45 protein-coding genes and 1 pseudogene (2 of these 46 cut by a window edge) are annotated in these 57,671 nt (G+C 60.9%); 27 read left to right on the top strand and 19 right to left on the bottom strand.

The genetic code is table 11. From position 1 onward, the window contains the following. From BT199_RS11680 to BT199_RS11670, 3 genes are all read left to right on the top strand, one after another. Window positions 1-873 carry the 3' portion of a glycosyltransferase gene (locus tag BT199_RS11680; RefSeq protein ID WP_072434522.1) on the top strand. 399 nt of this gene lie to the left of the window's left edge, so 873 of the gene's 1,272 nt are visible here — the last part of the coding sequence; the start codon falls outside the window, past its left edge; it ends in the stop codon at window positions 871-873. 117 nt (window positions 874-990) lie between these two features. Further along, complete coding sequence (locus BT199_RS11675; RefSeq protein ID WP_032902143.1) at window positions 991-1,716, top strand: autoinducer binding domain-containing protein; 726 nt, start codon at window positions 991-993, stop codon at window positions 1,714-1,716. A gap of 28 nt (window positions 1,717-1,744) precedes the next feature. Beyond that, the gene (locus tag BT199_RS11670) at window positions 1,745-2,323 is read left to right on the top strand and encodes an acyl-homoserine-lactone synthase (RefSeq protein ID WP_072434521.1); all 579 of its coding nucleotides are present in this window, start codon (window positions 1,745-1,747) and stop codon (window positions 2,321-2,323) included. Window positions 2,324-2,375: 52 nt separating this feature from the next. Here the strand turns inward: BT199_RS11670 and BT199_RS11665 are convergent, their stop codons facing one another. Continuing rightward, window positions 2,376-3,653 carry a serine/threonine transporter gene (locus BT199_RS11665; RefSeq protein WP_014718329.1) on the bottom strand — a complete coding sequence of 426 codons (1,278 nt, stop codon included), beginning with the start codon at window positions 3,651-3,653 and terminating at the stop codon, window positions 2,376-2,378. A gap of 415 nt (window positions 3,654-4,068) precedes the next feature. Here BT199_RS11665 and BT199_RS11660 point away from each other — a divergent pair, with 415 nt between their 5' ends. From BT199_RS11660 to BT199_RS11640, 5 genes are all read left to right on the top strand, one after another. Beyond that, window positions 4,069-4,563 carry a DUF4822 domain-containing protein gene (locus BT199_RS11660; RefSeq protein WP_014718328.1) on the top strand — a complete coding sequence of 165 codons (495 nt, stop codon included), beginning with the start codon at window positions 4,069-4,071 and terminating at the stop codon, window positions 4,561-4,563. A 90-nt stretch (window positions 4,564-4,653) separates the two neighbouring features. After that, window positions 4,654-5,067 (top strand): hypothetical protein, encoded by a 414-nt coding sequence (locus BT199_RS11655; RefSeq protein WP_020301515.1) that lies wholly within the window; start codon window positions 4,654-4,656, stop codon window positions 5,065-5,067. A 148-nt stretch (window positions 5,068-5,215) separates the two neighbouring features. Then, entirely contained in the window at window positions 5,216-6,169 is a 954-nt protein-coding gene (locus tag BT199_RS11650; RefSeq protein WP_014718326.1) for a 2-hydroxyacid dehydrogenase, read from the top strand. 129 nt (window positions 6,170-6,298) lie between these two features. Beyond that, window positions 6,299-7,366, top strand: coding sequence for a phosphotransferase family protein (locus tag BT199_RS11645; protein WP_072434520.1), 1,068 nt, complete (start codon window positions 6,299-6,301; stop codon window positions 7,364-7,366). Between the two features lie 21 nt (window positions 7,367-7,387). Beyond that, a complete protein-coding gene (locus tag BT199_RS11640; protein WP_014718324.1) occupies window positions 7,388-8,155 on the top strand; it encodes an SDR family oxidoreductase in 768 nt (255 codons plus the stop codon). Window positions 8,156-8,206: 51 nt separating this feature from the next. On the opposite strand, the gene BT199_RS11635 is transcribed toward BT199_RS11640, so the two are convergent. Together BT199_RS11635 and BT199_RS11625 are read right to left on the bottom strand one after the other, a co-directional pair. Next, entirely contained in the window at window positions 8,207-9,937 is a 1,731-nt protein-coding gene (locus BT199_RS11635) for a hypothetical protein (RefSeq protein ID WP_175556210.1), read from the bottom strand. Between the two features lie 24 nt (window positions 9,938-9,961). Continuing rightward, complete coding sequence (locus tag BT199_RS11625) at window positions 9,962-13,330, bottom strand: calcium-binding protein (RefSeq protein ID WP_072434519.1); 3,369 nt, start codon at window positions 13,328-13,330, stop codon at window positions 9,962-9,964. Window positions 13,331-13,491: 161 nt separating this feature from the next. Here BT199_RS11625 and BT199_RS11620 point away from each other — a divergent pair, with 161 nt between their 5' ends. Both BT199_RS11620 and BT199_RS11615 read left to right on the top strand, forming a co-directional pair. Beyond that, window positions 13,492-14,925 carry a MocR-like pyridoxine biosynthesis transcription factor PdxR gene (locus BT199_RS11620; protein WP_014718321.1) on the top strand — a complete coding sequence of 478 codons (1,434 nt, stop codon included), beginning with the start codon at window positions 13,492-13,494 and terminating at the stop codon, window positions 14,923-14,925. Window positions 14,926-15,009: 84 nt separating this feature from the next. Continuing rightward, window positions 15,010-15,411, top strand: coding sequence for a cupin domain-containing protein (locus tag BT199_RS11615; protein WP_019820196.1), 402 nt, complete (start codon window positions 15,010-15,012; stop codon window positions 15,409-15,411). Between the two features lie 127 nt (window positions 15,412-15,538). Here BT199_RS11615 and BT199_RS11610 read toward each other — a convergent pair whose 3' ends face one another. Continuing rightward, window positions 15,539-16,168, bottom strand: coding sequence for a DNA-3-methyladenine glycosylase I (locus tag BT199_RS11610; protein ID WP_019820197.1), 630 nt, complete (start codon window positions 16,166-16,168; stop codon window positions 15,539-15,541). A gap of 215 nt (window positions 16,169-16,383) precedes the next feature. On the opposite strand from BT199_RS11610, the gene BT199_RS11605 reads away from it, so the two are divergent. The 3 genes from BT199_RS11605 to BT199_RS11595 all read left to right on the top strand — a co-directional run bounded on the left by BT199_RS11605 (window position 16,384) and on the right by BT199_RS11595 (window position 19,272). After that, a complete protein-coding gene (locus BT199_RS11605; RefSeq protein WP_172832684.1) occupies window positions 16,384-17,709 on the top strand; it encodes a C4-dicarboxylate transporter DctA in 1,326 nt (441 codons plus the stop codon). A gap of 158 nt (window positions 17,710-17,867) precedes the next feature. Then, window positions 17,868-18,569: a FadR/GntR family transcriptional regulator gene (locus BT199_RS11600; protein WP_014718317.1), complete on the top strand. Its 702-nt coding sequence runs from the start codon at window positions 17,868-17,870 to the stop codon at window positions 18,567-18,569. Window positions 18,570-18,585: 16 nt separating this feature from the next. Continuing rightward, window positions 18,586-19,272 (top strand): GntR family transcriptional regulator, encoded by a 687-nt coding sequence (locus BT199_RS11595; protein ID WP_014718316.1) that lies wholly within the window; start codon window positions 18,586-18,588, stop codon window positions 19,270-19,272. 183 nt (window positions 19,273-19,455) lie between these two features. On the opposite strand, the gene BT199_RS11590 is transcribed toward BT199_RS11595, so the two are convergent. After that, window positions 19,456-24,324, bottom strand: a complete 4,869-nt coding sequence (locus BT199_RS11590) for an NAD-glutamate dehydrogenase (protein WP_072434518.1) — start codon at window positions 24,322-24,324, stop codon at window positions 19,456-19,458. 482 nt (window positions 24,325-24,806) lie between these two features. Between BT199_RS11590 and BT199_RS11585 the strand changes: the two genes are divergently transcribed. The 9 genes from BT199_RS11585 (at window position 24,807) to BT199_RS27450 (ending at window position 32,954) form a co-directional block, all read left to right on the top strand. Next, window positions 24,807-25,160, top strand: coding sequence for a hypothetical protein (locus BT199_RS11585; protein ID WP_003190803.1), 354 nt, complete (start codon window positions 24,807-24,809; stop codon window positions 25,158-25,160). Window positions 25,161-25,426: 266 nt separating this feature from the next. Continuing rightward, window positions 25,427-26,386: an AAA family ATPase gene (locus BT199_RS11580; RefSeq protein ID WP_032892134.1), complete on the top strand. Its 960-nt coding sequence runs from the start codon at window positions 25,427-25,429 to the stop codon at window positions 26,384-26,386. 5 nt (window positions 26,387-26,391) lie between these two features. Continuing rightward, a complete protein-coding gene (locus tag BT199_RS11575) occupies window positions 26,392-27,324 on the top strand; it encodes a DUF58 domain-containing protein (RefSeq protein WP_072434517.1) in 933 nt (310 codons plus the stop codon). Next, a complete protein-coding gene (locus tag BT199_RS11570) occupies window positions 27,321-27,815 on the top strand; it encodes a DUF4381 domain-containing protein (protein ID WP_003190798.1) in 495 nt (164 codons plus the stop codon). Before BT199_RS11575 ends, BT199_RS11570 begins: the two co-directional genes overlap by 4 nt. Beyond that, window positions 27,808-28,896 carry a vWA domain-containing protein gene (locus BT199_RS11565; RefSeq protein WP_019820200.1) on the top strand — a complete coding sequence of 363 codons (1,089 nt, stop codon included), beginning with the start codon at window positions 27,808-27,810 and terminating at the stop codon, window positions 28,894-28,896. The genes BT199_RS11570 and BT199_RS11565 overlap by 8 nt, the downstream gene beginning before the upstream one ends. Beyond that, on the top strand, window positions 28,893-30,632 hold the full coding sequence (locus BT199_RS11560) for a tetratricopeptide repeat protein (protein WP_072434516.1): 1,740 nt from the start codon (window positions 28,893-28,895) through the stop codon (window positions 30,630-30,632). Before BT199_RS11565 ends, BT199_RS11560 begins: the two co-directional genes overlap by 4 nt. Beyond that, window positions 30,629-32,269, top strand: coding sequence for a BatD family protein (locus tag BT199_RS11555; protein ID WP_019820202.1), 1,641 nt, complete (start codon window positions 30,629-30,631; stop codon window positions 32,267-32,269). Before BT199_RS11560 ends, BT199_RS11555 begins: the two co-directional genes overlap by 4 nt. 336 nt (window positions 32,270-32,605) lie before the next feature. Then, complete coding sequence (locus tag BT199_RS27455; protein WP_020301527.1) at window positions 32,606-32,728, top strand: hypothetical protein; 123 nt, start codon at window positions 32,606-32,608, stop codon at window positions 32,726-32,728. Window positions 32,729-32,831: 103 nt separating this feature from the next. Beyond that, complete coding sequence (locus BT199_RS27450; protein ID WP_020301528.1) at window positions 32,832-32,954, top strand: hypothetical protein; 123 nt, start codon at window positions 32,832-32,834, stop codon at window positions 32,952-32,954. 156 nt (window positions 32,955-33,110) lie between these two features. Here BT199_RS27450 and BT199_RS27245 read toward each other — a convergent pair whose 3' ends face one another. Next, window positions 33,111-33,587: a hypothetical protein gene (locus BT199_RS27245; protein ID WP_175556209.1), complete on the bottom strand. Its 477-nt coding sequence runs from the start codon at window positions 33,585-33,587 to the stop codon at window positions 33,111-33,113. A gap of 408 nt (window positions 33,588-33,995) precedes the next feature. Between BT199_RS27245 and BT199_RS11545 the strand changes: the two are divergent. The 4 genes and pseudogenes from BT199_RS11545 to BT199_RS11530 all read left to right on the top strand — a co-directional run bounded on the left by BT199_RS11545 (window position 33,996) and on the right by BT199_RS11530 (window position 39,886). Continuing rightward, window positions 33,996-34,246, top strand: a pseudogene (locus tag BT199_RS11545) (DUF6124 family protein). A gap of 173 nt (window positions 34,247-34,419) precedes the next feature. Further along, complete coding sequence (locus BT199_RS11540) at window positions 34,420-35,661, top strand: exonuclease SbcCD subunit D C-terminal domain-containing protein (protein WP_072434515.1); 1,242 nt, start codon at window positions 34,420-34,422, stop codon at window positions 35,659-35,661. Continuing rightward, complete coding sequence (locus BT199_RS11535; RefSeq protein ID WP_072434514.1) at window positions 35,658-39,296, top strand: AAA family ATPase; 3,639 nt, start codon at window positions 35,658-35,660, stop codon at window positions 39,294-39,296. Before BT199_RS11540 ends, BT199_RS11535 begins: the two co-directional genes overlap by 4 nt. Then, window positions 39,293-39,886, top strand: a complete 594-nt coding sequence (locus BT199_RS11530; RefSeq protein ID WP_072434513.1) for a glutathione S-transferase — start codon at window positions 39,293-39,295, stop codon at window positions 39,884-39,886. The genes BT199_RS11535 and BT199_RS11530 overlap by 4 nt, the downstream gene beginning before the upstream one ends. Window positions 39,887-39,996: 110 nt before the next feature. Here the strand turns inward: BT199_RS11530 and BT199_RS11525 are convergent, their stop codons facing one another. The 5 genes from BT199_RS11525 to BT199_RS11505 all read right to left on the bottom strand — a co-directional run bounded on the left by BT199_RS11525 (window position 39,997) and on the right by BT199_RS11505 (window position 45,417). Continuing rightward, window positions 39,997-40,176: a hypothetical protein gene (locus BT199_RS11525; RefSeq protein ID WP_003190784.1), complete on the bottom strand. Its 180-nt coding sequence runs from the start codon at window positions 40,174-40,176 to the stop codon at window positions 39,997-39,999. A gap of 156 nt (window positions 40,177-40,332) precedes the next feature. Then, complete coding sequence (locus BT199_RS11520; RefSeq protein WP_072434512.1) at window positions 40,333-41,505, bottom strand: lactonase family protein; 1,173 nt, start codon at window positions 41,503-41,505, stop codon at window positions 40,333-40,335. Beyond that, window positions 41,495-41,782, bottom strand: a complete 288-nt coding sequence (locus tag BT199_RS11515; RefSeq protein ID WP_014718303.1) for a DUF5629 family protein — start codon at window positions 41,780-41,782, stop codon at window positions 41,495-41,497. The genes BT199_RS11520 and BT199_RS11515 overlap by 11 nt, the downstream gene beginning before the upstream one ends. A 203-nt stretch (window positions 41,783-41,985) precedes the next feature. Beyond that, on the bottom strand, window positions 41,986-44,361 hold the full coding sequence (locus BT199_RS11510) for an efflux RND transporter permease subunit (RefSeq protein ID WP_032903192.1): 2,376 nt from the start codon (window positions 44,359-44,361) through the stop codon (window positions 41,986-41,988). An 18-nt stretch (window positions 44,362-44,379) separates the two neighbouring features. Further along, window positions 44,380-45,417 carry a WD40/YVTN/BNR-like repeat-containing protein gene (locus BT199_RS11505; RefSeq protein WP_038450003.1) on the bottom strand — a complete coding sequence of 346 codons (1,038 nt, stop codon included), beginning with the start codon at window positions 45,415-45,417 and terminating at the stop codon, window positions 44,380-44,382. A gap of 430 nt (window positions 45,418-45,847) precedes the next feature. Here BT199_RS11505 and BT199_RS11500 point away from each other — a divergent pair, with 430 nt between their 5' ends. Then, entirely contained in the window at window positions 45,848-47,020 is a 1,173-nt protein-coding gene (locus BT199_RS11500) for a Gfo/Idh/MocA family protein (protein WP_256575954.1), read from the top strand. A gap of 69 nt (window positions 47,021-47,089) precedes the next feature. On the opposite strand, the gene BT199_RS26875 is transcribed toward BT199_RS11500, so the two are convergent. The 8 genes from BT199_RS26875 to BT199_RS11465 all read right to left on the bottom strand — a co-directional run. Further along, window positions 47,090-47,503, bottom strand: a complete 414-nt coding sequence (locus BT199_RS26875) for a hypothetical protein (RefSeq protein WP_139271612.1) — start codon at window positions 47,501-47,503, stop codon at window positions 47,090-47,092. Window positions 47,504-47,732: 229 nt separating this feature from the next. Next, on the bottom strand, window positions 47,733-47,951 hold the full coding sequence (locus tag BT199_RS11495) for a hypothetical protein (protein ID WP_032892153.1): 219 nt from the start codon (window positions 47,949-47,951) through the stop codon (window positions 47,733-47,735). 708 nt (window positions 47,952-48,659) lie between these two features. After that, window positions 48,660-50,363: an AMP-binding protein gene (locus tag BT199_RS11490; protein ID WP_072434510.1), complete on the bottom strand. Its 1,704-nt coding sequence runs from the start codon at window positions 50,361-50,363 to the stop codon at window positions 48,660-48,662. Window positions 50,364-50,394: 31 nt separating this feature from the next. Continuing rightward, window positions 50,395-51,693 (bottom strand): acetyl-CoA C-acetyltransferase, encoded by a 1,299-nt coding sequence (locus tag BT199_RS11485; protein WP_072434509.1) that lies wholly within the window; start codon window positions 51,691-51,693, stop codon window positions 50,395-50,397. Next, the gene (locus BT199_RS11480) at window positions 51,690-52,580 is read right to left on the bottom strand and encodes a MaoC/PaaZ C-terminal domain-containing protein (protein WP_072434508.1); all 891 of its coding nucleotides are present in this window, start codon (window positions 52,578-52,580) and stop codon (window positions 51,690-51,692) included. Before BT199_RS11480 ends, BT199_RS11485 begins: the two co-directional genes overlap by 4 nt. 3 nt (window positions 52,581-52,583) lie before the next feature. Further along, window positions 52,584-53,927 (bottom strand): 3-oxoacyl-ACP reductase, encoded by a 1,344-nt coding sequence (locus BT199_RS11475; protein ID WP_072434507.1) that lies wholly within the window; start codon window positions 53,925-53,927, stop codon window positions 52,584-52,586. Window positions 53,928-54,079: 152 nt separating this feature from the next. Continuing rightward, window positions 54,080-56,590 (bottom strand): acyl-CoA dehydrogenase, encoded by a 2,511-nt coding sequence (locus tag BT199_RS11470; protein ID WP_072434506.1) that lies wholly within the window; start codon window positions 56,588-56,590, stop codon window positions 54,080-54,082. 217 nt (window positions 56,591-56,807) lie between these two features. Continuing rightward, window positions 56,808-57,671, bottom strand: partial view of an outer membrane protein transport protein gene (locus BT199_RS11465; RefSeq protein WP_014718294.1) — the 3' portion only. Its footprint extends 582 nt past the window's final position; only the last 864 of its 1,446 coding nucleotides appear in the window; the start codon falls outside the window, past its right edge; its stop codon occupies window positions 56,808-56,810.

The raw sequence follows: 57,671 nt of genomic DNA, 5'->3' as shown, positions 1-57,671 counted from the left end.
CTTTCTGCACATTTGCCGCCCGTGCACCCCACCTTCAATGTGTCGCGGCGCTTGCCATTGACTCTGCGCAAGCTGCTCTGGCGCGGGATCGAATACCTGAGCCTGGACCGTACCTGTGCTCCCCAAATCAACGCACTACGCCACAAACATGGGCTACCAGGCGTGGTGAAGAACATCTTCAGTCAATGGATGCATGCGCCCCAAGGGGTGATATGCCTGTTCCCCGAATGGTTCGCCCCCGCACAGAAAGACTGGCCACAGCCTTTGCACATGGCCGGTTTCCCTCTGTTCGACGGTGGCGCCCCTGGGCTCGATGAGCCCACACGAGCCTTTCTGGTTGCCGGAGCGCCCCCTATTGTCTTCACTCAAGGCTCCACTGAGCACTTTGACCAGCAGTTTTATCGTTTCGCCCTGGCAGCGCTGCACAGGGTCGGTGCCCGCGGCATTTTTCTGACCGGTGATCGACCGCTCTTCACGGACCTGCCGCCCACCGTGATACAGCGTCCGTTTTTGCCGATGAGTTCGCTGTTGCCCCACGCGGCCGGTCTGGTCCACCCCGGCGGCATTGGCGCCATGAGCCAGGCGCTGGCGGCCGGCATTGCGCAGATTGTGCTGCCTATCGCTCATGACCAGTTCGATAACGCCGAACGCCTGGTGCGCATGGGATGCGGCATACGCCTTGCCCTACCGTTAAACAAACAGGACCTGGACGATGCGATCACAACGCTCTTGCACGACAGCCGGCTGCAAACGGCCTGTCGTCGAGCGAGCAGCCTGATGCCATGCGACGCTGCCTCTTGTGAAACAGCGGTCAACGCCATTGAGCAGTGCCACGCGCGGCATTCAATGCCTCGCCTGCGCCAGGCCTCATAAACCACGAACGTCCAAGTGTAAGCACCGTGCCAGAGCGGTCGGGAAGCCTCGGCAAAGTTTGACAGAAATAGCTTGTGGGCTAGATTGCCAAGAATGCAGTAATCGAGGCGACTGTCCATGGAGAAGGAAAACGACCTCATTCGTTGGTGGGATTGCTTACGCATCGAGATGTGCAAGCAACAGGATGAGACTCAAGTGTTAGCGCTTCTGGAGCGTGAAGTGTTGCAACTGGGGTTCGAGTACTACGCCTATGGCGTACGTCACCTGACCCCTTTTACACGCCCCAGAACCGAGATATGCGGGTCCTACCCCGCAAGCTGGCTGGCACATTACGAGAAGCAAAACTACGCGGCTGTCGATCCGTCAATCCTTAGTGGCTTGCGCTCTACCGAGATGGTGGTATGGAACGACGCACTGTTTGATAACAGCCGCACGCTGTGGCAGGAAGCTCGGGACTGGGGCTTGTGCATCGGCGCCACACTGCCGATTCGAAGCCACGACCGTTCACTGCGGGTACTGTCCGTGGCTCGGCGCCAAGACATTATTTCGCAGGCTGAAAACAACGAAATTCAAGTGCGCCTGCGCTGCATCCTTGAACGGGTGACACTGCGCCTGACAGACCTGGGTGATAGCGAACGCGCCCACCAATCGGTCTGCCTGAGCCGGCGTGAGCGGGAGATCCTGCAGTGGACCGCCGACGGCAAGAGCTCAGGAGAAATCGCGCTGATCCTCACTATTTCCGTCAACACCGTAAACTTTCACCTCAAAGCCATTCAGAAGAAATTCGGGGCTGGCAACAAAACACTGGCGGCAGCCTACGCCGCTGCACAGGGCCTTATCTAGGGCCCGACAATTGCGATAAGGACGTCCAATGATCAGCATCATCACCCGTCGTCACCATGAACTGTCTGCAACGCTTGAGGACGACCTGGGCCGCTACCGACACGAAGTTTTCATCCAGCAATTGGGCTGGCAACTGAATTCCACGCACGCCCGGCCCCAACGCGAATTCGACCAGTTCGACCACGCGGATGCTCGTCATATCCTCGCCCTGGATGCCGAGCACCAAGTCTGCGGTTGCGCGCGGCTCTTGCCGACCACGCAACCTTATCTGCTGGCGCAAGTGTTCGGTTTTCTGTGCGACCAGCCAACCCCGCGAAGCAGCGACACCTGGGAGGTGTCGCGTTTTGCCGCGCGCGCGCTGGAGGAAGGCACCTTACCGATGCGCGTCTGGTGGAACAGCCTGAACCATGCCTGGAGCCAGGGCGCCAATCGGGTAGTGGCGGTGACCACACCCGCGCTGGAACGTTATTTTCTCAGGCATGGCGTGCAGTTGAGCCGCCTCGGTTCTCCGCAACGCGTGAATAAAGACCATGTGGTAGCGCTGAGTTTTCCGGCCTGGCAGAAAAACGGCCAAATCGCGTTACACGCAGAGTCGGCCGTTGCCTAGCGATGGGTGATCCCCACCTGTGCTTAAAGCCGGGGCATCGGCTGCGAACGCCTCAGGGAATCAGCGAGTAAATCAGTGAGGAAATGGCCACCAGACCGACCAGCGTCACGAACACATTCGAGGCCTGCCCCCGGTACTTGGCCATGGCCGGGACCTTGCGGATCGCGTACATCGGCATCAGGAACAGTATCGACGCGATGATCGGCCCGCCCAGGGTCTCGATCATGCCAAGGATGCTCGGGTTGAGCGTGGCGACGATCCAGCACACCACCAACATGAAGGCGGCGGTCATGCGGTCCAGGGTCTTGGGTGCCGGGCGGCGGCCAGTCTTGACCACCAGGCCCTTGAGGCCCTCGCTGGCGCCGATGTAGTGGCCCAGGAACGACTTGGCAATCGCCACGAACGCAATCAACGGTGCGGCAAAGGCAATCGTCGGGTTATCGAAGTGGTTGGCCAGGTACGACAGGATCGACAGGTTCTGCGCTTTCGCTTCGGCCAACTGCGCGGGCGACAGGGTCAGCACGCAACTGAACACGAAGAACAGCACCATCGCCACCATCAGCAAGTGCGCGCGGGACAGGATCTGCGAGCTGCGCTCGTCGGCGTGTGCGCCGTACTGGCGCTTCTGGTCCACCGCGAAGGCCGAGATGATCGGTGAATGGTTGAACGAGAACACCATCACCGGAATCGCCAGCCACAGCGTGTTGAGCAGCGCCGAGGGTGCCGGCACTTCGCTGGCGGTGCTGAGAATGCCGCCATTCCAGTGCGGTACCAGGTACACCGCCAGGAACAGCAAGGCCACAATAAACGGGTACACCATCAAGCTCATGGCCTTGACGATCACTTGCTCACCGCAACGCACCACGGCCAGCAGACCCAAGATCAACACAAACGCCAGGATGGCCCGGGGCGGCGGCAGGATATGCAGCTGGTGCTCCATGAAGCTGCTGACGGTATTGGTCAGCGCCACGCTGTAGATCAGCAGGATCGGGAAGATCGCAAAGAAGTACAGCAAGGTGATCAGTGCACCGGCCTTGATACCGAAATGCTCTTCAACCACGTCGGTAATGTCGGAACCTTCACGGCCGGACAGCACGAAACGGGTCAGCCCACGGTGGGCAAAGAACGTCATCGGGAAGGCCAGCAACGCCAGGATCACCAGCGGCCAGAAGCCCCCCAGGCCCGCGTTGATAGGCAGGAACAAAGTACCGGCGCCAATGGCGGTACCGAATAGCCCGAGCATCCAGGTAGTGTCCTGGCGGCTCCAGCTTGTGAGCGTTGCAGGTGTCGTTGCATAGCGTTCGTCGACGCTATTGGCCTGATCATTCATCCGGTGGGATCTCCGCATTCACACGGCCAGCACGAGTCAGAAAAACCTGACAGGCAGCGCCCTGGCCGAAACAAGGGCCGGATTGTCCGGGATTCTCTTGGAGAAGCAAAGACTTAGCTGAGGAATGGTTAGGCGGAGCAGCTGTTCATGTGGCCGCCCCCGTGAAGGTTTTGGATGGCTGAGACGTCGTACAAACATTACGTCTTAGTTTTAATAGGCCACCTATTGCGAGAAGAGTCCGACAACAAGTTCGGAAGCAGCCCGCTTCAAAATCATATTCTTAGTCATACAACCCCTCAACTGTTACAGGACCATACATAGCTATTGAGCACGCGCAAATTCACACACTAATATCTTCGCGCACTGACCGACAAAGACGATAACAACACTTAACCAACCAGTAAGGAGTTTGATAATGCGAAGATTCACCCTTGCTTTTACCGGCCTGTTTTTCGCGGGTTTATTAGGCGCGCCGTCAAGTTACGCGAAACCGGTTGAGGCTGATGTTCGTGCCCTGGCCTCTTCGCCTCAATGGTTGACCACCAAGGTGTATATAGAGGGCGAGCCAGAAAACGACGTCAAGGCCAAATACCCCGGCGTGGTCGGAATCTCAATGTGGGACCCGCAACGCAATCGTTACGAATTTTTCTACACCGATACAGGGCGCTCGAAACACCCTGATGGCGGGGGCGGTTATTTCCTGGTCACTGGCGACAAGCAGACCCACATCCTGGTGCCCGACCTTGGCCCGCATCGCACCATCGTCAGAAGGCTGGAAAAATTGGACAACACCGAATTCACCTATTCTCGTGAAGTCCCTCGCGACATGGTAGCGACCAACCCTCCCGTTAGAATCTATGTGGTACATGCGCCTTACACGGGACCAATAAAGACTCAGATGTCAAACTAGTTAAACACCCCATTTATATCCAGCCATAAAAAACCAATAACAAACGAGGCACTTGTGATGAATCCATACGCTTCATTCAGATATCAACTCATGCCTGCACTGCTGGTAGCCGTACTGTTGCCCAGCGCAACCACGGTACAGGCCAACACGACACTGCCCACCAAAAGCATCGCCGCCACGTCCGATAACACCGTCATGTTGACCGTGTTTCTTAAACACGATCAATCACGCCCGCTGGGCGAATTGAAAGCCCAACTGGCCAAGCAGGAATTTCACAAGGTCTTCCCGCCGGAAGGTGTCGAAGTCGTCAGTTGGAATATCACCATGGGCATCGGGCAAGTCATCGTGCTGCGTTTACCGGCGTCTCGCCTGGCTCAAGTCAACCTGGCCATCGAGAACACGGCGTGGGGTGTCTACAAGACGGAATTCTTCCCGACCTACGATTTCATGCCGATCGCACAAAGAGAGCGGGCCCAGGCACGGCAACCGGGGACTACTCAGTAGCTGGCGCGACAGCGAAGGAGCCTGGGTGCGCGGGTTTGGGTTGCGCAGCCAGGTTTGACGTATCCGGAAATCTTGCAGGAGGTCAGCGCAATAACGGGTAGGTTCGGCGCATACTCATGCTCTCAAACCCTTCAGGAAGAGCCTTGCGATGCCCACCACTGTTCTGGTCCTGGTTGAAACCATCAACGAATACCTGCAAATCATCGAGAGCAACGACTTTCATGTGATCCTGGCGCCGACGCCTACTGAACGCGCCCAAGCAATCAAGACCCATGGGGGGCAGATTCAGGCCGTGCTGACCCGCGGGCCGCTTGGGCTGTATGCCGAAGAGATCGCCGCGTTGCCATTACTGGAGATCATCTGCGTGATTGGCGCCGGCTACGAACATGTGGACCTGCAAGCGGCAAGCAACCGCGGGATAGTGGTGACTAACGGTGCCGGCGTGAACGCACCCTCGGTGGCTGATCACGCCATGGCGTTGCTGTTGTCACTGGTGCGCGGGATTCCTCAGACCGACGCCGCTGTTCGCCGCAGCGAGTGGCCGAAGGTCATGCGCCCTTCCCTGGCCGGCAAACAACTGGGCATTCTCGGGCTGGGGGCCGTGGGCATGGAAATCGCCAAGCGCGCCGCCCTCGGGTTTGGCATGGAAGTGAGCTATCACAACCGCCAACCTCGCGATGACGTGGATTACACCTACTGCTCAACGGCCGTCGAACTGGCGCGCACTTCGGACTTCCTGATCCTGGCCACGCCCGGTGGGGCCGGCACTCGCCATCTGATCGATAAACATGCGCTGGATGCGTTGGGGCCCAATGGCTATCTGGTGAACATCGGCCGCGGCAGCGTAGTGGTGACCGCCGACCTGGTCGCCGCGCTGGAGCAGCGCCGCATCGGCGGCGCCGCGCTGGACGTGTTTGACGATGAGCCTGCAGTGCCCGATGCCCTCAAGCGCCTGAGCAATACCGTGCTGACGTCCCACGTGGCCGGCCTGTCCCCGGAAGCGGCCCATGACACGGTGCAGCGCGTCGCTGATAACCTGGTGGAATACTTTGCCGGCCGCCCCGTGCTTACACCGGTGGCCTTGCCAGCGCCTGCAAAATGACCGATCAGGCACGCTGATCACCCTTCAACACGCTAACCTATTAAGCCGCCCCGGCCTTGTCGCTGGGCGGCTGTGCGCATTAGATTAGGAAATAGTCCAAGGCCTTTAGAATAAGCAGAAGGGATAAGCATGGCGCTGAACGACCAATCGACCCAGATTCGCCCAGGCGAAGAACTTGATGCCAGCCTGATCGATCCCTACCTCAAAGCTCATATTCCGGGCCTGAGCGGTACCGTCAAAATCAGCCAGTTCCCTGGTGGCGCGTCGAACCTGACTTACCTGCTGGAATACCCCGACCAGGAATTTGTGCTGCGTCGCCCGCCGTTTGGTCACAAGGCCAAGTCTGCCCACGACATGGGCCGCGAATACCGCATTCTCAACCAGCTCAAAGATGGCTTTCCGTACTGCCCCAAGGCTTATGTGCACTGCACCGATGAATCGGTGATCGGCGCCGAGTTCTATGTGATGGAGCGCGTCAACGGCATCATCCTGCGTTCCGACCTGCCGGCTGAGCTGGGCCTGGACGCCACCCGCACCGAGGCCTTGTGCAAGAGCTTTATCGACAAATTCGTCGAACTGCACCAGGTCGACTACCACGCCTGCGGCCTGGCCGACCTGGGCAAGCCCGAAGGCTACGTGGCGCGGCAGATTCGCGGCTGGGGCGAGCGCTATGAAAAAGCCCTGACGCCCGATGCGCCAAAATGGGAGGCGGTACGCGCCTGGCTCGACGACAAGATGCCAGCCGATCATCCCACCTCCAGCATCGTGCACAACGACTACCGCTTCGACAACGTGATCCTCGAGCCGCACAACCCGATGCAGATCATCGGTGTGCTGGACTGGGAGCTGACCACCCTGGGCGACCCGTTGATGGACCTGGGCAACACCCTCGCCTACTGGATCGAGGCCGCGGACCCGGCGCCGGTGCAACTGATGCGCCGCCAGCCGAGCAACGCCCCCGGCATGCTCACCCGCCGCCAGTTTGTCGACTACTACGCCGAGCGCTCCGGCATCCAGATCGACAATTTCGATTTCTATTACACCTACGGCCTGTTTCGTCTGGCCGGGATTGTGCAGCAGATCTACTACCGCTTCTTCCATGGCCAGACCCAGGACAAACGCTTCGCGCAGTTCATCCACATGAACAAACTGCTGGAGCAGATGAGCCTGAATGTCATCGGCAAATCAGCGCTCTGAGTGCAACTACAAGGAACCCTCATGTCCAAGACCAACCTGTTCGACCTCGATGGCAAGATTGCGTTTGTTTCCGGCGCCAGCCGTGGCATCGGTGAAGCCATCGCCAAGTTGCTGGCCCAGCAAGGCGCCCATGTGATTGTCTCCAGCCGCAAGCTGGAGGGTTGCCAGCACGTGGCCGATGCGATCATCGCCGAGGGCGGAAAAGCCACGGCCATTGCCTGCCATATTGGTGAAATGGAGCAGATCACCCAGGTGTTCGCCGGCATTCGTGAACAGTTCGGCCGCCTGGATATCCTGGTCAACAACGCTGCCACCAACCCGCAGTTCTGTAATGTACTGGACACCGACCTGGGCGCATTCCAGAAGACCGTTGACGTGAATATCCGTGGTTACTTCTTCATGTCGGTGGAAGCCGGCAAGCTGATGCGCGAGAACGGCGGCGGCAGCATCATCAACGTGGCCTCGATCAACGGCATCTCGCCGGGCGTGTTCCAGGGCATCTACTCGGTAACCAAGGCCGCCGTGATCAACATGACCAAGGTGTTTGCCAAGGAATGTGCGGCCTTTGGAATCCGTTGCAACGCGCTGCTGCCGGGCCTGACCGATACCAAGTTTGCCTCGGCGCTGGTCAAGAATGATTCCATCCTGAAAATGGCCCTGGCCCAGATCCCGCTCAAGCGCGTGGCCGACCCCAGCGAAATGGCTGGCGCGGTGCTGTACCTGGCCAGTGATGCGTCGAGCTATACCACTGGGGTTTCGCTGAATGTGGACGGTGGTTTCTTGTCCTGACGCCCCAGGCGCCATCGGTGGCAGACGGGGCTGAGCCGTCTGCCATCAGACTCAGACTCGCACGCCGCTCATATCGATCTTGAATAGCACCAGTTTGCCGTCTGGCAGGGTCGCGCCAATCACCTTGAACAGCCGCTGACGGTCCAGCGCATCCGCTACCTGTTGCCTGGCCCCTGGATCACTGCGGTCCAACTTCTTCAACACGCGTCTAACCCAGCCATCCTCCATCTGGAAATGCTCATAGACCCTCTGCATGCTGACATTGCGCGGTTTGGCATGCTTGACCTCAAGCACGTAGACATCGCCCGCGGGCCCTTTGAACACCAGATCGAAACCGTTTTGACCGCCACCGTAGGTTCCACCAGGGATGATTTGATAGCCATCATTGACCAGTAGTGCGCGGTACATCTTCTCATTGGCAAGCCCACGGCCCTTTGCATCCTGAATACTCAGCGTCTTCCAATGATCAAACAACGCTATTTCATCCGCGCGCCTTTGCCGATGGGGATAATGAAACTGGTCGTTGGCGGCCACTGCGTCGACATTGAACGAGCCCTCACGGCGTACCGCAACGGTGGCCATGCCTTGAAACGGATCAAACTGCACAATGCCCATGGGTAGAGCGAGGCCGTCGGCCTTGGCCTGTATCCCCTGTAACAGCCGACCATAGGGATAACCGTGGGTCCAGATATGCGTATCAATCTTGCGATCTTGCAGGTGCGCGGGTGCATTGCGGATAGCCGGGTTATCGAATGCAATCATCTGCCGCGCATACTGGCGCATGTAGCAGTACGTTTGCCTGTCCTGCGTCGACATCACCCCCTGGCTCATATCACTGGTAACAGTGGTGTAGCCCAGAACCTTGCGGGCCGCGCGAATGATGGCGCCGATGCTGCCCAAGCGCATCTCGGGCACCCACGAAGCACGGCTGCCACCGGTATCCAGGTAAACACCCGGCGCATGGCTGTGTGCATTGGGAATCATCTGGTATTTATTTCTCGTGCTATCAAGATCGACGCGAACCACTACGCCCCCCACCTCCAGATAGCTGGCGATTGAGTCACCAGAGATCTGAATGATGCCGTCTTCGGTGATGGCCCCGCTTTGCTGCCACACTCCACGCGCGTCAGGTACGTAAAGTTTGTTATCGCCCGCTTTGAAGGATGCCAACGAGAACCGGGCATCGCCGTAGTAGCTCTGCCCGCCCATGACGTACTGTCTTTTCCCCTGGATAGCCGGCCCCGTCGTTGCGCCCCCACCTCGTGCATCGTAAAGCTGCAGATCCAACCGTGGATCCCGCGGCACGGCGGCGGCCATCGGCATCGACACCGATGCACTGGCATGAGCCGCCGTCGTCACGCCGGTCCAGGTCCAAGTGCCCCCCACTCTGCTGACAGCAGATGGGCTGGCCGCCAGTTGATGAGCCAAACGCGGGTGATAAGTGCCGCTGGCCGGGTGATAGTCCACTTGCACTGTCTGCCCGGTATCCAGATCAATGTAACTGCGGCCGGCAGCCTGACGAATACCCTCGGCATTTGCGGGCCCAAGCGCATCGCCCATTACCCACACTGCCTGCGGCGGCAGCGGCCCAGGCAGATCCAGCGCACTTATGTGCGCGACCCCAAGCGCGTCGCCGTGCCCGGTGCGCTGCACGCCTTGATTCACAGGTTGAAGGGAAGGAACCAGACGACCATAGTCCCTGACCATGACGGTGTCGGCACCCAAGCCGATACGTGAGGGTGATACATGCGCGGTCCTGGGTGATTGAGGTTTTTGCTGCATAAAAAATCCCTTTTCAATGATCTATCAAACTGAATCGGCGCCGATAAACCGCAGTTGCGCAGACGTCACAGTGCGCTGGGGATCAGCGTCCGCTCCCCAGCAATCGCGACCTGCATCGTAATGAATGCCTGACACCGTACCGTCCTCCAGCTCAAGGCCGACGATACGCAACTGACGCACCATCACGGTCGTCCACTGGCGAGAACGGCGCAGCGCACCCAGTACCTCATCGATGCTCGAATAACGGCAAGCATCCAGTTGCACGAGGCAGATCGCGCCCAGGTCCTGGCGAATGTCGTACTGCTCGCCCTGCAGGGTGTGTACGCTGACCTGTTCCAGCGGTATCGAAGGGTCTGTCACGGGAGGCAGCAACACTGTCACGCTGCCAATGGTCAACGTGTCGTTGATCAGGGCGATATGCGCCCGCTCAATCAACTCGCCAAAACCGGCGGTATTGATCCGCCAGAACGACGCGTCCGCCGTTTTGGCCAACGCCCCCGGCGTGGACAGGGCAATCGTTGAGCCTGCGCTGGGCACGACCTCGTAGGTCGATGAGCGCCCCATCAGCGCATAAGGCCTCTGGTAATGGGGCGGTACAGGAATAACGACTTTCTGTTGCACCGATTGCAACCAGATGCCCTTGGCGCTGTGCGGTCGAAAAAACCCGTGCACGCCGGGCTTTTCTATCAAGGCAGAGCTGCCGTCGAAGGTCTTGAACCCGGGCGAGGCACGGTCTTGGATATAGGATTGCTGGGCCGCCTGCACGCGGTATGAGACGCCGTCATTCATGACCAGCACGAATCGGCAGTCCAGCGTCAAAGCCACCGCGATGATGTTTGAGGTCACGTTGGTGCGCGCCGAAGAACGATCGCTGGCATAGTGGGCGAGGACCAATTGGCTGCCGTCGGTGAACCTGATGGTCAATCTCACGTCGCTGTAGGTCAGCGAATCGAAGTGTCCCCTCCTGCGCAGGGTCACGCGGTAGTGGGCCAAGGCCTGGAGAATTTCCCGCGACGAATAGTCCACGTACAGCACGCACGCGGTGGTGTCGCCCTTGAGGCGAACATCGAGCACCTTTGCACCTGGCCCGCGTTCGACGAACCCACGCGTAGAACGCCCATGAGGCACCACGAACGTGCCGGCGCCCAACACCTTGTCCAGGCTGACGTCCTGGCCGCCCGCTCTCACGGCAACGGTGACGTTAGTGTCCTCGCTGCCCATCAACACCGGTTCAAGGATCGGCTCAAGCGTATAGCCGTCCTCCGTGAGAAACAGCAGGTTGTGCTTGTTCAAGCGGCGCTGCTCATCACTGGACGTATAGAGCTGCTCAAGCTTGATGACTTGCTCCGGCAGTTCGCCGTCCACGCCCCTCCACGCCACGATGACCAGCGCACAGCCCTGGATACGCCAACTGCTGATAGACGCCAACGGCCAGCGCATCTCAATCACAGAGCCCTCGGCCCAGTCCTGCTCATGCAATGTCACCGCGCCAGGGTTGCTGGCAATCACATAACGGTCCTTGCCCGCCCCACCGTCCACCCAGGCGCCAGCGCCCAGCACAATCACTGTATCGTTGCCCTCTGCGGCTTCGATCCGATCGTTGTGACCGGCGGCGACCAGGGTATTGGCCTGTGCTGAACCCTTGAGATGGCTGGCAAGCCCGGTTGGGGTGTAGATATTTTCTATCGAGTCCAGGCTGATCGAAGGATAAGGCGGCGACTTGTCGATATCCTTGCGCCGCACCACAGTGCCCGCCTGCAGGTCGATGGCATAACCAGCCGTCCCGTCCTCATAAATTGTCGAGTTGGCCAGGTAAAGCGTATCGCTGCCCTCCTCGCCACGCAGCTCGCTGGCCGGGCTATTCGCATCGGTTTCGTCCAGTATGGCCGTCGGCATGTCATACCTGAACAGGTCGTTCCTGGCGCCCCCGGTGAGCTGTTTGTGGCCTTCACCGAAGCGGAAAATGTTCGGGTTGCCAGTCGAACCTTTGACCTTGTCATTACCTCCCCCCAGTTGCCAGAGCACAGCCGCATCCACGGCAGTACTCTCAAACACCGCACCCGGCAGACGGTCAACCGGGGTATTGGACGCATCGACTTCATCATCTTGGTCAATCACCGTGGGCTCTGTGGTATCGATGTACGGATCTTCACCCTCGGCCTCGTTCCAGCGGCGCTTCCAATGGCGGACTGGCCTCAACCGCACCTCAAACCCGCCATTGACCACCGCCTGCACGGTGCCTTTGAGCGCGCCTTTAAGCCAGGCATCGGCCTGCTCCTCCAGTTGCTGCGCATACTGTTGTTCCATCCGGGCCACGACGTACCGATCGCGTATGGCCCTCTCCTGCTCCTTGCCTTGAAAGGCCAACCAGCCCGCGTGCAGGCGCTCGAAGATACTCAGTTCGATGTAATCATCAATGTCATCCACCTGACGAACCGCAGCATAGAGTTGCGTGCCAAAGATCAGTACGGCAGCGGCGGCAATGCCCAGCGGGCCGGCCACGCTGAACCCGGCCAACGCAGCGGCACTCAGGGCCACAGCCACGCTGGCGCTCACAATACTGAAGCCGGCATTGACGTAATGGTCCATGGCTTCCTTGCCGGTACTCTTCGCTGCCTTGGCGAACGACTCCTTGGCATTGAGATAATCAAAGGGCAACGTCAGCACCAACGCAAACAGGCTGGCCCCCCGTCGCAGGGCCTGGCCAAGGCAACTGGTGCTGAAACCTGCAAATACCTTGCGACCGTTTTCCAGCAGCCGTCTGCCGAATTTTTCCAGCGCCAGCTCCAGTGCAGCCCCTGTGAGGTTGGCCAATAACTCAGCGCCGGTGACCACCGACCTATTGATGTCGCCGGTTTTGATCGCCTCGGCCAAGGCGCTGATTGCGCTGTAATACCCGTAAGCTGCAAGCCCCGCGCCCATGACCGCCAGGCTTCGGCTTTTCTTCGGCTCGACCCAGCGAGGCATTCCCTCCAACTGCGCCGCTTGGTTGAGATTGGTTTTCTGTACTGAACGCAACAGGTTATCGAGCTTGCCGACTGCACCAGGATGTTCGTCTCCCGGCTTCGCCAACAGCAGAGGTGGTGCCTGTAGCGAACGCAATGCCGCGAACTCGAATAACAGCGCGGCACTGTTGTCACTGACCGAGTCATTCCTGCGCAGACACCGATGCAGTCTGGATGCCGAGAATCGGATCGCATCAAGCAGCGTCTGGTCTGCTTCGCGTACCGCTAGGTGATGGGCCTTTACCGGTTTTCCCGCCATATAGGCCCCCATGGCGGCAAGGTCTCTACGCTGCACAGTCAGCTCGCCCACAACCAATGGCCCCAGGCTCTGATCCAGGGCAAGCAATGCTGCTTGCCTTTTTTTCGCAGGTGTTTCGATTGTCGCCATGCGTCCGCCTCCCTATGCCACGACGTAAACAGGGATAGTGGCGGCCAACAGGACCCAGGCAACGGTAGATGCTTATGCGTACCGGCAATTGACGCACAGATAGTTTGAGCCCATAGCGCAAGCGAGTAATCTTGGCGCGGAGTGAAGCCTTGGGATGAAACATGGAACTGCACGTGGTAATCAATGGCCGCAAGGACCTGGCCGAACAGCTCTACCAGCAGTTGCGCGAAGCCATCGCCACCGGGCGGCTGTCGGCAGGCGCACAGCTGCCCCCCAGCCGACTGCTCGCCGAACAACTGGGCATCTCGCGCAAGACCGTGTCGGACACCTACGCCACCTTGACCTACGAGGGCCTGCTGATTGGCAAGATCGGCCGCGGTACTTTCGTCAATGCCTGGGCGCCACAGCCCGACCGCGTGCAAACCGCCACCGACCTGGCGTGTGCCGCCAACCTGGGCAAATGGGCGGCACTGCCCTCACCCATGGGCCACCCCGCCCGCGAGGAGATCCTGCGCTACGAATTTATCGGTGGCGCGACGACACGCCACCAATTCCCACAGGATGAATGGCGGCGTTGCACCCAGGATGCGTTGCGTCGCATCGCCCAGAACAGTGGTTTTTACAGCCAGCCAGAAGGCGTGCCCGCCCTGCGCGATGCCATCGCCGGGCATATCGCGTTTTCCCGTGGGGTCAAATGCGGCGCCCGCGATATCGTAGTCACCAACGGCGCACAGCAGGCGCTGGACCTGCTTGCCCGCGTGGTGCTTGAGCCCGGCAGCCTGGTCGCGATGGAAGACCCCGGCTATAGCCCCGCACGCCAATTGTTCGTCGCGATGGGCGCCCGCGTCGCCAGTGTTGCCGTCGACGAACAGGGCCTGCAGGTCGACCAGATCCCGGATGGCACGCGCCTGATCTATGTGACGCCGTCCCACCAGTTCCCCCTCGGCATGCCCATGAGCCAGGCGCGGCGCGAGGCCCTGCTGGACCGCGCCATTGCGCTCGGCGCGATCATCATCGAAGACGATTACGACAGCGAATTCCGCTACGAAGGCCGCCCCACCGACTCCCTGCAAAGCATGGATACCCGAGGCGTGGTCACCTACGTCGGCACCTTTTCCAAAACCCTGTCGCCGGAGTTGCGCCTGGGCTACGCGGTGCTGCCGCCGGCCATTTATGGTGCGGTGCTCAAGGCCAAGCAATTGACCGACCAGCACAGCGCTACCTTGCCGCAGTGGGCACTGGCCAAGTTCATCAGCGAAGGCTACCTGCTCAAGCATATTCGCCGCTGTCACGGGGTCTACGCGGGGCGTCGCGAACGCATCCTGCAGCGTCTGGCGGGCGATCTGTCGCCGTGGTTCGAGGCAGTACCGACGGTGGCGGGCTTTCACCTGGCGGCCCTGTGCAAGGTGCCGGTGAATATTCCATTGCTGATGGAACGGGCGCGCCAGGTTGAGGTGGGTTTATATCCCTTGGACGTGTTTTTTCACGACAAACCGGTGCGCTCGGGGCTGATTCTGGGGTTCGGCGCCATCGAGACCCTGGACATCGACCCGGCGCTGGACAAGGTCCGCGATATTCTGCTGCAGATTGGCTAGGCAGTTTTCCGGCGCATTGGTCATTGGTGGCAAGCCGTCGGCGGCGTAGGGTGAAGCGGTCTTTCACCCGATGGAACCCTCATCATGAAACGCTTATTCGCTGCCACCCTGATGCTCGCCTCCCTCAGTGCATTTGCCCACGACCCGGTCTACAACAAGGAAACGCTCAAGGTGCTGCAAGAGCACGCCTTGACCAACGTGCCGGGCAAGAAAACCATCATGCTCACCGTGGACTACGCCCCCGGCCAGGCCACCGTGCCCCACAGCCACACCGGCACCGCCGTGGCTTATGTGCTCGAAGGCGAGATCACCTCGCGGGTCAATGATGAAAAGGCGATCACCTACAAAGCCGGGCAATCGTTCTACGAACCGGCCGGCTCGCGGCATTTTGAGTCAAGCAATGCCAGCCAGACCCAACCGGCCAAGCTGCTGGTGGTGATGGTGCTGGATGACAAGGCTGAGGTACTTACCCCACTTCCCAAGTAATCAGCAACACCACAAAACCCATGTGGGAGCTGGCTTGCCTGCGATAGCGGTGGACCAGCCAGCTCATCTTTTACTGGCCCACCGTTATCGCAGGCAAGCCAGCTCCCACAGTTTTAACCGTATCTGGTCAGGGACGTTTGAACAGGTTGCGCTGGTGTTCAATGCGCGGCCGGCACTCGCAACCCTCCAAGTGATCATTGACCATCCCCATCGCCTGCATCAACGCATACATCGTGGTCGGGCCGACGAAGGTCCAGCCGCGTTTCTTCAGGGCCTTGGACAAGCGCACCGAAGCCGCTGAGGTCGGATTGGCCGTCCAGTAAGCCATGTCCACCACTGCCGGCCGCTCTTGCGCGCCGGGTTCGAACGCCCACAGCCAGCGCGCCAGCGAACCGGTCTCCTCCACCAGCTCACAGGCCCGGCGTGCGTTGTTGATGGCCGAGATGATTTTCGCCCGATTGCGCACGATGCCCGGCTCGCTCATCAACCGCTCGATGTCCGTCTCGCCGTACTGCGCCACCCGGCGAAAATCAAAACCCTCGAACGCCTGCCGAAAGTTTTCGCGCTTGCGCAGGATGGTGATCCACGCCATCCCCGCCTGAAACCCCTCCAGGCAGATCTTCTCGTACAGCGCGATGTCATCCGCCACCGGCACACCCCACTCGTGGTCGTGGTAATGCAGGTACGCAGGCGCTGCAGTGCGCCAGGCGCAATACATGCGCCCTGCTTCGTCGGTTGTCAGCCCTGATTGATCCATCCATCACCTCGTATGCCCAAGGCGATGATACGCAAAAAAAATTAATCCCCGCCAACCGCTCAAGCATCGTACTTACCGACCAACTGGTCAGACCGGGACCTGCCAACCGCCAAATATTTACTTGTGATTTGAAAAAACCCGAGCGTAGACTGGCCCCGCACTGGACTTACCGGTAAGACCACAACAATTAAGCCCTGGAACCACCAGGGCACCGAATAGAGATCCCTCCCATGCTCAGATGGTGCTCGCGTTCGATTTTCCTGCAAGTCGTGATTGGCCTGATACTCGGCATCGTCTGCGGCCTGGCCCTTCCCGAATTCTCCTCGCAACTCAAACCTTTGGGTGACGGCTTTATCAAGCTGATCAAAATGCTGATCGGCCTGATCGTGTTCTGCGTAGTGGTCAGCGGTATTTCCGGCGCGGGCGACTTGAAGAAGGTCGGACGCATCGGCCTCAAGTCGGTGATCTATTTTGAGATGCTGACCACCGTCGCCCTGGTGCTCGGCCTGATCATGGCCTTCAGCACCGGCATCGGCAGCGGCGCCAATATTCACCTGGAGCAACTCTCTTCCGCCGGTTTGAATGAACTGGCGGACAAGGGCCAGCACATCCGCGGCACAAGCCAGTTTCTGATGGAGTTGATCCCCAACTCGGTAGTCGGCGCCTTTGCCGATAATAACGTGCTGCAAGTGCTGTTGTTTTCGGTGTTGTTCGGCAGCGCGCTGAACCTGGTGGGCGAAGCGGCCAGCGGGATTTCGCGACTGATCAACGAATTGAGCCATGTGATCTTCCGCATCATGGGCATGATCGTGCGCCTGGCGCCGATTGGCGTATTCGGTGCCATTGCGTTCACCACCAGCACCTATGGCCTCGATTCACTGCAACACCTGGGCAGCCTGGTGGGGCTTTTCTACCTGACCTGTTTTGCCTTTGTGGCGGTGATCCTCGGGCTGGTGATGCGCCTGTCGGGCCTGCGCATGTTGCCGCTGCTCAAGTACCTGCGCGAAGAACTGCTGATCGTGATGGGCACCGCGTCGTCCGACGCGGTGTTGCCGCAGATCATGCGTAAACTGGAACACCTGGGCATCGGCAGCTCCACCGTGGGCCTGGTGATTCCCACCGGCTATTCGTTCAACCTCGACGGTTTTTCCATCTACCTGACCCTGGCTATCGTGTTTATCGCCAACGCCACCGGCACACCGCTGTCGATGACCGACTTGCTGACCATCCTCCTGGTATCGTTGATCACCTCCAAGGGCGCCCATGGCATTCCAGGCTCGGCATTGGTGATTCTGGCGGCAACGCTCACAGCGATTCCGGCGATTCCGGTGGTCGGCCTGGTGTTGGTGCTGGCCGTGGACTGGTTCATGGGCATCGGCCGTGCGCTGACCAACCTGATCGGCAACTGCGTGGCCACCGTGGCGATTGCACGCTGGGAAAAAGACATTGATATCCAGCGCGCCAACAAGGTGCTCGACGGCCAGCAAGGCTATGCCTTCCAGGCCAAGAAGCCGGTACTGCCGGCGCATCAGGAGTTCTAGGACAACACCCATCCAATGTGGGAGCTGGCTTGCCTGCGATAGCGGTGGGTCAGCGTCAACTGTAGTGCCTGACACTCAGTCATCGCAGGCAAGCCAGCTCCCACTTTGGACCTTCGCCAGACTGAATACTGTATGAGCAATATCAAGGAGCCTTCGACGTGATCAGCACTTCAACCGTCGTCAATTCAGTGGTAGAAAAACTGCGCGCCGCCTTGGCGCGAGGCCAGTGGCGCCGCGGTGAAATGCTGCCCGGTCAACGCGAACTGGCCGAACAGCTAGGTATCAGCCGCCCGAGCCTGCGCGAAGCGGTAATCGTGCTGGAGACCCTCGGCCTGGTGCGCTCCATGCCCGGCAAAGGCGTGGTCGTGCTGGAAACCAGCGTCAGCGAGCCGCAATCGAGCGACGCCGTGGCCGATGCCAGCCTCGAGGACATCCTGCAACTGCGCTACACCCTCGAACCCTTCATCGTCGGCCTGGTGGCCCAGTCCATCAGCAGCAAGGAAATCGGCCAACTGCGCCTGACCCTGATGGACATGCGCGAGGCCCTCGATGCCGGCGATGCCGAAGCCGGCATGAACGCCTATATCGACTTCCATGAAGAATTGTTCGCCCTGACCTCCAACCCGATCTTCCAGAACGTGGTGCAGCAAACCAGCACCGCGCTCAAACAAAGCGCCCAGGTACTGCGCAACTCGCCTGAACACCTGGCCGAACGCCTGCAAGAGAACGAGGCCGTGGTACGCGCCATCCGCAACAAGAACAGCGCCCTGGCCAGTGCCGAAATGCGTCGGCACATCCTGCAGGAAGGCCTGCGCATGGGCATTCGCTTGAATATCCCGGACGACCATCTGGGCAGTTGATTTTCGGAGACCGGCCATGAACGCTCACGCCCTGCAACGCGACTCCACCCTCACGTCCCTACGCTGGACGCCCGAAAAAAAGCCCTCGGTGGACGATATCTACCCACGCTTGTTCGACGCCATTCTTGAGCAACGCATTGCGCCCGCCAGCCGCTTCACCGAAGAAGGCCTGGGCGAACTCTTTGGCGTGAGCCGCAGCGTGATTCGCCGAGTGCTCGCCAAGCTGTCCCATCAGCAAGTGGTCATCCTGCGCCCCAACCAGCGCGCCCAGGTCGCCGCGCCGGATGCCCAGCACACACGGCAGATTCTGGAAGCACGGCGTCTGACCGAAATGACCGTGGTGCAACTGGCCTGCGCCCAAGCCACAGCGATGCAGATTCGCCAACTGCGCGAGCTGATTGCACAGGAGCGCGACGCCATTGAGCGTGACCAGCGGGGGCCGGCGATCCGGTTTTCGGGAGAGTTTCATCTGCAACTGGCGCACATGGCAGGCAATGCGCCGTTGGCGCAGTTTCTCAACAGCCTGGTGCCGTTGACGTCGTTGATCATTGCGCAATTTGAAGTAAAAGCCTGCACCTATTGCGCGTGGCAGGAGCATGTGGCGATTGTGGATGCCGTGGAACAGCGCGACGCTCACACGGCCGTCGCCCTGATGACCCAGCACCTGGATCACCTGGAAACCCGACTACTCAAACACCACTGACTTCAAGTGAGTAAAGTTAAAACTGTGGGAGCTGGCTTGCCTGCGATAGCGGTGTACCAGTGACCAAATGATTGACTGACCCGCCGCTATCGCAGGCAAGCCAGCTCCCACATTGATCGCATTCCAGATCAAACAAAAAGCCCCCGCATCTCACGATACGGGGGCCTTTGGTTTAGCGAGGCATCAAGCCGGTTGCAACACCGACTGGCCACTCAACGCCAGGTCCAGCAACTCACGGTTGGCCACCGCGTACATGGCGTAGTCCGTGCCCACTGCGGCACGAATTTCCACCATCATGGCACGCCAGCGATCCGCCATGTCCTGATGCTGCTCAAGCCACAGGGCCACGCGGGCTTCCATGTCTTGTGGCGCATCGGCCATTTGCAGGACCGAAATGGTGATCGCCCGTTGCTGCCAGTCCACGTCGTCGCGGAAGGCTTCGCGGGCCTGGGCTTGCCAGTTGTTGGCCACTGGCAGATCGCTGATTTGCTGCAGGTACCAAGGCAGGTCCAGGGCGCTGCCGACGGCGAAGTAGGCCTTGGCCACTTCGGCGGCGTCATGCCCGGTCACGTCGGCGGCTTCGATGATCGGCAGCAAGGTGTACAGGTGGGTAGTGCCTGCAACCATGCGCGCCAACAACTCTGGTACGCCGGCCTGGGTATAGGCCTGGTAGCGGTTCTGCCAGCCTTCGCGGGTCGGGCCTTCCAGCAGTTCGTCGAGCTTGAGGCCCAGCGCCGCCAGGTGCGGACCGAAGTGCGCGGTGTCGCGCCCGGCGTCTTGCTCGTTGCGACGGCTGCGCAAGAACCAGCGCGTAGCACGACGGCCCAGGCGCATCAGTTCATCCATGAGCTCCAGTTGCACGTCAGCGGAAACCTGGTGGTCCAGGGCTTCAATCTGACGGAACCAGTGCGGGAGATGGAAGATGTCCCGCACGATCACATACGCGCCCGCCACGTTCGCTGGGCTCATACCGGTCGACTCTTTGAGTCGCTGCACGAAGGTGATGCCCATGTGGTTGACCAGGTCGTTGGCGATCTGGGTGCTGACGATCTCGCGCTTCAGACGATGGCGACGCATGGCTTCGCCGAACTTGGCCACCAGGCTCGGTGGGAACGCGGTCTCCATGTCACGGGTCAGGTACTCGTCATCCGGTACCAGCGACTTGAGCAACGCTTCCTTGAGGTCGATCTTGCTGTACGAGATCAGTACCGACAGTTCCGGGCGGGTCAGGCCCTTGCCGGCAGAGGCGCGTTCAGTAAGCTGTTCCTCGGTCGGCAGGTACTCGATGGCACGGTCCAGCTTGCCACGGCCTTCCAGGTCGCTCATCAGGCGCTTGTACTCGGCAGCACGCTCGTAAGCCTTGCGCGCAGCCAGGGACAGGGCCTGGGTCTGCTTGTAGTTGTTGCCCAACACCAGGTTGCCAACTTCGTCGGTCATGCTCGCCAGCAACTGGTTGCGCTGCTTGTCGGTCATGTCACCGGCCTGCACCACTTCGTTGAGCAGGATCTTGATGTTCACTTCGTGGTCGGAGCAATCTACGCCACCGGCGTTGTCGATGAAGTCGGTGTTGGAACCGCCGCCATTGAGGCCGAATTCCACACGGCCCAGTTGGGTCATGCCCAGGTTGCCGCCCTCGCCCACCACCTTGCAGCGCAGTTCGTTGCCGTTCACGCGCAGCGCGTCGTTGGCCTTGTCGCCCACGTCGGCATGGCTTTCGGTGCTGGCCTTGACGTAGGTACCGATACCGCCGTTCCACAACAGGTCCACCGGCGCCTTGAGCAAGGCGTTGAGCAGTTCGGTCGGGGTCAGCTTGTCGGCCTGGATGTCGAAGCGTTCTTTCATCTGTGGCGAGATGGCAATGCTTTTCGCGCTGCGCGAGAAGATACCGCCACCTTCGGACATGATGCTGGTGTCGTAGTCGGTCCAGGCCGAACGCGGCAGTTCGAACAAACGCTTGCGCTCGACGAAGCTGGTGGCCGGGTTCGGGTTCGGGTCGACGAAGATATGCAGATGGTTGAAGGCTGCGACCAGTTGCAGTTTGTCCGACATCAACAAGCCGTTACCGAACACGTCACCGGCCATATCGCCGACGCCTACCACAGTGATGCTGTCTTCCTGCACGTTGATGCCGCGCTCACGGAAGTGACGCTGTACACCTACCCATGCGCCCTTGGCGGTGATGCCCATTTTCTTGTGGTCGTAACCAGCCGAACCACCGGAGGCGAACGCATCGCCCAGCCAGAAGCCATAGTCGATGGCAATGCCGTTGGCGATGTCGGAGAAGGTTGCAGTGCCCTTGTCCGCCGCTACCACCAGGTACGGGTCATCGTCGTCATGACGCACGACGTTGGCCGGCGGCACCAGGGCGCCGTCTTTCAGGTTGTCGGTGATGTCCAACAGGCCGGAGATGAAGATGCGGTAGCAGGCGATGCCTTCGGCCGCGATCTCGTCCCGGCTGCCGCCCAATGGCAGGCGACGCGGCAGGAAGCCGCCCTTGGCGCCCACCGGCACGATTACCGAGTTCTTCACTTGCTGGGCTTTTACCAGGCCAAGCACTTCGGTGCGGAAGTCTTCTTCACGGTCAGACCAGCGCAGGCCGCCACGAGCGACGTTGCCGAAGCGCAGGTGCACGCCCTCGACCCGTGGCGAGTACACGAAGATTTCAAACTTCGGCACTGGCTTGGGCAGCTCGGGGATGGCACGCGGGTCGAACTTGAAGCTGAAGTACGACTTGTTCTGGCCGTTGGCATCGGTCTGGTAGAAGTTGGTGCGCAGGGTGGCCTTGATCAGGTCCAGGTAGCGACGCAGGATGCGGTCTTCGTTGAGCACCTGAACGTCGTCCAGAGCCGTGAGAATCGCTTGTTCCAGGCGTTGCTGCTTGTCTTCCAGGTCGTCGGCAGTGAGCTTGCGCGCCAGGTAGAAGCGGGTCTTGAACAGCCGGGTCAACTCGCGGGCGATGTCGGTGTGGTTGTTCAGGGTGCTGGCGATGTAACCCAGGTCGAAGCCCAGGCGAATCTGCTTCAGGTAACGGGCATAGGCACGCAGCAGCGCCACGTCGCGCCATGGCAGGCCGGCGGTGAGGACCAGGCGGTTGAACGCATCGTTCTCGGCATCGCCATGCACGATGTGCACGAACGCATCCTGCAGGGTGTCGTTGAGCTGCTGGATATCCAGGTTCACGCCTTCGGCGGCGATGAACGCAAAGTCATGAATCCAGAACTCCCGGCCATTGGCATGACGCAGGCGATACGGAAACTCGCCCAGCACGCGCAGGCCGAGGTTTTCCAGGATCGGCAGTACGTCGGACAGCGCCAGCGGGGTGTCAGCGTGGTAGAGCTTGCAATGCAGCTCACGCTGGCCGGAGACCTGGCCCAGCGGCTGATAGAAGCTCATCACCAGCGGGTTGGCTTCGGTCAGGCTGTTGAGGTGCTGCATGTCGACCACAGCCGAATGCGCAGCGAAACGCTCGCGGTAGCCGGCCGGGAAGCCCTTAGGGAAGTCCGCCAGCACGTTGGTGCCCTGGGCTTCGCCGAAGCTTTCCACGACCAGACTGGCGTAGTCGTCCTGCCAGCTGCGGCAGGCCTGCACCACTTCTTTTTCCAGTTGCAGCGGGTCGATGTCCAGGCGATTCTTCGGGTCAACTCGCAGAATCAGTTGCACACGGGCAAGGACGGACTCGGAGAAGAAGGTCCAGAACTCGCAGTCCGAGGCCTTCAGACGGTCCATCAGCACTTGCTGGATCTTCTGGCGCACTTCGGTGGAGTAGATGTCGCGTGGCACGTACGCCAGGCAGTAGCAGAAACGACCGTAGGGGTCTTTGCGCAGGAACACGCGGATCTTGTTGCGTTCCTGGATCTGCACGATTGACATCACGGTGCTGAACAGCTCGTCGACTGGAGTCTGGAACAGGTCGTCACGGGGCAATACTTCCACCACCTGGGCAAGCTCTTTACCCAGGTGCGCCTTGGCCTGGAAGCCCGAACGACGTTCGATTTCCGCGACCTTGCGACGAATGTACGGAATCACTCGCACGCTTTCGCCGTACACCGAGGAGGTGTACAGGCCCATGAAACGGTGTTCCTTGATGACCTTGCCGTCGGCGCTGATCTCGCGGATCGACACGTAGTCAGGGTAGGCCGGACGGTGCACGCGGCTTGGGTGGGCGGCCTTGGCGAACGACAGTACGGTCGGCTCGCGCAGGTAGGCCACCGCGTAGTCCTCGATGCGCAGGTCTTCGGCGGTGAGGCCGGCGCGCAGCAGCTTGGTCAGACCGAGGAAGGAGCTGGCGTCATATTCGATATGACCGCCGTCCGCCTCGTCACGTACCACGAACTCTTCGTAGCCCAGGAAGGTGAAGTGGTTGCCCACCAGCCATTCGAGGAAGTTCTTGATCTCGGCTTTTTCTTCGCCGTCGATGGCGAACGCGCTGGCGTCGATACCGGCGAGCAGGTCCTGGACCTTGGCTTTCATCGGTTCGAAATCGGCCACGGCTACGCGCACTTCGCCCAGTACCTGCTCAAGCTCTTTGCTCAGCACGTTCAGTTCGGCGGCGTTGGCGCAGCGGTCGATCTCCAGGTACATCAGCGATTCTTGCAGGATGCCGTCGCCCTGGGTGCCCTTGGGCAGGATTTCCAGCAGCTCGCCCTTGTTGCCACGACGCACGCTGAGCACGGTGGTTTGCAAGGTATGGATGCTGTAGCCACGGCGATTCAGCTCGGTGCGTACCGAGTCGACCAGAAAGGGCAGGTCATGGTGCAGCACTTCGACCGCAGTATGCGTCGATTGCCAGCCATGACGCTCATAATCGGGGTTGTAGACCCGCACTTGCGGTTGGGTGTGATCAAAGCGCTCAAGCAGGCGCCAGGCAGACAGGGTGCAACCGGCCAGGTCGGAAAGGCGACGCTGGGTCAGTTCGTCCAGAGAAATGATGCCGAAGAATTGCTCAGCGAACAGCGCCACTTGTGGCAGTGCCTGTTCGCTGATGTGCTGCGCCAGTGCCGCTTGCAGTTGGTGCTGGAAGTCGGCCTTGCTGGCTGCGGTGAAGAACGCCATCTGTGGTACTCCGCTTGGGCTTGTTATTGATGAAAGCGTCGCGTGTTATCCCCTTGCGGGGAGACCGTCAGCTCTGTTCGCTGGTGTGCTGACAAGCACCTTAAACGAATCAGGGTGACAGGTGGGTGAAGCTGGACAGGACAGTCAGGTCACATACAACTTCCATACGGCATGCCGTTGGCCAGATGACGATACGACGGGCAGGTCAGGCGCCTGGCACAGGGCACATCCGTTGCGCAGCTTAACGAGTGTAGGAAGAACGCTGCTTGCGACGCTGCGACATATTCGGTCATCGGTAAGCAGGGTGTCGGTTGCAACTTGGGCAACCTCGGATTTTCGGTAGAAAATCTTGCTACTTTGCACACCATCAGTACCAGAAATGACCGATCCGGCCCGTCAGGTCATGCACAAGTTCCGACACAGGATGAAGCACAAAATTCGCCGCAGTGGCACAATTGCCCTCCCCAACACAGGATTGCCCCATGCTGCAGCTGAAAACCGACGCCCTGATGGCCACTCCGTGCGACGACGAAGAAGACAACATGGCCATGCTTTGCTGTCACGGCAAGAACGGCGAAATGTTCATGCTCACCCGTTACCCGGATGAAGATGAAGTGGAGCTGACCTGGGATTACGAGCCTTCGACCCTCGATGGGCTGAAAGTGACGTTGGGCGACACCACCTTATTGATCGAACTGGCGGCCGGCGATGCAGATGCCTTGGGCGGCAAGGACCAGTTGGAGATCACCCACAGCACCGCTGCGGCAGACATGGCCGAAGTGCAGGAAACGCTGCAGAACATCCTCACAGGCACCGGCACTTTCATTCGGATCTGAATGCACCGAAGACCCCACGTGGGAGCTGGCTTGCCTGCAATGCAGGCGGTGGGGTCTTTCAGCCAGACCGAGTTGAGGCCATCGCAGGCAAGCCAGCTCCCACAGTGACCGTGCTTTACCAGCCCAGACGCTTGCTATCCCATGGGTTTTGCTAAAAATACCCATCAAGCCGTTAGTCGCCGCACCCCGCGATGCATTAAAGTAAACGCCCCAGGCCCGGTGTTCTGTCACAAAACCCAGGCTCATCTTTCCAGGAACCGTCATCGATGGAACATCGTGAAGCGCTGCTTGCGCTGCGAACCTTTCTTTCTACGCAGATTCTCGGCCAGGAAAAACTCATCGATCGCCTGCTGATCGCCCTGCTCGCCGACGGCCATATGCTGGTCGAAGGCGCACCGGGGCTGGCCAAGACCAAGGCGATCAAGGAGTTGGCCGAAGGGATCGAAGCGCAGTTCCATCGTATTCAGTTCACCCCCGACCTGCTGCCCGCCGACATCACCGGCACTGAGATCTATCGCCCGGAAACCGGCAGTTTCGTATTCCAGCAGGGGCCGATCTTCCACAATCTGGTACTGGCCGACGAAATCAACCGTGCCCCGGCCAAGGTCCAGTCGGCCTTGCTGGAGGCGATGGCCGAGCGTCAGGTCAGCGTAGGCCGCAGCACCTATGAGCTGTCGCCGCTGTTTTTGGTGATGGCCACGCAGAACCCCATCGAACAGGAAGGCACCTACCCGCTGCCCGAAGCGCAGCTCGACCGGTTCCTGATGCACGTCAAGATCGGCTTCCCGGACGCCGCCGTCGAGCGCCGCATCCTGCAGCAAGCCCGCGGCGAAGCACTCAATGGCGAAACCAAGCCCGAGCGGCGCGTCAGCCAACAGGCGATCTTTGCCGCCCGCAAGGAAATCCTCGGCCTGTACATGGCTGATGCCGTGGAGGAATACCTGGTGCAACTGGTGATGGCCACGCGCACCCCGTCCAAATTCGACCCGGAAATGGCCGAGTGGATCGCCTATGGCGCCAGCCCCCGTGGTTCCATCGCCCTGGACCGTTGCGCCCGTGCCCATGCCTGGCTGGCTGGCCGCGATTTTGTCAGCCCCGAAGATATCCAGGCGGTGCTGTTCGACGTGCTGCGTCACCGCATCATCCTGTCGTTCGAGGCCGAAGCCGCCGGTGTCGACCAGGACCGCGTGGTGCAACGCATTCTCGACGTCGTTGCCGTCGCTTGAAGTCGATGAACGCAAGCGATGGTATCCGCGTAACCCTCAGTGAATTGATTGAGATGCGCCACCGCGTGCGTGAGGTGCAGTTGTTCTCCATGCCTGGCCAGCGTAGCCCGCTGGTGGGCCTGCATCACTCCAAGCTGCGCGGGCGTGGCGTCGATTTCGACCAGGTGCGCGTGTACCAGGCCGGCGACGACGTGCGCACCATCGACTGGCGCGTGACGGCGCGTACCCAGGAGCCGCACACCAAGCTGTTCCACGAAGAGCGCGAACGGCCGATTTTCATCATGGTCGAGCAAAGTTGCCGGCTGTTTTTCGGCTCGGGGCAAATGTTCAAGTCGGTGCTCGCCGCCCAGGCCGCCAGCCTGATCGGCTGGGCCGCCCTGGGCCATAACGACCGGGTGGGCGGGCTGGTGTTCGGCGACAATGAGCACTACGAGATCAAGCCACGGCGCAGCAAGCAAAGCCTATTGCAACTGCTTAACCGGCTGGTGCGGGTCAACCAGAGCCTGGATACCGAGCGTCAGCCGGAAGCGGATGCCCTGGGCATGGCCTTGCGCCGTGGCCGCGAGGTACTGCGCCCGGGCAGCCTGGTGGTGGTGATCTGTGATGAACGCGCCCTCACCGAAGGCGCCGAGCAACAGCTGAGCCTGCTGGCGCGCCATTGCGACCTGCTGTTGTTGCCAATCTCCGACCCGTTGGACCACGCCCTGCCCGCCGCCGGGCTGCTGCGTTTCGCACAAAGAGGTGCGCAACTGGAACTGGACACACTGAACATCGACCTGCGCCAGGCCTACAAGGCCCAGGCCGAAGCGCGTATCGCCCGCTGGGAACTGCTCGCGCAGAAGCTGCGGCTTTTGTTGATGCCCTTGAGCACCCAGAGTGAAATGGTCGAGCAACTGCGCGAATACCTCAACCCGCAACGCCCGGTTAAAAAACCATGAGCAGCCTGGACCAACTGCAACCGCTGATCGCCCCGCCCGCCATTGGCTTCTGGCCACCTGCGCCGGGCTGGTGGCTGTTGCTGCTGGTGATCCCACTGCTCGGTTGGGGCTTGTGGTGGCTGCGTCGTTTCCTGCCGGCCCGCCGCCCCGTGGCCCGTGCCGAACAACCGCTGGACCCGTTGCGTATCGCCGCCCTGGCCGAGTTGGCGTTGATGCCCAAGCCCTACGACGGAGCGCCAGCGGGCGCCTGGTTGCAGCAACTCAACGGCCTGCTCAAGCGCCTGTGCCGTAACGACTACCCTTATAGCCAGAGCCACACCCTCAACGGGCGCAAATGGCTGGCCTTCCTGGATAACCGCTGCCCCGCCGCCGGCCTGACGCGCTGGATGGTGTTGGTGGAAGGCGCCTACAAGCCCGAATGCAAGCTCGACGACAAAGCCATCGCCGGTCTTACCCAAGCCGTCGACACCTGGATTCGCAAACATGTTTGAGTTCGCCTGGCCGTGGATCTTCGCCCTGTTGCCACTGCCCTGGATCATGCGCCTGGTGCTGCCCGTGGCCGACAGCGGCGAACCGGCGCTCAAAGTCAGTTACCTCAGTGACCTGGAAGGCTTGGCCCGCCGTCGTGCCCGGGTCAACCTGCCCGGCTGGCGCCAGCAAGCCCCATTCGTGGTGCTGTGGCTGCTGCTGTTGACCGCCGCCGCCCGCCCGCAATGGCTGGGCGAACCCTTGCCGATTGCTGCCAGCGGCCGGGATTTGCTGGTGGCGGTGGATGTCTCCGGCTCCATGGACTTTCCCGACATGCATTGGCAGGACGAAGACGTCAGCCGCCTGGCCCTGGTCAAGCACCTGCTGGGAGACTTTCTGGAGGAGCGTGAAGGTGACCGCGTGGGCCTGATCCTGTTCGGCAGCCAAGCCTACCTGCAAGCGCCCCTGACCTTTGACCGCCGCACCGTGCGCACCTGGCTGGATGAAGCGCGCATCGGCATTGCCGGCAAGAACACCGCCATCGGCGACGCCATCGGCCTGGCCCTCAAGCGTCTGCGCCAACGCCCGGCGCAAAGCCGTGTGCTGATCCTGGTCACCGACGGCGCCAACAACGCCGGGCAGATCGACCCGTTGACCGCCGCGCGCCTGGCTGCCGAGGAAGGCGTAAAAATCTACCCCATCGGCATCGGTGCCGACCCCGAGCAAACCGGCTCCCTGGGCATCCTTGGCGTAAACCCGAGCCTGGACCTCGACGAACCGGCGCTCAAGGCACTGGCCGAGGCCACCGGCGGCCAGTATTTCCGCGCCCGGGACGGCGAGGAACTGCTAAAGATCAAGGACACCCTCGACACCCTTGAACCCGTGGAGCAACAACCCACCCAGGCCCGCCCGGCTCAGGCGCTATACAGCGGCCCATTGGCCTTGGCGTTGGTGTTGAGCCTGTTGCTGGTGATCCAGGAACGCTGGCCGAACAACGCTTTGCAACGAGCCTTCAATAGGCTATCGAGCAGGGGCATCTTTTTGCAGCAACACCCTGAATGGCGCCAGCGCCTACAGCGCCTGCGCTTGCGGAGGCGTCGATGATCGCGCTGTGGCCGCACTGGTTGCGCCCCTGGTGGCTATTGCTGCTGCCCCTGCTTGGCTGGTTGCTGTGGCAGCTATGGCATCGGCAAAAGCGCGCCGGGCGCTGGCAGATGATCCTGCCGCCGGCGTTCCATGCCGAGTTGCTCAGTGGTGGCAATGGCCGCGAGAGTAAATCGCCATGGGTGGTGCTCGGCATCGCCTGGCTGTTGGCCGTGCTCGCGTTGCTGGGCCCCAGTTGGCAACGGGTTGAACAGGCCAGCCAGAAACCTTCCGACCCCCTGGTGGTGCTGCTGGAACTGACCCCGGAAATGCTCGCCACCGACAGCCCGCCCAACCGCCTGGAACAGGCGCGGCGCAAGCTGTATGACTTGCTGCAAGCACGCACCGATGCGCAAACAGCCATCATCGTGTATGCCGGCAGCGCCCATACCTTGGTGCCGCTGTCCGATGACCTGGCTACCAGCCGCAACCTGTTGGAAGCCCTGCGCCCATCGATCATGCCCGAGCCCGGCCATCGTGCCGATCTGGGCGTGGAAAAAGCCCTGGGCCTGCTCAAGCAAGGCGGTCTCGGCCAGGGGCGCCTGCTGCTGATCGGTTCCTCACTGTCCAAACAAGAGCGCCAAGGCATCCGCCTGCAACTGCAAAGTGCCCAGGCTCCAACGTTGTCGATCCTCGGCATCGGCAGTCGCGAAGGCACGCCGGTGACGCAGGAGAGCGGCGAATTCCTCAAGGACGACCAGGGCGCGATCCTTGTGCCGCGTCTCGACAGCCCGACCCTCAAGGCGTTCGCCAGCGAAATGGGCGGCCGCTACCGTGCGGCACGCCTGGATGACAAGGACCTGCGCCAACTCGGCATGCTCGACAGCGCTCAAGCCCTGCGCGACGACGGCCAACGGCTGCGCCTGGACAGCTGGGCCGACCAGGGTTACTGGCTGCTCTTGCCGTTGTTGCTGCTGGCCGCGTGCGCCGGGCGTCGCGGCTGGCTGTTCTGCCTGCCCTTGTTGCTGATGGGCGCGCCGCAACCCAGCTACGCCTTTGGGCTGCAGGACCTGTGGCTGCGCCCCGACCAACAAGGCCAGTACCTGCTCAAGCACAAACGCCCGGCCGAAGCCGCCGAACACTTCCAGGACCCGCAATGGCAAGGCGTGGCGCTGTATGAAGCCGGCAATTACGCCGAGGCCATCAAGCGGTTTGCCCAAGGCAGCGACGCCTATTCTCACTACAACCGCGGCAATGCCCTGGCCAAGGCCGGTGAACTTGAAGCGGCCATTGATGCGTATGAACAAGCCCTGGAAGCCCAGCCCGATTTGCAGCCCGCGCTGAAAAACAAAGCCCTGGTTGAAGCGCTGATGCAGGAGCAAGCGCAGCCCGAGCCGGACCCGCCCGCAAAAAACGCAGATGACGAAACCGCCCAACCCGGCCAAACTGCGCAACCGGGCACCAGCGCGCAAACGGCCCAGGGCGGCGAGCAATCGTCCCACGGCCAGGGCGAAGCCGGCACGGGTGAGACCCAGGCCAACGCCCCGCCACAGGCCGGTGGCAATGAAGTGCCAGGCAGCGAACTGGGTGACGAGCAAACCACCACGCCGCCACTGCGCCCTGCCGACACGCGCCTGGAAGGCGAGCGCCGCCAAGCGCTGGAGCAATGGTTGCAGGAAATCCCGGACAACCCCGGCGAGCTGTTGCGCCGCAAATTCTGGTACGAACAGCAACAACATCAGGACACCACTCGATGAGCCGCCGCACTACCCTTTTGCTCCTGCTCGCGTTGTCGGCAGGCCACGCCCAGGCGGCGGACCTGGTCGCCAGCGTAGACCGCAGCCGCCTCAACTCCGGGGAAACGGTGGAGCTGACGGTACAATCCAGTGATGTAACCCAGTTTGGCAAACCGGACCTGTCGCCCCTGGACGCGCAGTTCGAAGTCAGCGGCACCCGCCAGATCAACCAACTCACCACGCTGGACGGCGACAACCACGCCACCACCCGCTGGATCATCACCCTGTTGCCCAAGGTAAACGGCAACGTGGTGATCCCGCCGCTGCAGGTGGGCGCACTCAAGACCCAGCCGATCACCCTGCAAGTGGTGGAAAGCGCCAGCCAGAACACCAGCGCCGAACTGGCCCCGGTGTTCATCGAAGCCAGCCTCGACCAGACCAGCGTGTACGTGCAGGCCCAGGCCCTGTTGACCGTGCGCGTCTACCACTCGGTGTCGCTGTATGACGACAGCAGCCTCACGCCCTTGCAGATACCGGATGCACGTGTCGAACAACTGGGCGAATCACGCACCTATGAAAAGGTCATCAACAGCATTCGCCATGGCGTGATCGAAACCCGCTACGCCCTCTACCCGCAACACAGCGGCGCTGTGGTGATTCCGGCGCAGACCTTCAGCGCTACCCTGGTGGAATCGCGACCGCCCCAGGAAAACACCCTGCAGGGCACCAAGCCGGGCAAGATGATTCACGTTAGCTCAGCGCCCCTGCCCTTGACGGTCAAACCCAAACCGGACGCCTACCCCGCCGACACCCCCTGGTTGCCCGCGCGCAGCCTGACCTTGAGCGAAGGCTGGAACCCCACGCCGGACCACGTGCAAGTCGGCGACTCTCTGACCCGCAGCCTTACCGTGGAGGCCGAAGGCCTGTCCAGCGCACAACTGCCGGCGCTGCCCGGCACCGAGGTCAACGGCCTGCGCCGCTACCCCGACCAACCAGTGATGGCTAACCGTACCAGCGACCGCGGGCTGACCGGCAGCCGTGAAGACCGCGAAGCCCTGGTGCCGACCCGCGCCGGCGAACTGGAACTGCCCGCCGTGGAAGTGGTGTGGTGGAACACTCACGAAGATCATCTGGAACGCACCAGCCTGCCGGCGCGCACCGTGCACGTGGCGGTGAACCCCAGCCTGGTGGTGGACACACCGGCGACACCGACGATCATCACCGCCCCCGACGATGACCGCCTGTGGCTGTGGCAACTGAGCACACTGATACTGGCCTGCACCACCCTGCTGGGCTTTGGCCTGTGGTGGCGCGCACGCCGGCAACCGGCGGTACAACGCGCCGCGCAAACCGGTCCCAGCCCACGCACCCTGCTCGACGACCTCAAGCGCGCCACCCAGGCCAACGACCCCCACGCCACCCGCCAGGCCCTCGACGCCTGGGCGCGGCAACAACCCGAAACCCTGGCCGACATGGCCGCACGGTTTGTGCCGCTGTCAGATGCCCTGGATGGCCTGAATGGCGCGCTGTACAGCGAAAGCGGTCAATACTGGTTGGGTGATGACCTGTGGCGAGCGATCAAAGCCATCCCCGTGGCCGAACGCGAGCAAGACCCGGCCACCGACACCACCAGCTTGCCGCCGCTCTACCCCAAGTAACCCCCGAGCCTGCTCGTTCCCACGCTCTGCGTGGGAATGCCGCCCCGGACGCTCCGCGTCCAGGTTTTACGCCCTGTGCAACGGTGACGCAGAGCGTCACGGGATGCATTACCACGCAGAGCGTGGGAACGATCAATGACCTGTGGCGAGCGATCAAAGCCATCCCCGTGGCCGAACGCGAGCAAGACCCGGCCACCGACACCACCAGTTTGCCGCCGCTCTACCCCAAGTAACCCCCGAGCCTGCTCGTTCCCACGCTCTGCGTGGGAATGCCGCCCCGGACGCTCCGCGTCCAGGTTTTACGCCCTGTGCAACGGTGACGCAGAGCGTCACGGGATGCATTACCACGCAGAGCGTGGGAACGATCAATGGCGAGCGATCAAGGCCATCCCCGTTGCCGAACGCGAACAAGACCCGACCACTGATACCACCAGTTTGCCGCCGCTCTACCCCAAGTAACCCCCGAGCCTGCTCGTTCCCACGCTCTGCGTGGGAATGCCGCCCCGGACGCTCCGCGTCCAGGTTTTACGCCCTGTGCAACGGTGACGCAGAGCGTCACGGGATGCATTACCACGCAGAGCGTGGGAACGATCAATGGCGAGCGATCAAGGCCATCCCCGTGGCCGAACGCGAGCAAGACCTGGCCACCGACACCACCAGCTTGCTGCCGCTCTACCCCAAGTAACCCAGCCTCAACCAACACCACAAAACCCCTGTGGGAGCTAGCTTGCCTGCGATGGCGGTGTAACAGGCGGCAGATGTGCTGGCTGATACTCCGCCATCGCAGGCAAGCCAGCTCCCACAGTTGATCTGCATCGCCTGATCGGACGCCTGCTTGCACTCAGTGATTACGACGCGGCACCTTCCATTCCCGATGGGGGAATTTATACAGATAGTTCAGGTTGTCCATATCGAACCGACCATCCTCCTTGCCGGGGCCACCGAAGAAGCTGATGCCGATATCCAGCTTGCGTAGCAATTTTGGCCGTGTGAGTAGCTCCTTGGCCGCATGGTGGGCCTCGGGTGAGAACGTCCTGTCGGTGGCGATCAGGCCGGCGGCTTCTTTCAACTCATTGAAGTTCACATAGCTGTCTGTCGCCCCTGCGGCGAATTCGCGGAAATGATCACGGATCAACCCTATTAGCTGCCGGTCAGTCACGCTAGCGTACGGGCGTGAGTCAGGGGTGCTGGCCTGGGTTTCAGCGCTTCGTGCCTGACGGTGGCTAGCTTGGGCTGAGCGGCTGTCAGCATCAGCATCCAGTTGCTCTGGTGGAACGATGAAAGCGCTAGTGGAAGGTGGGTTTACTGAAAAAGCCATGGTGGGCCTCTGATTCATTCAGGGGTTGATTGAGAAATCCACGTTGTGCGTGGTCGCCACTCGCCCTGTGGTTCCACTTCGTTCGTCACGCCCGCTCGACATGCATTGTTAAAGGCCAGCAATCCATATCCCTTTAATTTGCAGGACGTTTCCTAGACAATCCTTTGGCCTTGCGCCTGCTCATTTCGCTGGCTAGCCTTCGCTTCGTCGCTGCCTATCAGCGATCGGGAGTGAGATCCCGTTATTAGCAGGCGCACTGCGCTACAACCGTCAATGGCGGCTGTGTGCGGGCAGACTTCGGTCTGGCCGGGTCCTGTTTTCCGGTATCTCACCCCGCACATAGCTGCCACCTTTTGACGTGTGAGATCGGCAAAAGAATGGCTCCCAATCCAAGCAGGAGCTTTATCCATGAACAAACTTATCCCCGACCCACCCTTTCCGATTTTCGTCGCCCACGAAGACCTGAGTTTCGAAGACGCTATCGCCAGCATCTCCTCGCTACTGCGTTGCGCCGCCACCACCGCCACCGAAACCGCCGAGGGCCCAAAGGCACCCGGCGCGACATGGCCTGTTCCACCGCTCACCTGATCGACATGGCCCGCACCCTCGCCGACCGTGCGCTGGATTGCCTGCAACCCAACCCCACTAACACCCCATAACCCCTGTGGGAGGGGGCTTGCCCCCGATGGCGGTGGTTCAGTGCCAGGGATGCTGGCTGACCCAGCGCCATCGACGGCAAGTCCTCTCCCACATTTGACCTGCGTCGCCTGGAGCAGCAGGTACGCAGAACAGGTAAACTCCCCTCCTTTTCATCTTCTCCACGGAGTTCGCCTTGCGTCTGTTTCATACCTCCGACTGGCACTTGGGCCAAAACCTCCACGGCCAGGAACGCGACTTCGAACACGCTTGTTTCCTTGAGTGGCTGCTGGGCCAACTCAAGGCACAGCGCCCGGACGTGCTGTTGATCGCCGGCGATATCTTCGACACGGTCAACCCGCCGCTCAAGGCCCAGGAGCGCTTGTATGACTTCATCATCAGCGCCCACGAACAACAGCCGACACTGACCATTGTGATGATTGCCGGCAACCATGACTCCGGTTCGCGCATTGAGCTGCCTGCGCCTCTGATGCGCCGCTTGCGCACCCATGCCCTGGGCCGAGTGCTGTGGCTGGATGACGGGCAACTGGATGCCGACCGCCTGCTGATCCCGCTGCCCAATGCCAAAGGCAAGATCGCCGCCTGGTGCCTGGCGCTGCCCTTCCTGCGCCCGGCGGAAGTCACCGGCGCACAGCTGGGCGATGATTACCTGCGCGGCATCGGCCAAGTGCATGAATGGCTGATCGCGGCCGCCAATGCCAAGCGCAACAAAGGCCAGGCATTGATAGCCATCAGCCATGCGCACATGGCCGGTGGGTCGGTATCCGAAGACTCCGAACGCAGCCTGATCATCGGCAATGCCGAGGCGCTGCCCGCCACACTGTTCGACCGAAGCGTGGCATATGTGGCCCTCGGCCATTTGCACAAGCCGCAAAAGGTCAATGGCGAGGAGCGCATTCGCTACAGCGGCTCGCCAATCCCCCTGTCGTTCTCCGAAATCAGCTACAAGCACCAGATTCTCGACGTGACGTTCCAGGGCGAACGGCTGGTGGGCTGTGAACCGATCCTGATTCCCCGCTCCGTCAACCTGCAACGCCTGGAAGCTGCGCCCCTGGCCGATATTCTCAAGCAACTGGGTGAACTGCCCGACATCGACCTGCTCGCCGAAACCCAGCGCCACCCCTGGCTGGAAGTGCGCGTGCGCCTCGACGAGCCGCAACCGGACCTGCGCCAGCAGATCGAAACCGCCCTGCAAGGCAAGGCCGTGCGCCTGGTGCGGATCGCCGCCGACTATGCCGGCACACGCGGCAGCGCAGAGGCAGACGATGCGCAACTGATCGAACTCGACCAGCTCACGCCCCAGGAGTTGTTCAGCCGCGCCTGGCAGGACAGCTACGGCAGTGAAGTGGATGAACAGACCTTGAAGGACTTCGCCGTGCTGCTCCAGGAAGTGCAACAGGAGGGCGAACAGCCATGAAGATCCTCGCCATCCGCTTGAAAAACCTCGCCTCCCTGGCGGGCCCGTTCGAAATCGACTTTACCGCCGAGCCCCTGGCCAGTGCTGGCCTGTTCGCCATCACCGGGCCGACTGGCGCGGGGAAAAGCACCCTGCTCGATGCGTTGTGCCTGGCGCTGTTTGGCGCGGTGCCGCGCCTGGGTGATACCGGCCAGGCCAAAATGCCGGATGCCGACACGGACATTTCAATCGGCGACCCGCGCACCCTGATTCGCCGCGGCACTGGCGGCGGCTATGCCGAGGTGGATTTTGTCGGTGTCAGTGGCCGTCGCTACCGCGCCCGCTGGGAAGCCAACCGCGCCCGCGACAAGGCCAGCGGCAAGTTACAGAACAGCCGGCAAAGCCTGATCGACCTGGACAGCGACCAACTGCTGGCCAGCCAGAAAACCGAATACAAGACCCAGCTGGAATTGGCCCTGGGCCTGAACTTCGAACAGTTCACCCGTGCGGTGCTGCTGGCGCAAAGCGAGTTCAGCGCCTTCCTCAAGGCCAATGACAATGAGCGCAGCGAACTGCTGGAAAAGCTCACCGACACCGCGCTCTACACCCAGCTCGGCCGCCGTGCGTTCGACAAGGCCAAAGAGGCCAAGGACGCCCACAAACAGCTACAGGACCAAGCCACCGGCGTGGTGCCCCTGGCCCCCGAAGCCCGCGCCGAGCTGGATCAACAGTTGGCCCAAGCCCAGCAGCAGCTCAAGAGCCAGCAAGCCCAGCTCAAGCAGCTGGAGTTGCAGCACACCTGGCTCAAGGAGCTGCGTGAATGGCAGGAGCGCCATCAGCATGCTGTGGAGCAACTGCAACGCGACGAGCAGACCTGGGCCGACCAAGGTCAGCAACGCCAGGACCTGAGCCTTCTGGAGCAGTTGGCACCGCAACGCCATCACTTCCTGCGCCAGGCAGAACTCGCCACCTTGCTGACGCCCCTGGCGGCACAGATTGCCCAGCACCTCGAGCAACAAACCGCCCTGCACACCCGCCAGGAGCAGGCGCAACACCAGCAAGTGGTCGCCCAGGCAGCACTGGCCGCGGCCCTGAAACACCAGGCCGACGCCGCGCCCCTGCTGCGCCAGGCCATCGAAGAGCAAAACACCCTCGCCCACGTGAGCCGCGAACTGGCCAAGCGCAACGAGGAAAAACACCAGCACGAAAGCGCCTGCACCGAAGGCCAGGCCCTGCTCGACGGTTTGCAACACACGCAGGCCCAAGGCACCGAGCGCCTGCAACGCCTAGCCACCGAGCTTGAGCACAGCGCCGCCCTCGCGCCGCTGAGCGATGCCTGGAACGCCTACCGTGACCGCCTGCAACAGTTGGTGTTGATCGGCAATCGCCTCAACCAAGGCCAGGCCGAGCTGGGGCAGCTCGAACAGCGCGCCAGCGCCGCCATTGAACAGTTCACCCAACAGCGCGAAGCCCTGGACCTGCTCTACCACGAGGCCGGTGCCGAACCGCACGCGGTGGCCGAACAAATCCAGTTACTGGCCAGCCTGCTGCAAGACAATCGCAAGCAACAGCGCGCCTTCGAAGACCTGGCCCGCTTGTGGGACAGCCAGCAACAGTTGGATCAACAGGCCTCTGCGCTCACGCAAAGGCTCGCCGAGGCCGCGCAAAGACGCGAACAACTGAACCAGGCCGGCCTGCAAACCAAGGCCGAACTCACCGTTGCCGAACAAACCCTGACGGTGACCAAGCAACTGCTTGAGCGCCAACGCCTGGCCCGCAGTGCCAGCGTCGAGGAATTACGCGAGCAGTTGCAGGATGACCAACCCTGCCCGGTGTGCGGTAGCCACGAACACCCCTATCACCAGCCCGAGGCTCTGCTACAGAGCCTGGGTCGCCATGATGAAAGTGAAGAGGCGGCTGCGCAGAAAGCCGTCGACAGCCTCAAGGAAAAACTTACCGAACTGCGCGGTGAAGTGGGCGGCCTGATCGCTCAGCAAAAAGAGTTCCTGCAACAGCAGGAACAGTTGGCCACGCAGCAGCAGGGTTTGGCACCGAGCCTGCAAGCCCACCCACTGTCGGCCTCGCTGCTCGCCCAGGACGCCGTCAAGCGCAGCCCTTGGCTGGCCCAGCAATTGGCCCAATTGACCCAAAGCATCAGCCAGGACGAACAACGCCAAGGCGCCCTGCTCAACCTGCAACAGAACGCCGGGCGCTTGCAGCAACAATTGCAAGCGGCCCAGGACGCCAGCCAGCAAGCCCGGCAATTGCTGGTGGACCAACAACGGCAACTGGCCGGCGACCGCGAACGCCTGGAGGCGGAACTCAGCGCCTTCGCCAGCCTGTTGCCCAGCGAAACGCTGGAAGGTTTGCGCAGCGCGCCTGCGGCGACCTTCATGCAGCTCGACCAGCAGGTCAGCCAGCGCCTTGAGCAGTTGGGCCATCAACGCGATGAGCAGGCCGAGCAGCAGGAGCGCCAACAGGCCATCGAGAAACAACACACTCACCAACAGCATCGTCAGCAGCAACTCGACGCCTTGAATCTGCAAGTCGCCGAGCTGGCCGACCAGCAACACGCCGTCCAGGAAAAACTCCGCGCCTTGCTAGGGGACCACCCCAGCGCCGAGCAGTGGCAACAGCAGCTGGAGCAAGCCGTCACGCAGTCGCGCCAAAGCGAGACGGACGCCAACCAGGAACTGCACGCCGTGCACACGGCCCAGGTACAGCTGGCCGCCGACCTCAAGGCCCAACAGCACCACCAGCAGGCATTGGAGGCGGAGCAGCAAGCCCTTGCGACACGCATCGGCGAATGGCGCGCCCTGCACCCAGACCTGGATGATCAGGGCCTGGCACGCCTGTTGGCCCTTGATGAAGCCCAGGTCGCGCAGTTGCGCCAGCACCTGCACAGCAGCGAAAAGGCCGTCGAGCAAGCCAAGGTTCTGCTGCACGAGCGCGAACAGCGCCTGGCCGAACACCAGGCCCTGCACAATGGCAACCTGGAGGCCGAGCAGTTGGCCGCCACCCTGGCAACGCTTGAGCAGCAATTGCTTGAGGGTGAGAAACACTGCGCCGAACTGCGCGCACGCCAGTCCGAAGACCAGCGCCGCCAGAATGCCAACCAGGCCCTGGCCGAACAGATTGCCAAGGCTTACGAGCAGTGGCAGCGCTGGGCACGCCTGAATGCGCTGATCGGCTCGGCCACCGGCGACACCTTCCGCAAGATCGCCCAGGCCTACAACCTCGACTTGCTGGTGCACCATGCCAACGTGCAACTGCGCCAACTGGTGCGCCGCTACCGGCTTAAACGCGGCGGCAGCATGCTGGGGCTGCTGGTGATGGACACAGAGATGGGCGATGAACTGCGCTCGGTGCATTCCCTGTCCGGTGGCGAAACCTTCCTGGTGTCGTTGGCACTGGCGTTGGGGCTGGCCTCGATGGCGTCGAGCACCTTGAAGATCGAGTCGCTGTTTATCGACGAAGGTTTTGGCAGCCTTGATCCGGAGTCCTTGCAATTGGCGATGGACGCTCTGGATGGTTTGCAGGCCCAGGGTCGCAAGGTGGCGGTGATCTCCCACGTACAGGAAATGCATGAACGCATCCCGGTGCAGATCCAGGTAAAGCGCCAGGGCAATGGCCTGAGCACGTTGGAGGTCAAATGAGCGAAGCGCTGCTTTATTCGTTCCGGCGCTGCCCCTATGCAATGCGCGCGCGACTGGCGCTGCGTTATTCCGGCGTTGCGGTGAGCATCGTCGAAGTCAGCCTGAAAGCCAAGCCGGCCGAGATGCTCGCGCTGTCGCCCAAGGGCACGGTGCCGGTGTTGAGCGTCGAAGGGCGAGTGATCGAAGAAAGCCTGGAGATCATGCAGTGGGCGCTGGCCCAGCACGACCCCGAAAACTGGCGGCTACAGGGCGATCCGGCGGTGTATGCGCTGATTGAAGAAAATGACCACGTGTTCAAACATCATTTGAATCGATACAAGTACGCCGAGCGCTACCCGGAGCAACCGATGGAATACTATCGGGCCGAGGGCGAGGTGTTCTTGCGCAAGCTGGAAGATTTGCTGGCAGACCGTGAGTATCTACTCGCCGATCACCTGAGCTTGGCAGATGCAGCGCTGGCGCCGTTTGTGCGCCAGTTTGCCCATGTGAATCGGGAGTGGTTTGCGGGCACGCCCTATCGGCGTTTGCAGGCCTGGTTACAGCGGTTTCTGGATTCACCGTTGTTTATAGCAGTGATGGCAAAACCCTGAGGCCAATCCAATGTGGGAGCTGGCTTGCCTGCGATGGCATCGACTCGGTACATCAGCTATACCGAGTGGTCCGCATCGCAGGCAAGCCAGCTCCCACATTGGACCGTGGCTCAGTGCTGGGTCTTGTGATCCAGCGCCGCATAGAAATTGGCGCTCTGTTGCAGGTATTTCTGGGTATAGGCCGTGACATTGGATTTTTTGCCGGTGACTTCCACGCTGGCGGCGGCAGGCAATGCCACGGTGGCGGAAACAGCAGAAGCAGCAATGATCGAGAAGAGATTGAAATTCATGGCGGTAACCCTTGTGTGCGTTTGGTTGGGTGGCCTGGGAAGGCCTTGGAACCCAACTTACGCCCGAGGGTTGAACCTTAGAAATGCTTTGAAACAGTAGCCGTTATCACTGCGATTAATACAAAGGCTCAGGCCCCGCAGTGCGGGGCCTGTGGCTTATTGACGCACCAGGAACTTGAGGTCACTGGGGGCATCAATCGGCAATTTCTGCACGGTTTTACCCAGCAGGCCGGTCTTGAGGTCGCGCTCGACGACGACAATTTCATTGCTTTTCTGGTTGGCGATCAGCAGGAATTTGCCGCTAGGGTCGAGGCTGAACTCACGCGGATGGTCGCCTTCGACAGAACGGCGCTGGATTTCCTTGAGGTGCGCGGTGGCCGGGTCGATGCTGAACACCAGCATCTGATTGGCCGTGCCACGGTTGCTCACGTACAGGAATTTGCCGTCGTTTGACGCATGCAACGCCGCACCGGCCTTGTCGGACACCGGTTGGCCGGCGGCATAGTCGAGCAACTGGGTTTGCGTCAGCTTGCCGTCGTTGTAATCGAACACGGCTACCTGGGCGCTCATTTCAGTGGTCAGCCAGGCGTGCTTGCCGTCCGCGCTGAACAGCAAGTGACGCGGGCCGCTGCCCGGTGGCAACTGCACCGACGCCGGGTCGGCCGTCGTCAGTGGCAGCTCATGATTGGCCTTGGGGTCGTAGCGGTAGGCAAACACCTTGTCCGCCCCCAGGTCCTGCACAAATACATACTTGCCGTCCGGCGACGACACCACCGAATGCACATGATTGGACGCCTGGCGCTCCGGGTTCACACGGCTGGCCGGGTGCCCGCTCAACTGCACCGGTGCCGACAGCTTGCCGCTGGCATCCACCGGCAGGATCGCGAGGCTGCCACCCGGGTCTTCCACCACCGAGTAGTTGGCGACGAACAGGTAGCGCCCATCGGCGGCCACACTGGAATGGGTCGGCTCATTGCCCAGGCTCTGCACCTGGTTGATCAGGGTCAACTGGTGGTTCTGGGGGTCGATGCTATAGCTGCTGACACGCCCCACCGGGTCTTCCTGGCCGGGGCCGTTTTCATTGACCACAAACAACTGCTTCTGGTCTTTGGAAATCGTCAGCCAGGAAGGGTTGGCGGTTTTCGCCGCCAGCACCGGCTTGCCGCTGAACTGCCCGGTGCTACTGTCGAATTGCAAGCGGTAGATCCCTTCACTGGTGCCGGCCGTATAGCTGCCGACCAACAGTTCATGGATATCGGCCGGTGCGGCCTGCACCGACATCGCACCGACACTGCCTGCCATCAGCAGGGGCCAGAATTTACGCATCATCTGCTTCGTCCTCGTCGTTATTGTTGTCGCCCTGGATGGCGCTCAAGCAGACCAGACGGTGTTCACCGTCGTCGTTGATCAGCAACCAGCTTTGCAAGCTCTCGTCAAAGGTAGCCGCCTCCAACTGTTCTGGACTGAAGGTCCAGCGCTTGAGTTCCCGGCCATCCATGCTTTGGATCTGCAGTTGCTGATCAAGCTCGAAGTCAAAGGCGTGCAGCCCATTGATGATCAGCATATCGCTGGTAGCAAGGACGCGAGTCAGGGTGTCGGCAGTCATGGCAGTCAATCATTTTGGGGAAAGCCGCAATGATAGCCCAGGCTGTAGCCTAGAGGTTGAACACCGCACCCATGTGGGAGCGATGTGTGGGAGCCGGGCTTGCCCGCGATGCAGATGCCGAGGTGTATCAGTGACACCGCGGCGATGCTATCGCAGGCAAGCCCGCTCCCATACAAGCCCGATCTCGCCATTTGGGAGCAGGATCAGTGCGCGAACAACGAGTTGCCCTTCTGCCCTGCCAGCTTCTCAGGCTTGATCAGGAATCGCGCCAGCGCCGGCAACAGCCACAGCGCGCCGAACATGTTCCACAGCAACATGAAGGTCAACATCAAACCCATGTCGGCCTGGAACTTGATGGCCGAGAAGATCCAGGTGCACACGCCGATGGCCAGGCACAGGCCGGTAAACAGCACGGCCTTGCCGGTGGATTTCAGCGTCTGGTAGTACGCCTCTTGTAGCGGCAGGCCGGCGCGCAGGAAGCTTTCCAGGCGGCTGTAGATGTAGATGCCGTAGTCCACGCCAATCCCCACACCCAGGGCCACCACCGGCAAGGTCGCGACCTTGACGCCAATGCCCATGAACGCCATCAGTGCGTTGCCCAGTACCGAGGTCAGCACCAGCGGCAACACGATGCACAGGGTCGCCGCCCAGGAGCGGAAGGTGATCATGCACATGGTCGCCACGCACAGGTACACCAGGATCAGGATAATCAGCTCCGACTCCTTGATCACCTCGTTGGTGGCCGCTTCGATCCCGGCATTACCCGCTGCGAGGATGAATTCCAGGCCGTCCTTGTTGTTTTCCTTGGCGAAGTCCTGCACCGCATGCACGGCACGGTCGAGGGTTTCGGCCTTGTGGTCGTTGAGGAACACCAACACTGGCGCCAGGGAGCAATTGTTGTTGTACAAGCCATCGGCACGGGCGATCGAGTTGTTCAGCACATCCGGGTTGCGCGACAGGGTTTCCCATTTCAGGTTGCCTTCGTTCATGCCCTTGATCATTTGCTTGGACACGGTCACCAACGAGATCGCCGACTGCACGCCCTCGGTGTTCTGCATCTTCCACATCAACTGGTCGATGGGCGCCATGGCTTCATAGCGTGAGCAGCCTTCGGCCTTGGTCTTGACCATTACCACCAATACGTCGGAGCTGGTGGAGTAATTGTTGATGATGAAATTGTTGTCCTTGTTGTAGCGCGAATCCGGGCGCAATTCCGGTGCGCCTTGGTCCAGGTCGCCGATCTTCAGGTTCTGGCTGTACCAGAGGCCACCACCAAAGGCGATCAAGGCGAGGAACACCGACACCGGCGCGACTTTCGGGCTGGCAAATTTGGACAGCAGGCGCCAGAAGCTGTGTTCGCGGTTCGCGTCTTTCTTGCTCTTGGCGATGGCACGCTTGCTGATGCCCACGTAGGAAATCGCGACCGGCAGCAGGATCAGGTTAGTGAACACGATCACCGCCACGCCGATGGACGCGCCGATAGCCAGTTCGCGGATCACGCCGATGTCGATGATCAGCAGCGTGATGAAGCCCACCGCATCCGCCAGAATGGCGATCATCCCCGGCAGGAACAGTTGCCGGAAGGTGCGCCGCGCAGCGGTCAGGGCGTTGTCTGCCTCGCTGGATTGCAGGGCAATGCCGTTGATCTTTTGCACGCCATGGGAAATGCCAATGGCGAAGATCAGGAACGGCACCAGCATTGAATACGGGTCCAGTCCGAAACCGAAGAAGTGCATCAGCCCGAGTTGCCAGACCACCGCCACCAATGTCGTGCTCAACACCGCGATGGTGCTGCGCAGGCAGTTGGTGAACCACAGCAGCAGAATCAGGGTGATGACGAACGCAACGCCGAAGAACAGCACCACCATCACCAGGCCATCGATCAGGTCGCCGACCTTTTTGGCAAAGCCGACAATATGAATCTTGACGTTGGGGTTCTGGGTTTCGAACTTGTCGCGGATCTTGTCTTCCAGTTCATGGGAGAACTTGCGGTAGTCCAGGGCCAGCAACTTGCCCTGGTCTTGCGGGTCCGGGTAGGACTCCAACAGCGGGATATCAACGATGCTCGACTTGAAGTCATTGGCCACCAGCCGCCCGACCTGGCCGGACTTGAGCACGTTATTACGCAACTGGTCGAGGCTCTGCGGCGAACCGTTGTAGCTCTGCGGGATCACTTCCCCGCCGGCAAACCCTTCTTCGGTCACCTCGGTCCAGCGCACGCTGGGGCTCCACAGCGACTTGAGGCCCGAGCGGTCCACACCGGAGATGTAGAACACCTCGTCGTGGATCTGGCGCAGGGTCTCCATGTACTCCTTAGTGAAGATGTCGCCGTCCTTGGCTTCCACCGAAATACGCACGGTGTTGCCCAGGTTGGCCAAATCGTTGCGGTGCTCCATCATTTTTTCGATGAAGGGGTGCTTGAGCGGGATCATCTTTTCAAAGCTGGTGGACGGGCGAATCAAGGTCGCCTGCCAGAACAGGAAGATACTCACCAGCAGGCAGATGACGATCACCGCCGGGCGATTGTTGAAGATCAGACGCTCAAGAAAGGTCGCTTTATCGTTGTGATGACTGCTCATTGAATCCCCGCCTTCTTGTTATTTTGAGAGCTCTGCGCCGGCCGATGTGGCAACCCGCACGCCACCCTGCCCCGCGAGGACCAAATTGCCATTGCCTGCTGCCGTGACCGCTGAGAGTGAAATGCGGTCCGGGCGATTGAACACACTGAAGGTCTGGCCGTCGTCATGGCTGACCACCACGCTGCCGCCGTTGCCGACCACAACAATGGAACCGTCCTCCAGCAAGGTCGCCCCCGACAGGCCAAACTCCAACGCGCCACGCGCCGCGTTCAACTGGACCTGCTCCCAGGTGCTGCCGAAATCGGTGGAGCGGTAGAGGTTGCCGCGCAACCCATACGCCAGCAGGGTTTGCGGCTGTGCGGTGCTGATCACGCCAAACAGCGAACCCTCGTAGGGGCCTTCGAGTTTTTCCCAGGTCTGGCCGTCGTCGCTTGAGCGAAACATGCTGCCTTGCTCACCGACAATAAACAGGCCGGCGCCCTTGATCTGGGCGATGGCGTTGAGGTGGTACTGGTCTTCGTTGTCGAGACGCTCGCTGACATCGTTCCAGGTTTTGCCGCCGTCGGTGGTTTCGATCAGCGCACCGTAGGCGCCCACGGCCAGGCCGTGGTTGGCGTCGTTGAACCACACATCGAGCAACGGTGCTTCGCGCTTGAGGTCTTGATATTGCTGGGTCCACGTGGCGCCGCCATCGGTACTGGCAAGAATCTGCGCATCATGGCCGACGGCCCAGCCGTGCTGGTCATCGACGAAAAACACCGCCGTGAGCAGTTGCCGAGTGGGCACTTTGGCTTGGGTCCAGGTGTTGCCCTGGTCATCGGAATAGAGGATATGTCCACGATCACCGACCGCTACCAGGCGCTTGCCTGCGTGAACCACGTCGATCATCAAGCCTTTGGCGGCCCTGGGGGATTCAATTGCAAAGACTGCGGCGGCGGGGGTATCGCTGGCAGCCAGAACCGGCAGCGACAATGCGCTGCCAGCAAGCAGCGAGAGCGCTGTGGCCAGCAACGCAACCCTGCGTGCGGCGCGTGGGCGGCAAACAACCCAACCCATGACAGGCTCACTCATAGACCTTTCTCCCATTTATTATTGTTAGGTCGTCTTCTGTTCCAGGACCTTGAAACCTGCAATCTAGAGCGCCTGGAGGAAGCAGGGGCCATCCTATCGGGCTTTGGAATCGTCTGACAATCGGCGCTACGTTATCTTTTGTTAACTGGCGGCTTTTGGCCATGTGCTGAATATAGCTGCATCAGCTGAAATGATGGCCCCACGTGATCGTTCCCACGCTCCGCGTGGGAATGCATCCCCTGACGCTCTGCGTCCTCACCGCGCAACAGCGGGGCGCAGAGCGCCCCGGGCGGCATTCCCACGCGGAGCGTGGGAATGATCAGGGAGAATGAATTTTTATTCCACCTATTGAATTTATCGAATTTTTATTCCATTAATGACGTTCCTGAAAACAATAATCCAAAGGACCACGACGATGCGTGAACTCGGAATCGGCTTGATCGGCACAGGCTTCATGGGCCGCGCCCACGCGCTGGCGTTCAACAACGCTCGAGCGGTATTTGAACTGCCCGTGCAGCTCAAGCTGGCCGCCCTGGCCGATGCCGACACCGAACGCGCCCAGCGTTGCGCCAGCGCCTGGGGGTTTGCCCAGGCCCATGGCGACTGGCAAGCGTTGATCAATGACCCCAAGGTCGATGTCGTGGCTATCACCACCCCCAACCACTTGCATTACCCCATGGCCATGGCCGCGATTGCGGCGGGTAAAGCGGTGTATTGCGAGAAACCCCTGGCCGTCAGCCTTGAACAAGCCGACGCTATGCGCCGCGCCGCCCATACCGCCGGAGTGGTAACGCGGGTGGGTTACAACTACCAGCACAACCCGATGATCGTGTTGGCGCGGCAGATGATCGCCCAAGGCGAACTGGGCCAACTCATCAGCTTCCAGGGTGAGTTCAGCGAAGACTTCATGGCCGACCCGGCTTCCCCTTGGTCGTGGCGCTGCGACGTGGAGCATGCTGGCGGCGCCCTGGCGGACCTGGGCAGCCATTTGCTGTCGATGGCCCGCTATCTGGTGGGCGAGGTAACCGATGTTTGTGCCGATACCCAGACCGTACACAGCCAGCGCCCCGCCGCCGCCGGCAACCCGACCTCAAAAACCATTGCCGTGGATGACCAGGTGCACGCCCTGTTGCGTTTCGCCAACGGCGCCCGTGGCACGGTGAGCAGCAGTTGGCTCAAGCACGGCTACAAGAACCATCTGAGTTTCGAGATCAGCGGTACCCAAGGCACGCTGGCGTTTGACCAGGAACGCTTGAATGAACTGCGCCTGTACCGCAGCGGCCAAGACGGTTTCCAGCGCCTGTTGGCTGGCCCTGCCCTGCCCGGCTATGCGGCGTTCAGCCCGGCGGCGGGGCATCAGTTGGGCTACAACGAGTTGAAGACGCTGGAGGTGCAGGAGTTGATCATGGCGCTGGCGGGGCAAGGTGCGGATGGCACCGACTTCGAGGCTGCATGGGAGATAGAGCGATTGGCGACAGCGATTCGCGTGGCAGCCCTCGAAGAACGTTGGGTCAAGGTCAGCGCGCACGGGCCACTCAAAAACAGTCAACCCAAAAATTTTGGGGAGGTAGAGGGCACGGTACTTTAAATTAAAGTCAGCTAGTCCGCGAGTGCCTAGGCATCGCGGACCACCGGAAATACTCCTTGTCATATAATACTAGTATCGATAACGAAACGTTTGGCAAAAAATCAAACCAGCCTCGCTAACCTGCTTTTCTGCAAGTAGGCTTACCTCCCAAATAGGAACTCCTGACGTGGACGGTATATCCATTAAATTTGGCAAGCCTCTTGCTCTCAACTGTTGTGCTGTTTGCACAAACTCCGTCCCCTCAGGCTTTTCAAGTGGTGCAACATTACTAAAATAGTATAACGCGGGCTGGTCGCCGTACCTTTTTAATGGCTGAGCCCCACACAAACCAGCAATGATCAATGCGAGATCTTTCCCGGTAGTCGTGCTGGTATCAATCCAAGTTTTGTATTGCTTTCCATAGGCCGGATCATTAGGTGTTGGGCCTGGGATAGTTTTCCCATGCCGCAGGAGCACATAAACATTAACCAAAGTAAGAGCCATAATATACCTTCCTTTTTTAAACGATATACGCAGGGGCTATAAAGAACCCACAATCATTCTTTACAGCCTCGATATTGATCAAAACGGTTAAGGGAAAGTCAATATTCGAGAATGACACAGCCATCTCCCCCCTTGAGCCCTGGAGAGCCGGAATATCCAGTCTGGCTGCTTGAGTTAGCGATACCGCCAACGCCGCCTTTACCACCTTTACCCGCGTTGCTGCACAGACCTAAACTGTCTCCGCCATTGCCAGGAGTTTCTGAGCCACCGTAAAGGCCTCCGCTTTCGCCAACGCCCCCAATCTTAAACGTAGAACAGTTGTTTCCTTGATTCTCCGGGAGGTGGGCAGCGCCTCCGTTTCCGCCATGTCCAGGTTTAGCGGTTGTAAGCCCACCATCGCCGCCGCCGCCTCCACCAGAGCCCCCATCAGCGGAATAAACACCGTCATTTGTATTAACTATGCTTTTTGCGCCGTCCCCTCCATTACCACCCGATGTGCCGAGCTGGGTGTGACTGCCTTTCTTTCCTTCGCTACCCTCGGCGCCGCCGCTACCGACAGTAATGGTGAAGGTTGGATTTGACGCGGTGGATACCGAACACACTAGACCACCACCTGCGCCCCCCCCACCGCCACCAGCGCCACGACTTCTCACCAAAAGCCGGTCAAGAGCGCCCCCACCGCCCCCACCCCCGCCGCCACCGCCGATCACAGTGACTTTTACTGTAACTCCTAGTGGGGCGGTGAAGTAATGGGTACCAGGTTGATTATAAACCTGCGTCTCTGCGCGCACGTAAGTTGAAGCCATTACACCACCAAACAATGCGCCAGAAAGCAATAAGGCCGACGATTTTTTGCTCACCATTTAAGAATCTCCATTAAGTGTGCCTCAGGGCACGATTGCAGTGTTAACCGCAACATCCCTGCCACCTAAGTTAAGAGACCTTTCATTCTAAATACACCTGTGAAACCCTGCAGACATCTATACCCATTAGTTATAACCTTAATAACTTAAAACACCAGCACCTCAAAAATCCTCTCATCAAACTCAGCATACAGTTAGCTATCGAACAACCTCCCATTGTCGACACGTACCTTGCGCTGCTTGCGTTTAAGGGTACGGTATCCCCCCCACTCTTGGGTCTCCGTCACTTTAGATCAACGCAGCGCCCGACGGAGTACTTTGCCCACCGTTGTCTTGGGCAATTCCGTGGTGCGAAACTCCACATACTTTGGCACCTTGTACCCCGTCAGGTATTCCCGGCAATGCGCAAGAATCTGCTCCTGGGTCAGGGTCGGATCCTTGCGCACCACGATGATTTTGACCTTCTCCCCACTCACGGCATCTTCCACACCGATCGCCGCCACTTCTGCGACATCCGGGTGCATCGCCACCACGTCCTCGATTTCATTGGGGTACACATTGAAACCCGAGACCAGGATCATGTCCTTCTTGCGGTCCACCAGGCGGATATAGCCGCGCGCGTCCATCACCCCGATATCGCCGGTGGACAGCCAACCGTCGGCATCCAATACCTCAGCAGTTTCCTTGGGCCGCTTCCAGTAGCCCTGCATCACTTGCGGGCCGCGTACTTGCAGCTCGCCTTGCTCGCCGATGTCAGCCAGCTCGCCGTCTTCGCGCATGAAACGCACCCAGGTCGACGGCAACGGCACGCCAATGCTGCCGGTGAATTCCATCTCGCGCATACGCGAAATATCGATGGGGCTGATGCTCACCACGGGCGAGCATTCGGTCAGCCCGTAACCTTCGATGATCGGCAGCCCAGTCACCTCCTTCCAGCGCTTGGCCACCGCGGTGTGGGTGGCCATGCCGCCAGCAATCACCAGGCGCAGGTCGGAAAAGTCCCGTGCACAGAACTCCTTGTTTTCCAGCAAGCCATTGAACAGCGTGTTCACCCCGGCGATGCCATTGAAGCGTTCCTTGCGCAGGATCATCTGCACGCGCTTCACGTCCCGGGGGTTGGCGATGAGGATATTGCGCCCGCCCAGGCACATGAACATCAGGCAGTTCACCGTCAGGGAAAAGATGTGATACAGCGGCAGCAAGGTCACGTTGGTTTCCTGCTTGTGCTGGTCTAACTGGTCACCGACCCAGGCCTTGGCTTGCAGCAGGTTGGCAATGATATTGCGATGGCTGAGCATCACGCCCTTGGCATCGCCGGTGGTGCCGCCGGTGTATTGCAAAAAGGCCAGTTCTTCGCGGCCCAGGCTGACCGGCAAATGGTGCATGGCCCTGCCCTGTTTGAGCACCTGGTTGAAACGCAGCGAGCCGGGCAGCCTGAAGGCCGGCACTTGCTTCTGCACGCTGCGCAGGATGAAGTTCATTGCCGCGCCCTTGAAGGTGCCCAGCAAGTCGCCAATGGCCGCGACCACCACACGCTTGACGCTGCTGCCGACCATGGCTTTTTCCAGGGTATGCGCGAAATTTTCGAAGATCACCACGGTTTCGGCGCCACTGTCCTTGAGCAGGTGCTTGAGCTCGTGGGCGGTATACAACGGGTTGACGTTGACCACCACCGCCCCGGCCAGGATCGTGCCCAGCAGGCAGATCGGGTACTGCAAGCAGTTGGGCATCATCAGGGCCACGCGATCGCCCTTCTTCACGCCCTGGTCCTGCAGCCAGGCGGCAAAGGCAATGCCTTGGGTGCGCCAATCGGCGTAGGTCATTTCGGTGCCGATGCTGACGTAGGCGACCCGCTCACGGAATTTTTCCAAGTGTTCCAGGAACACTTCGCGCAGCGACGGGTAATCCTCGATCCCGGCCTCAATGTCCGCCGGCACGCCGGGCAGGTAAGTGTTCAACCAGATGCGTTCGGTGTGTTCCAGGCTGATCGCGTTCATCGCAGTGTCCTTATTGTTGTTTTTGATAGCGCTACTTTTCGACGATGGCGGTGATGCCCAACCCACCCGCTGCGCAGATCGAGATCAGGCCGCGACCGCCACCGCGTTCGTGGATGGCCTTGGCCAGCGCCGCCAATTGCCGGCCGCCGGTGGCCGCAAAGGGATGACCGCAGCCCAGTGAGCCGCCGTTGACGTTCATCTTGGCGCGGTCGATGCTGCCCAAAGGAACGTCAAGGCCGAGTCGTTCGCGGCAATATTGCGGGTCTTCCCACGCCTTGAGCGTGCACAGCACCTGGGCGGCGAACGCTTCGTGGATCTCGAAGAAATCAAAGTCGGCAAAACCCAAGCCTTCACGCGCAAGCATGCGCGGCACGGCGTAAGCCGGCGCCATCAGCAGGCCCTCGGTGCCGTCGACAAAATTCACCGCGGCCGTTTCGCCGGTGCGCAAGTAGGCCAACACCGGCCAGCCATTGGCGGCGGCCCATTCTTCACTGGCCACCAGCACCACCGAGGCGCCATCGGTCAGGGGCGTGGAGTTGCCGGCGGTGAGCGTGCCGTTCTGGCGATCGAAGACCGGCGACAAGCCAGCGAGCTTTTCCAGGCTGATATCGGCACGCAGGTTGTTGTCTCGCGCCAAGCCGCGATGGGGGCTGATCAGGTCGTCGAAGAAGCCGCGTTTATAAGCCGCATCCAGGCGCTGGTGGCTGGTGAGGGTCAGCTCGTCCTGGGCCAGGCGCTTGATCTGCCAACGCTTGGCCATTTCTTCGCAGTGCTCGCCCATGGACAGCCCGGTGCGCGGCTCGCCATTGCGCGGCAGCAATGGTTTGAACAGCATCGAGGGGCGTACTTTCAACAAGGTTTTGAGCTTGTCGCCCAGGCGTTTGGCCCGATTGGCCGCAAGCAAGGTATGGCGCAAGGATTCGTTGATGCCAATGGGCGCGTCGGAGGTGGTGTCGGCGCCACCGGCAACGCCCACTTCGATCTGGCCGAGGGCGATTTTATTCGCCACCAGCAGCGCGGCTTCAAGCCCTGTGCCGCAGGCTTGTTGCACATCGTAGGCAGGGGTTTGCGCGGACAAGGTGGTGGACAACAGCGCCTCGCGGGCCAGGTTGAAATCCCGCGAGTGCTTGATCACCGCTCCGGCGGCAAACTCACCCAGGCGTTGGCCGTGCAGGTTGTAGCGCTCCACCAACCCTTGCAGGGCGGCGACCAGCAGGTCCTGGTTACTGTCGTGGGCATACACCGTGTTGGAGCGCGCAAATGGAATACGGTTGCCGCCGATAATCGCCACGCGGCGGGTCGGGGCTGGGGTAAAACTGTAATCACTCATTGCTGGCTCTCTTTCCAAATGAATAGCCCGCGCATATGGGGCTTGTCCCCGACAAAATTGCGCACTTCGAACTCGCGCCGTGGCCCGCTCGCCGGGTGGTGCCACAGGGCGACCTGGCCGGGCAGGAAGATCGGCAATTTGAAGTCGCAATGGGCCTCGGCCTGGTCCAGGCCGCCGGGTGGCTGTTGCGCTGCCAATGCGCGGCCCAGGGTCCACATGCCATGGGCGATGGCGCGACGAAAACCGAAGAGTTTGGCACCGATGATTGAGGTGTGAATGGGGTTGAAATCCCCCGAGATCTTGGCAAAGCGTCGCCCCAGGTCGGCGGGCAGCACCCAACGCTGGGTGCGTAACAGACCGTCTTCCTGCAGTGGCAGAGGGTCATTCCAGGGTTCACCCACCGGATTGCTGACGTCACGGCGCAAGTACAGGCTGTCGCTTTCCCACACCAGGGTTTCCTGGCTGTAGGCACGGGTAGCGATGCTCAAGGCCTGCCCTTTCGGATGGGCCACCCAGCGCTCGCAATACACTTCCAGGCGCAGCGCCTGGCCCTCGTGCAGGCGCTGGTGCTGACGAATGCGATTGGCCAGGTGCACCATGCCGCTGGCGGGGTACGGGAAGCTTGGCCGGGTCAGCAGCATCAGGTGCAGTGGGAACGCCAGCACATGGGGATAGGACAATGGCACGCCCTGCTCGCGACGAAAACCACACGCCCGTGCGTATGCGGCGATACCGGCCGGCGAGAGTTCCACCGCGCTGCGCACCAGGCGTGCGGTGGGCAATGGCGGCGCACCGTCGAACTTGGGTTTGCGCAAGGCGCGCAAGCCGCCGAGCAGCAACTGCGTGCGCGACGGCGGTGGGTCGATGATCTGCGTCACGTAGTCCATCGGTCAGGCTCCCAACAGGCTTTGGCCGCACACCCGCACCACCTGGCCATTGACCCCGCCCGACGCCGGATGGGCCAGCCAGGCAATGGCCTCGGCCACGTCGATGGGTTGCCCGCCCTGGGACAACGAATTCATGCGCCGCCCCGCTTCGCGGATCATCAGCGGGATCTTGGCGGTCATCTGGGTTTCGATAAAGCCGGGCGCCACCGCGTTCACCGTGACCTGCCGGGCGGCCGCACGCGGTGCCAGGCCTTGCACCAGGCCGATCACCCCGGCCTTGGACGTGGCGTAGTTGCTCTGCCCCAGGTTGCCGGCGATACCTGAAATTGACGACACGCACACAATGCGCCCGCCGGGGTTCAAGCCCTGGCTGTCGAGCAAGGCCTCACTGAGCTGCAACGGTGCTTCGAGATTGACCGCCAGGACACTACGCCAGGCGGCCTCGGTCATTTTGGCGATGGTCTTGTCGCGGGTGATCCCGGCGTTGTGCACCACCACATCAAAGGCGCCGTATTGGCTGACGTGGGTTTGCAACAGCGCGGCGGTATCGGCGGCGGTGATATCCAGGGGCAACGCCGAGCCGCTCACGCTGGTCGCCGCCTGCTGCAAAGCTTGCTGGGCCTGAGGCACGTCCACGCACACCACATGGGCACCGTCGCGCGCCAGCACCTGGGCAATCGCCAGGCCGATGCCACGGGAGGCGCCGGTGACCAGGGCGCGTTTGCCGGCAAAGGGTTTGTCCCAGTTGATGGCGGCGTGGCCATCGACCGGTTTTTCCAGGCGCACCACCTGCCCGGAAACATAGGCGGAGCGGCGCGACAGGAAAAACCCCAGGCTGCTGTCCAGCGCGTCTTCGGCGCCCGGCGCCACGTACAGCAATTGCACGGTGATCGCCCGGCGCAGCTCCTTGGCCAGCGACCGCACCAAACCTTCAAGGGCGCGTTGGGCGATGGCCTGGGGCAAGTCGTTACAATGCTCGGGCGCGGTGCCGAGTACCACCACCCGGCCATGCTGACCCAGGCGTTTGGCATTGCTGTGAAAGAACAGGTAAAGCTCGTCCAGCTGTTGCAGATCGGCCACGCCGCTGGCGTCGAACACCGCGCCTTGCACCTTGACCGTGGACGGCGCCTTGGGCGTCGCCGGGGTCGCGGCGACGGTGTCGGTGGCGCTGAACACGCGCTGCACCGAGGCCACCAGGCGCCCTGCCCCGGCGATGATCACCGGGTTAGCCAGGCCGGCCTTGCCGCTGCGATGCCGTTGCAGGGGCAAGGGTTGCGGCAAGCCGACCGCCTGGGCCAGGCGCCGGCCCCAGGGGGAATTGACGAACGAAAGGTAGCTGTCACTCATAGAGGGTTCCACTCACAACACAATGGCTGTCTTGTAAACCCGATCGATGTGGGAGCTGGCTTGCCTGCGATGCCCGCGACTCGGTGTATCAGTCAAACCGAGGTGATGCCATCGCAGGCAAGCCAGCTCCCACAGGTGGACCGGGGTTGCTCTTAACTGACCGGGACGCTGCGCCGCTTGGCGACCGGTTCAAGTGCCTGCTTACGCTGCTGCAGGGCCTCCAGCAAACCAAAGTCCTGGGGGAAGTCATCCACCTGGATACCGTGGTCGGCGTACTCCACATAGCGCGCCAGCAAGGCGTCTTCGTCGTCGCTGATCAAATCCAGCGCCCGCGCCTTCACGCGCCAGTCGGTGAAGGCCGTGGCAGAGATCGGCAGCGGACCGAGCAGACCTTGCTTGATGGCGGGCTTGAGCCGCGCCTCGATCAGCTCCACTTGGGGCAGCAAACGGAAACCCAATTCGCCGTAGGCCAGCTTGTCGACTTCCGGACGGGGGATGTAGGAGTTGGCCAGCAAACGGTCGCGGGTTTCGCCAGGGGTCTGCACCACCTCCGCCACCTGCGCCAACAGGCGATCCGACGGTTTGCGCTGCGGGATGCCAAACGGAAAACTCAACGCACGCACCATTGCTGCTGCGGGCTTTGAAGGGTAGTTGTCGAGCACTTCGGCCAAGGCTTCGTGGGCGCGCAACAAGGCGTCTTGGGCCGCCCAGTGCACCAGCGGCAAGTCCGCCTGGGGCCTGCCGTCATCCTCGAAGCGCTTGAGCACGCAAGACAAGATGTACAACTGCGACAAAATATCCCCCAGGCGCCCGGTGATACTTTCCTTGCGCTTGAGGGCACCGCCCAGCACGCCCATGGAAATATCCGAGATCAGCGCCAGCACCACCGACAGCCGATTGGCCTGGCGGTAGTAGGCAGCCAGCGCCGAGTCGGTCTTGGCCGGGGCCGCAATCAGGCGTCCGCCGGTCAGGGCATGCACCGCTGCGCGTACCGTGTTGGCCACGACAAAACTCACATGGCCAAACATTGCGCTGTCGAAGTCTTCCAGGGCCTTGCGCCGGTCGGGGTTGTGCGCCGCTTCCATCTCGCGGAACACGTAGGGATGGCAACGAATCAAGCCCTGGCCAAAGATGATCAGGCAGCGGGTCATGATGTTCGCACCTTCCACCGTAATGGCGATGGGGCTTTGCTGGTAGGCACGGGCGAGGAAGTTATTGGGGCCCATGCAGATGCCTTTGCCAGCGACGATGTCCATGCCGTCGTTGACGATGATGCGCGCCCGCTCGGTGACGTGGTACTTGGCAATGGCCGAGATCACCGACGGTTTCTCGCCGGCGTCCAGGGATGCCACCGACACCTTGCGCACCGCATCACAGGCATACAGATGCCCGGCCATGCGCGCCAGCGGCGCCTGTACACCTTCGAACTTGCCGATGGGCAGGCCGAATTGCTTGCGCATCGCCGCATAGGCTGTGGTACCGCGCACCGCCACTTTACCCAGGCCGACGTTGGCCGATGGCAGGGAAATCGCCCGGCCTGCCGCCAGGCATTCCATCAACATGCGCCAGCCGTTGCCGATTTGTTCGCGACCACCGATCACCCACTCCAAGGGAATGAACACATCCTTGCCGGTAGTAGGACCGTTCTGGAAAACCGCATTCAACGGCCAGTGACGCCGGCCGCTGTTTACCCCTGGATGGGAGGTGGGGATCAACGCACAGGTAATGCCCAGGGAACCAGGCGCGCCAAGCAAGCCCTGCGGGTCTTCGGCGCGGAACGCCAGGCCCAGCACCGTGGCAATCGGGCCAAGGGTGATGTAGCGCTTGTCCCAGGTCACTTTGAAACCCAGTACTTCCTCGCCCTCATGCATGCCTTTGCAGACGATGCCCAGGTCAGGGATCGCGCCGGCATCGGAGCCGGCATACGGGCTGGTCAGGGCGAAACACGGAATATCGTCACCGCGTGCCAGGCGCGGCAGGTAGTAGTTGCGCTGAGCGTCGGTGCCGTAATGCAGCAGCAGCTCGGCCGGCCCCAGGGAGTTAGGCACCATCACCGAAATGGCTGCCGCCGAGCAACGTGTCGACAGCTTCATCACCACTTGGGAATGGGCGTAGTGGGAGAAGCCTTTGCCGCCGTACTGCTTGGGAATGATCATGCCGAGGAACCCGGCCTCCTTGGTGTACTGCCAGCCCTCGGGGGACATGTCCTGCCAGACTTGCGTGGTTTCCCAGTCGTTGGCGATGTCGCACAGGGTTTCGACTTCGTTGTCGAGGAAAGCTTGCTCCTCGGCGCTCAGGCTGGCCGGCGCGGCTTGCAGCAGGCGCTGCCAGTCGGGTTTGCCGCTGAACAGCTCGGCATCCCACCACACCGTGCCGGACTCTATCGCCGCACGCTCGGTATCGGACATCGCCGGCATGATTGTACGAAACAGGCCCAAGGCCTTGGTGGTCAGCAGCTTGCGGCGCAGGGGTTTGATTGCCAGCACCAAGGCGGGCAGCACCACCAATACCGCCGCCAGGGTAATGCCCGGCACGGCCACCGCGTTGAACAGATAACCCGCCGCTAACCAGACCAGGCCAGCGCCCAGCCAGAGGGTGGCGGCGGCTTGTCGATACGCCAGGGCAATCGCGGCGGCGAGACCCACCAATAACCAGATAAGCATGGGGATACCTCTACTTGATTCAGGGCGTAAAACCACACTACAAACTTCAAATCATAAATTCAAATAATGTTTTGAAATTTTTATTTAGTGTGTTGACGAAAAAAATCAGGCTGAACGACTCAGCCTTGTGGAATAAGAAACCAGAACAGCCTAAACAGCCCCGGCAGGGTCTCCAGGTGCACTGGGAACCCTGCTCGACAACTGCTCCACGTGCCCTTTAGAACTTGTAGGTAGCCGACAGACTGACCACATCACCTGAAGATTCGGCTTTGCCGTCCAGTTGGGCGGCTCCGAGACGATCAACGTTCTTGGTCTTCAGATTGACCTTCTGGACGAATTGGTGCGAATACGCGGCATCCACTGACAGACCAGGCACAGCCTTGATGTCATAACCGGCACCAAACGCCAAGAAATAGCGGTCGCCGTCGGGGATCCGGGGGTCACGCGTGGAGTTACGGGTAGGTGTCTGGTCGTAAGCTACACCGGCACGCAGGGTAAGTTCGTCAGTGGCTTTATAGTCGCCACCGATCGAGGTCATCCAGGCGTTCTTGTAGTTGTACGGGATGGCAACAATAGTCGAGCCTTGCGACTTGAGTGTCAGGTCTTTGAACGAAGACCATTCAGTCCACTGGGCGCTGACACCTAATGTCCAGCGATCATTGAACTGGTGGACCCAGTCAATCGCCGCAGTAGCCGGAATATCCAACTGAGTGCTGGCATGCGCCCCGTCCGGGAAAAGCTTCAGCCCCGGATACGCCATTTCAACCAATGTTTCGCCGTTCGGTCCAATAGGATTGGTCATCGCGTTGCGACCGATAGCATCCGTATAGACATTGTATTTGCCGGTCATCTTGTTTTTGATTTTGGCGTGATAGTTCAAGCCCAGTGTGTCTTGCGCCGTCGGCTTCCATACCACACCGCCAAACCAACCGACCGAGATATTATCGACTTTCACACGCATCAACGAATGCCCTACACCGGTCGGAAAGCCGGTCCCGCCGAGTCCGGGAGAGACGTCCGCCGCTGCCAGCAAGTCGACGTTCTGGCTGACAAATCCCTGGCTGCGTTGGACGATGGCGCC

It is taken from the genome of Pseudomonas sp. NFR02, from assembly GCF_900119375.1.
GTDB lineage: Bacteria > Pseudomonadota > Gammaproteobacteria > Pseudomonadales > Pseudomonadaceae > Aquipseudomonas > Aquipseudomonas paracarnis.
This window is presented reverse-complemented; position numbering and strand designations above follow the sequence as displayed.

Bases quoted from the DNA above. Each gene is read 5' to 3' on its own strand.
- BT199_RS11595 (WP_014718316.1), top strand. From the start codon at position 18,586: ATGAACGCTCACGCCCTGCAACGCGACTCCACCCTCACGTCCCTACGC.
- BT199_RS11640 (WP_014718324.1), top strand. From the start codon at position 7,388: ATGTCCAAGACCAACCTGTTCGACCTCGATGGCAAGATTGCGTTTGTT.
- BT199_RS11620 (WP_014718321.1), top strand. From the start codon at position 13,492: ATGGAACTGCACGTGGTAATCAATGGCCGCAAGGACCTGGCCGAACAG.
- BT199_RS11485 (WP_072434509.1), bottom strand. From the start codon at position 51,693: ATGAGTGATTACAGTTTTACCCCAGCCCCGACCCGCCGCGTGGCGATT.
- BT199_RS11525 (WP_003190784.1), bottom strand. From the start codon at position 40,176: ATGAATTTCAATCTCTTCTCGATCATTGCTGCTTCTGCTGTTTCCGCC.
- BT199_RS11535 (WP_072434514.1), top strand. From the start codon at position 35,658: ATGAAGATCCTCGCCATCCGCTTGAAAAACCTCGCCTCCCTGGCGGGC.
- BT199_RS11635 (WP_175556210.1), bottom strand. From the start codon at position 9,937: ATGCAGCAAAAACCTCAATCACCCAGGACCGCGCATGTATCACCCTCA.
- BT199_RS11565 (WP_019820200.1), top strand. From the start codon at position 27,808: ATGTTTGAGTTCGCCTGGCCGTGGATCTTCGCCCTGTTGCCACTGCCC.
- BT199_RS11625 (WP_072434519.1), bottom strand. From the start codon at position 13,330: ATGGCGACAATCGAAACACCTGCGAAAAAAAGGCAAGCAGCATTGCTT.
- BT199_RS11505 (WP_038450003.1), bottom strand. From the start codon at position 45,417: ATGGGTTGGGTTGTTTGCCGCCCACGCGCCGCACGCAGGGTTGCGTTG.
- BT199_RS11470 (WP_072434506.1), bottom strand. From the start codon at position 56,590: ATGCTTATCTGGTTATTGGTGGGTCTCGCCGCCGCGATTGCCCTGGCG.
- BT199_RS11510 (WP_032903192.1), bottom strand. From the start codon at position 44,361: ATGAGCAGTCATCACAACGATAAAGCGACCTTTCTTGAGCGTCTGATC.
- BT199_RS11490 (WP_072434510.1), bottom strand. From the start codon at position 50,363: ATGAACGCGATCAGCCTGGAACACACCGAACGCATCTGGTTGAACACT.
- BT199_RS27450 (WP_020301528.1), top strand. From the start codon at position 32,832: ATGCATTACCACGCAGAGCGTGGGAACGATCAATGGCGAGCGATCAAG.
- BT199_RS11480 (WP_072434508.1), bottom strand. From the start codon at position 52,580: ATGGACTACGTGACGCAGATCATCGACCCACCGCCGTCGCGCACGCAG.
- BT199_RS11670 (WP_072434521.1), top strand. From the start codon at position 1,745: ATGATCAGCATCATCACCCGTCGTCACCATGAACTGTCTGCAACGCTT.
- BT199_RS11590 (WP_072434518.1), bottom strand. From the start codon at position 24,324: ATGGCGTTCTTCACCGCAGCCAGCAAGGCCGACTTCCAGCACCAACTG.
- BT199_RS11585 (WP_003190803.1), top strand. From the start codon at position 24,807: ATGCTGCAGCTGAAAACCGACGCCCTGATGGCCACTCCGTGCGACGAC.
- BT199_RS27455 (WP_020301527.1), top strand. From the start codon at position 32,606: ATGCATTACCACGCAGAGCGTGGGAACGATCAATGGCGAGCGATCAAG.
- BT199_RS11500 (WP_256575954.1), top strand. From the start codon at position 45,848: ATGCGTGAACTCGGAATCGGCTTGATCGGCACAGGCTTCATGGGCCGC.
- BT199_RS11575 (WP_072434517.1), top strand. From the start codon at position 26,392: ATGAACGCAAGCGATGGTATCCGCGTAACCCTCAGTGAATTGATTGAG.
- BT199_RS11570 (WP_003190798.1), top strand. From the start codon at position 27,321: ATGAGCAGCCTGGACCAACTGCAACCGCTGATCGCCCCGCCCGCCATT.
- BT199_RS11650 (WP_014718326.1), top strand. From the start codon at position 5,216: ATGCCCACCACTGTTCTGGTCCTGGTTGAAACCATCAACGAATACCTG.
- BT199_RS27245 (WP_175556209.1), bottom strand. From the start codon at position 33,587: ATGGCTTTTTCAGTAAACCCACCTTCCACTAGCGCTTTCATCGTTCCA.
- BT199_RS11655 (WP_020301515.1), top strand. From the start codon at position 4,654: ATGCCTGCACTGCTGGTAGCCGTACTGTTGCCCAGCGCAACCACGGTA.
- BT199_RS11645 (WP_072434520.1), top strand. From the start codon at position 6,299: ATGGCGCTGAACGACCAATCGACCCAGATTCGCCCAGGCGAAGAACTT.
- BT199_RS11610 (WP_019820197.1), bottom strand. From the start codon at position 16,168: ATGGATCAATCAGGGCTGACAACCGACGAAGCAGGGCGCATGTATTGC.
- BT199_RS26875 (WP_139271612.1), bottom strand. From the start codon at position 47,503: ATGGCTCTTACTTTGGTTAATGTTTATGTGCTCCTGCGGCATGGGAAA.
- BT199_RS11665 (WP_014718329.1), bottom strand. From the start codon at position 3,653: ATGAATGATCAGGCCAATAGCGTCGACGAACGCTATGCAACGACACCT.
- BT199_RS11660 (WP_014718328.1), top strand. From the start codon at position 4,069: ATGCGAAGATTCACCCTTGCTTTTACCGGCCTGTTTTTCGCGGGTTTA.
- BT199_RS11615 (WP_019820196.1), top strand. From the start codon at position 15,010: ATGAAACGCTTATTCGCTGCCACCCTGATGCTCGCCTCCCTCAGTGCA.
- BT199_RS11555 (WP_019820202.1), top strand. From the start codon at position 30,629: ATGAGCCGCCGCACTACCCTTTTGCTCCTGCTCGCGTTGTCGGCAGGC.
- BT199_RS11515 (WP_014718303.1), bottom strand. From the start codon at position 41,782: ATGACTGCCGACACCCTGACTCGCGTCCTTGCTACCAGCGATATGCTG.
- BT199_RS11580 (WP_032892134.1), top strand. From the start codon at position 25,427: ATGGAACATCGTGAAGCGCTGCTTGCGCTGCGAACCTTTCTTTCTACG.
- BT199_RS11530 (WP_072434513.1), top strand. From the start codon at position 39,293: ATGAGCGAAGCGCTGCTTTATTCGTTCCGGCGCTGCCCCTATGCAATG.
- BT199_RS11520 (WP_072434512.1), bottom strand. From the start codon at position 41,505: ATGATGCGTAAATTCTGGCCCCTGCTGATGGCAGGCAGTGTCGGTGCG.
- BT199_RS11495 (WP_032892153.1), bottom strand. From the start codon at position 47,951: ATGACGGTGTTTATTCCGCTGATGGGGGCTCTGGTGGAGGCGGCGGCG.
- BT199_RS11675 (WP_032902143.1), top strand. From the start codon at position 991: ATGGAGAAGGAAAACGACCTCATTCGTTGGTGGGATTGCTTACGCATC.
- BT199_RS11560 (WP_072434516.1), top strand. From the start codon at position 28,893: ATGATCGCGCTGTGGCCGCACTGGTTGCGCCCCTGGTGGCTATTGCTG.
- BT199_RS11475 (WP_072434507.1), bottom strand. From the start codon at position 53,927: ATGAGTGACAGCTACCTTTCGTTCGTCAATTCCCCCTGGGGCCGGCGC.